The sequence below is a fragment of the Cyanobium gracile PCC 6307 genome (genome assembly GCF_000316515.1).
GTDB classification, from domain to species: domain Bacteria; phylum Cyanobacteriota; class Cyanobacteriia; order PCC-6307; family Cyanobiaceae; genus Cyanobium; species Cyanobium gracile.
This window is the reverse complement of record NC_019675.1, coordinates 3,290,063-3,342,364: the sequence shown is the minus strand read 5'-3', so window position 1 is coordinate 3,342,364 and position 52,302 is coordinate 3,290,063. Positions and strand designations below refer to the sequence as shown.

The 52,302-nt window shown below is 70.5% G+C and carries 52 protein-coding genes and 1 pseudogene (1 of these 53 running past the window's edge); 24 read left to right on the top strand and 29 right to left on the bottom strand.

Translation table 11 applies throughout. The features are described 5' to 3' along the window. Nucleotides 1-35: 35 nt before the first annotated feature. From CYAGR_RS16200 to CYAGR_RS16190, 3 genes are read left to right on the top strand one after another with little or no spacing between them, the layout of a single operon-like run. On the top strand, nt 36-1,163 hold the full coding sequence (locus CYAGR_RS16200) for a trypsin-like peptidase domain-containing protein (RefSeq protein ID WP_015110934.1): 1,128 nt from the start codon (nt 36-38) through the stop codon (nt 1,161-1,163). Continuing rightward, nucleotides 1,160-1,825, top strand: a complete 666-nt coding sequence (locus CYAGR_RS16195; protein ID WP_015110933.1) for a TIGR04282 family arsenosugar biosynthesis glycosyltransferase — start codon at nt 1,160-1,162, stop codon at nt 1,823-1,825. Before CYAGR_RS16200 ends, CYAGR_RS16195 begins: the two co-directional genes overlap by 4 nt. Continuing rightward, nucleotides 1,822-2,568 (top strand): TIGR04283 family arsenosugar biosynthesis glycosyltransferase, encoded by a 747-nt coding sequence (locus CYAGR_RS16190; RefSeq protein WP_015110932.1) that lies wholly within the window; start codon nt 1,822-1,824, stop codon nt 2,566-2,568. The genes CYAGR_RS16195 and CYAGR_RS16190 overlap by 4 nt, the downstream gene beginning before the upstream one ends. Here CYAGR_RS16190 and CYAGR_RS16185 read toward each other — a convergent pair. Continuing rightward, nucleotides 2,511-2,981, bottom strand: a complete 471-nt coding sequence (locus CYAGR_RS16185; protein WP_043326032.1) for a GNAT family N-acetyltransferase — start codon at nt 2,979-2,981, stop codon at nt 2,511-2,513. The two genes, CYAGR_RS16190 and CYAGR_RS16185, sit on opposite strands and share 58 nt — an antisense overlap. Nucleotides 2,982-3,135: 154 nt before the next feature. On the opposite strand from CYAGR_RS16185, the gene CYAGR_RS16180 reads away from it, so the two are divergent. Beyond that, entirely contained in the window at nt 3,136-3,927 is a 792-nt protein-coding gene (locus CYAGR_RS16180) for an alpha/beta fold hydrolase (protein WP_015110930.1), read from the top strand. Here CYAGR_RS16180 and CYAGR_RS16175 read toward each other — a convergent pair. Then, nucleotides 3,879-5,678 (bottom strand): ABC transporter ATP-binding protein, encoded by a 1,800-nt coding sequence (locus CYAGR_RS16175; protein WP_015110929.1) that lies wholly within the window; start codon nt 5,676-5,678, stop codon nt 3,879-3,881. The genes CYAGR_RS16180 and CYAGR_RS16175 overlap by 49 nt on opposite strands. Beyond that, nucleotides 5,675-6,355: an ATP phosphoribosyltransferase gene (gene hisG / locus CYAGR_RS16170; protein ID WP_043327500.1), complete on the bottom strand. Its 681-nt coding sequence runs from the start codon at nt 6,353-6,355 to the stop codon at nt 5,675-5,677. The genes CYAGR_RS16175 and hisG overlap by 4 nt, the downstream gene beginning before the upstream one ends. 29 nt (nt 6,356-6,384) lie before the next feature. On the opposite strand from hisG, the gene gloB reads away from it, so the two are divergent. From gloB to CYAGR_RS16150, 4 genes are all read left to right on the top strand, one after another. Continuing rightward, nucleotides 6,385-7,143, top strand: a complete 759-nt coding sequence (gene gloB / locus CYAGR_RS16165) for a hydroxyacylglutathione hydrolase (RefSeq protein WP_015110927.1) — start codon at nt 6,385-6,387, stop codon at nt 7,141-7,143. A gap of 133 nt (nt 7,144-7,276) precedes the next feature. Beyond that, nucleotides 7,277-7,678 carry an anti-sigma factor antagonist gene (locus CYAGR_RS16160; protein ID WP_015110926.1) on the top strand — a complete coding sequence of 134 codons (402 nt, stop codon included), beginning with the start codon at nt 7,277-7,279 and terminating at the stop codon, nt 7,676-7,678. Beyond that, nucleotides 7,659-8,108 carry an ATP-binding protein gene (locus CYAGR_RS16675; RefSeq protein WP_015110925.1) on the top strand — a complete coding sequence of 150 codons (450 nt, stop codon included), beginning with the start codon at nt 7,659-7,661 and terminating at the stop codon, nt 8,106-8,108. The genes CYAGR_RS16160 and CYAGR_RS16675 overlap by 20 nt, the downstream gene beginning before the upstream one ends. Before the next feature lie 6 nt (nt 8,109-8,114). After that, nucleotides 8,115-9,362, top strand: coding sequence for a SpoIIE family protein phosphatase (locus CYAGR_RS16150; protein WP_015110924.1), 1,248 nt, complete (start codon nt 8,115-8,117; stop codon nt 9,360-9,362). On the opposite strand, the gene CYAGR_RS16145 is transcribed toward CYAGR_RS16150, so the two are convergent. Then, nucleotides 9,346-10,536 (bottom strand): ABC transporter ATP-binding protein, encoded by a 1,191-nt coding sequence (locus CYAGR_RS16145; RefSeq protein WP_156818503.1) that lies wholly within the window; start codon nt 10,534-10,536, stop codon nt 9,346-9,348. The two genes, CYAGR_RS16150 and CYAGR_RS16145, sit on opposite strands and share 17 nt — an antisense overlap. A 29-nt stretch (nt 10,537-10,565) precedes the next feature. Between CYAGR_RS16145 and CYAGR_RS16140 the strand changes: the two genes are divergently transcribed. From CYAGR_RS16140 to CYAGR_RS16130, 3 genes are all read left to right on the top strand, one after another. Then, a complete protein-coding gene (locus tag CYAGR_RS16140; RefSeq protein ID WP_015110922.1) occupies nt 10,566-10,994 on the top strand; it encodes a RidA family protein in 429 nt (142 codons plus the stop codon). A 68-nt stretch (nt 10,995-11,062) separates the two neighbouring features. Further along, nucleotides 11,063-11,338: a cell division protein SepF gene (locus CYAGR_RS16135; RefSeq protein WP_015110921.1), complete on the top strand. Its 276-nt coding sequence runs from the start codon at nt 11,063-11,065 to the stop codon at nt 11,336-11,338. A gap of 77 nt (nt 11,339-11,415) precedes the next feature. Continuing rightward, nucleotides 11,416-11,946 (top strand): L,D-transpeptidase, encoded by a 531-nt coding sequence (locus CYAGR_RS16130; protein WP_015110920.1) that lies wholly within the window; start codon nt 11,416-11,418, stop codon nt 11,944-11,946. A 19-nt stretch (nt 11,947-11,965) separates the two neighbouring features. On the opposite strand, the gene CYAGR_RS16125 is transcribed toward CYAGR_RS16130, so the two are convergent. From CYAGR_RS16125 to CYAGR_RS16115, 3 genes are read right to left on the bottom strand one after another with little or no spacing between them, the layout of a single operon-like run. Continuing rightward, entirely contained in the window at nt 11,966-12,196 is a 231-nt protein-coding gene (locus CYAGR_RS16125; protein WP_015110919.1) for a hypothetical protein, read from the bottom strand. After that, a complete protein-coding gene (locus CYAGR_RS16120) occupies nt 12,193-12,453 on the bottom strand; it encodes a TIGR02450 family Trp-rich protein (RefSeq protein WP_043326030.1) in 261 nt (86 codons plus the stop codon). Before CYAGR_RS16120 ends, CYAGR_RS16125 begins: the two co-directional genes overlap by 4 nt. 22 nt (nt 12,454-12,475) lie before the next feature. Next, nucleotides 12,476-13,303 (bottom strand): fumarylacetoacetate hydrolase family protein, encoded by an 828-nt coding sequence (locus CYAGR_RS16115; RefSeq protein ID WP_015110918.1) that lies wholly within the window; start codon nt 13,301-13,303, stop codon nt 12,476-12,478. Between the two features lie 148 nt (nt 13,304-13,451). Between CYAGR_RS16115 and CYAGR_RS16110 the strand changes: the two genes are divergently transcribed. The 4 genes from CYAGR_RS16110 to CYAGR_RS16095 all read left to right on the top strand — a co-directional run bounded on the left by CYAGR_RS16110 (nt 13,452) and on the right by CYAGR_RS16095 (nt 20,318). Next, nucleotides 13,452-15,182 (top strand): NAD-dependent malic enzyme, encoded by a 1,731-nt coding sequence (locus CYAGR_RS16110; protein WP_015110917.1) that lies wholly within the window; start codon nt 13,452-13,454, stop codon nt 15,180-15,182. A 98-nt stretch (nt 15,183-15,280) separates the two neighbouring features. Next, on the top strand, nt 15,281-16,840 hold the full coding sequence (locus CYAGR_RS16105; protein ID WP_015110916.1) for a bifunctional orotidine-5'-phosphate decarboxylase/orotate phosphoribosyltransferase: 1,560 nt from the start codon (nt 15,281-15,283) through the stop codon (nt 16,838-16,840). 43 nt (nt 16,841-16,883) lie between these two features. After that, entirely contained in the window at nt 16,884-17,105 is a 222-nt protein-coding gene (locus tag CYAGR_RS16100) for a DUF3136 domain-containing protein (protein WP_015110915.1), read from the top strand. A 69-nt stretch (nt 17,106-17,174) separates the two neighbouring features. Further along, complete coding sequence (locus CYAGR_RS16095) at nt 17,175-20,318, top strand: efflux RND transporter permease subunit (RefSeq protein WP_015110914.1); 3,144 nt, start codon at nt 17,175-17,177, stop codon at nt 20,316-20,318. Here CYAGR_RS16095 and CYAGR_RS16090 read toward each other — a convergent pair. Beyond that, on the bottom strand, nt 20,315-21,262 hold the full coding sequence (locus CYAGR_RS16090; RefSeq protein ID WP_015110913.1) for a TraB/GumN family protein: 948 nt from the start codon (nt 21,260-21,262) through the stop codon (nt 20,315-20,317). The two genes, CYAGR_RS16095 and CYAGR_RS16090, sit on opposite strands and share 4 nt — an antisense overlap. A 117-nt stretch (nt 21,263-21,379) precedes the next feature. Here CYAGR_RS16090 and CYAGR_RS16085 point away from each other — a divergent pair, with 117 nt between their 5' ends. Both CYAGR_RS16085 and CYAGR_RS16080 read left to right on the top strand, forming a co-directional pair. Then, nucleotides 21,380-24,190: a cation-translocating P-type ATPase gene (locus CYAGR_RS16085; RefSeq protein ID WP_015110912.1), complete on the top strand. Its 2,811-nt coding sequence runs from the start codon at nt 21,380-21,382 to the stop codon at nt 24,188-24,190. 307 nt (nt 24,191-24,497) lie between these two features. Then, nucleotides 24,498-24,941, top strand: coding sequence for an Hsp20/alpha crystallin family protein (locus tag CYAGR_RS16080; protein WP_015110911.1), 444 nt, complete (start codon nt 24,498-24,500; stop codon nt 24,939-24,941). Between the two features lie 9 nt (nt 24,942-24,950). Here the strand turns inward: CYAGR_RS16080 and hypE are convergent, their stop codons facing one another. The 14 genes from hypE to CYAGR_RS16010 all read right to left on the bottom strand — a co-directional run bounded on the left by hypE (nt 24,951) and on the right by CYAGR_RS16010 (nt 42,002). Next, on the bottom strand, nt 24,951-25,982 hold the full coding sequence (gene hypE / locus CYAGR_RS16075) for a hydrogenase expression/formation protein HypE (RefSeq protein WP_015110910.1): 1,032 nt from the start codon (nt 25,980-25,982) through the stop codon (nt 24,951-24,953). Next, the gene (hypD, locus tag CYAGR_RS16070) at nt 25,975-27,111 is read right to left on the bottom strand and encodes a hydrogenase formation protein HypD (RefSeq protein WP_015110909.1); all 1,137 of its coding nucleotides are present in this window, start codon (nt 27,109-27,111) and stop codon (nt 25,975-25,977) included. Before hypD ends, hypE begins: the two co-directional genes overlap by 8 nt. Continuing rightward, the gene (locus tag CYAGR_RS16065) at nt 27,108-28,142 is read right to left on the bottom strand and encodes a dihydroorotate dehydrogenase-like protein (RefSeq protein ID WP_015110908.1); all 1,035 of its coding nucleotides are present in this window, start codon (nt 28,140-28,142) and stop codon (nt 27,108-27,110) included. Before CYAGR_RS16065 ends, hypD begins: the two co-directional genes overlap by 4 nt. Next, entirely contained in the window at nt 28,139-31,789 is a 3,651-nt protein-coding gene (nifJ, locus tag CYAGR_RS16060) for a pyruvate:ferredoxin (flavodoxin) oxidoreductase (RefSeq protein WP_015110907.1), read from the bottom strand. Before nifJ ends, CYAGR_RS16065 begins: the two co-directional genes overlap by 4 nt. Further along, on the bottom strand, nt 31,786-32,016 hold the full coding sequence (locus CYAGR_RS16055; protein WP_245552558.1) for a HypC/HybG/HupF family hydrogenase formation chaperone: 231 nt from the start codon (nt 32,014-32,016) through the stop codon (nt 31,786-31,788). Before CYAGR_RS16055 ends, nifJ begins: the two co-directional genes overlap by 4 nt. Before the next feature lie 19 nt (nt 32,017-32,035). After that, nucleotides 32,036-34,600 (bottom strand): carbamoyltransferase HypF, encoded by a 2,565-nt coding sequence (hypF, locus tag CYAGR_RS16050; protein WP_015110905.1) that lies wholly within the window; start codon nt 34,598-34,600, stop codon nt 32,036-32,038. 2 nt (nt 34,601-34,602) lie between these two features. Beyond that, nucleotides 34,603-35,343 (bottom strand): hydrogenase nickel incorporation protein HypB, encoded by a 741-nt coding sequence (hypB, locus tag CYAGR_RS16045; protein WP_015110904.1) that lies wholly within the window; start codon nt 35,341-35,343, stop codon nt 34,603-34,605. Between the two features lie 120 nt (nt 35,344-35,463). Next, nucleotides 35,464-36,321 carry an outer membrane protein gene (locus CYAGR_RS16040; protein ID WP_043326025.1) on the bottom strand — a complete coding sequence of 286 codons (858 nt, stop codon included), beginning with the start codon at nt 36,319-36,321 and terminating at the stop codon, nt 35,464-35,466. A 513-nt stretch (nt 36,322-36,834) separates the two neighbouring features. Continuing rightward, nucleotides 36,835-37,176, bottom strand: a complete 342-nt coding sequence (gene hypA, locus CYAGR_RS16035; RefSeq protein WP_015110902.1) for a hydrogenase maturation nickel metallochaperone HypA — start codon at nt 37,174-37,176, stop codon at nt 36,835-36,837. Continuing rightward, nucleotides 37,169-37,618, bottom strand: coding sequence for a hydrogenase maturation protease (locus CYAGR_RS16030; RefSeq protein ID WP_015110901.1), 450 nt, complete (start codon nt 37,616-37,618; stop codon nt 37,169-37,171). The genes hypA and CYAGR_RS16030 overlap by 8 nt, the downstream gene beginning before the upstream one ends. Continuing rightward, a complete protein-coding gene (locus tag CYAGR_RS16025) occupies nt 37,615-39,057 on the bottom strand; it encodes a Ni/Fe hydrogenase subunit alpha (RefSeq protein ID WP_015110900.1) in 1,443 nt (480 codons plus the stop codon). Before CYAGR_RS16025 ends, CYAGR_RS16030 begins: the two co-directional genes overlap by 4 nt. 10 nt (nt 39,058-39,067) lie before the next feature. Continuing rightward, nucleotides 39,068-39,646, bottom strand: coding sequence for an NADH-quinone oxidoreductase subunit B family protein (locus tag CYAGR_RS16020; RefSeq protein WP_015110899.1), 579 nt, complete (start codon nt 39,644-39,646; stop codon nt 39,068-39,070). A gap of 11 nt (nt 39,647-39,657) precedes the next feature. Continuing rightward, a complete protein-coding gene (gene hoxU, locus CYAGR_RS16015) occupies nt 39,658-40,377 on the bottom strand; it encodes a bidirectional hydrogenase complex protein HoxU (protein WP_015110898.1) in 720 nt (239 codons plus the stop codon). Continuing rightward, complete coding sequence (locus CYAGR_RS16010; protein WP_015110897.1) at nt 40,377-42,002, bottom strand: NuoF family protein; 1,626 nt, start codon at nt 42,000-42,002, stop codon at nt 40,377-40,379. The genes hoxU and CYAGR_RS16010 overlap by 1 nt, the downstream gene beginning before the upstream one ends. 225 nt (nt 42,003-42,227) lie before the next feature. Between CYAGR_RS16010 and CYAGR_RS16005 the strand changes: the two genes are divergently transcribed. Further along, complete coding sequence (locus CYAGR_RS16005; RefSeq protein WP_043326023.1) at nt 42,228-42,845, top strand: GGDEF domain-containing protein; 618 nt, start codon at nt 42,228-42,230, stop codon at nt 42,843-42,845. A 25-nt stretch (nt 42,846-42,870) separates the two neighbouring features. Here CYAGR_RS16005 and CYAGR_RS16000 read toward each other — a convergent pair whose 3' ends face one another. Beyond that, nucleotides 42,871-43,407 carry an NADH-quinone oxidoreductase subunit NuoE family protein gene (locus CYAGR_RS16000; protein ID WP_043326020.1) on the bottom strand — a complete coding sequence of 179 codons (537 nt, stop codon included), beginning with the start codon at nt 43,405-43,407 and terminating at the stop codon, nt 42,871-42,873. Nucleotides 43,408-43,549: 142 nt separating this feature from the next. On the opposite strand from CYAGR_RS16000, the gene CYAGR_RS18655 reads away from it, so the two are divergent. The 3 genes from CYAGR_RS18655 to CYAGR_RS15985 all read left to right on the top strand — a co-directional run bounded on the left by CYAGR_RS18655 (nt 43,550) and on the right by CYAGR_RS15985 (nt 46,326). Next, a complete protein-coding gene (locus CYAGR_RS18655) occupies nt 43,550-43,696 on the top strand; it encodes a hypothetical protein (protein WP_015110895.1) in 147 nt (48 codons plus the stop codon). 128 nt (nt 43,697-43,824) lie between these two features. Further along, nucleotides 43,825-45,801, top strand: coding sequence for a sensor domain-containing protein (locus CYAGR_RS16670; RefSeq protein ID WP_015110894.1), 1,977 nt, complete (start codon nt 43,825-43,827; stop codon nt 45,799-45,801). A gap of 111 nt (nt 45,802-45,912) precedes the next feature. Beyond that, nucleotides 45,913-46,326: a VOC family protein gene (locus CYAGR_RS15985; RefSeq protein ID WP_043327474.1), complete on the top strand. Its 414-nt coding sequence runs from the start codon at nt 45,913-45,915 to the stop codon at nt 46,324-46,326. Between the two features lie 30 nt (nt 46,327-46,356). Here CYAGR_RS15985 and CYAGR_RS15980 read toward each other — a convergent pair whose 3' ends face one another. The 3 genes from CYAGR_RS15980 to CYAGR_RS15970 all read right to left on the bottom strand — a co-directional run bounded on the left by CYAGR_RS15980 (nt 46,357) and on the right by CYAGR_RS15970 (nt 48,483). Continuing rightward, nucleotides 46,357-46,617 carry a hypothetical protein gene (locus CYAGR_RS15980; RefSeq protein WP_015110892.1) on the bottom strand — a complete coding sequence of 87 codons (261 nt, stop codon included), beginning with the start codon at nt 46,615-46,617 and terminating at the stop codon, nt 46,357-46,359. Nucleotides 46,618-46,717: 100 nt separating this feature from the next. After that, the gene (locus CYAGR_RS15975) at nt 46,718-47,401 is read right to left on the bottom strand and encodes a DJ-1/PfpI family protein (protein ID WP_015110891.1); all 684 of its coding nucleotides are present in this window, start codon (nt 47,399-47,401) and stop codon (nt 46,718-46,720) included. Nucleotides 47,402-47,748: 347 nt separating this feature from the next. After that, nucleotides 47,749-48,483, bottom strand: a complete 735-nt coding sequence (locus tag CYAGR_RS15970; RefSeq protein WP_015110890.1) for a DUF2459 domain-containing protein — start codon at nt 48,481-48,483, stop codon at nt 47,749-47,751. A 325-nt stretch (nt 48,484-48,808) separates the two neighbouring features. Between CYAGR_RS15970 and CYAGR_RS18650 the strand changes: the two genes are divergently transcribed. From CYAGR_RS18650 to CYAGR_RS18645, 3 genes are all read left to right on the top strand, one after another. Beyond that, nucleotides 48,809-50,002 carry a hypothetical protein gene (locus CYAGR_RS18650; RefSeq protein ID WP_156818500.1) on the top strand — a complete coding sequence of 398 codons (1,194 nt, stop codon included), beginning with the start codon at nt 48,809-48,811 and terminating at the stop codon, nt 50,000-50,002. Nucleotides 50,003-50,635: 633 nt separating this feature from the next. After that, on the top strand, nt 50,636-50,818 hold the full coding sequence (locus CYAGR_RS15965; protein WP_043326014.1) for a conjugal transfer protein TrbI: 183 nt from the start codon (nt 50,636-50,638) through the stop codon (nt 50,816-50,818). After that, on the top strand, nt 50,811-51,080 hold the full coding sequence (locus CYAGR_RS18645; protein WP_071881608.1) for a CDGSH iron-sulfur domain-containing protein: 270 nt from the start codon (nt 50,811-50,813) through the stop codon (nt 51,078-51,080). The genes CYAGR_RS15965 and CYAGR_RS18645 overlap by 8 nt, the downstream gene beginning before the upstream one ends. A gap of 152 nt (nt 51,081-51,232) precedes the next feature. Here the strand turns inward: CYAGR_RS18645 and CYAGR_RS19665 are convergent. The 3 genes and pseudogenes from CYAGR_RS19665 to CYAGR_RS15955 form a co-directional block, all read right to left on the bottom strand. After that, nucleotides 51,233-51,468 (bottom strand): annotated as a pseudogene (locus CYAGR_RS19665) (YrrC family ATP-dependent DNA helicase). A 152-nt stretch (nt 51,469-51,620) separates the two neighbouring features. After that, the gene (locus tag CYAGR_RS15960; RefSeq protein WP_015110888.1) at nt 51,621-52,013 is read right to left on the bottom strand and encodes a DUF302 domain-containing protein; all 393 of its coding nucleotides are present in this window, start codon (nt 52,011-52,013) and stop codon (nt 51,621-51,623) included. 8 nt (nt 52,014-52,021) lie between these two features. Next, a protein-coding gene (locus CYAGR_RS15955) for a DUF305 domain-containing protein (protein WP_245552557.1) crosses the window boundary here: on the bottom strand, nt 52,022-52,302 show its 3' portion. The gene runs 259 nt beyond the window's last position; 281 of the gene's 540 nt are visible here — the last part of the coding sequence; the start codon falls outside the window, past its right edge — the gene reads right to left on this strand; it ends in the stop codon at nt 52,022-52,024.

The following is a 52,302-nucleotide window of genomic DNA, read 5'->3' as shown; positions in this document are numbered from 1 at the left end:
TTAATGACTCCCTGAGCGCCGACCGCCCACCCCCGATGGTCCAGCCCCGTTTCCTGTCACGCCTCACCCTGCTGGCGGCCACGGCAGGTCTGCTGACCTCCTGCACCGGCACCCGTCTGGCCCTGCCGGGGATGCGCCAGCCCGAGCAGCCCCCCATCAGCGATGCGGCGCCCGGACCCTCCCTGCAACCGAGCAGCTCGGTGATCGTCGATGCCGTCGAGAAGGCCGGTCCTGCGGTCGTGCGCATCGATACGGTCAAGCGCACCGTGAACCCCCTGGGGGGCATCTTCGGCCGCGGTCCGGCCATCCAGCAGCAGCAGGGCCAGGGATCGGGCTTCATCACCCGCTCCGACGGCGTGCTGCTCACCAACGCCCACGTGGTTGAGGGGGCCAGCGAGGTGAGCGTCACCCTCCCCGACGGCCGCAGCTTCACCGGCAAGGTGCTCGGGGCCGACCCCCTCACCGACGTGGCGGTGGTGAAGGTGGTGGCCTCCAAGCTGCCGGTCGCCACCCTGGGCGACTCCAACAAGGTGCGGCCAGGCGAATGGGCGATCGCCATCGGCAATCCCCTGGGCCTCGACAACACGGTGACAGCCGGGATCATCAGCGCCATCCAGCGCACCAACGCCGTGGGTGAGGGTCAGCGCGTGCCCTACATCCAGACCGACGCAGCCGTGAACCCCGGCAACAGCGGCGGTCCCCTGATCAACGACCGGGGCCAGGTGATCGGCATCAACACCGCCATCCGCCAGGCGCCGGGGGCGGGCCTGAGCTTCGCGATCCCGATCAACACGGCCCGCCAGATCGCCGCCCAGATCCTGGAGCGCGGCTACGCCAGCCACCCCTACATCGGGGTGCGCCTGCAGGCCCTCACCCCCCAGCTGGCCAAGGAGATCAATGCCACCACCAACGAGTGCCGCCTGCCGGAGGTGAACGGCGTGGTGGTGGTCGAGGTGATGGCCAACAGCCCGGCGGCCCGGGGCGGCCTGAAGCCCTGCGACCTGATCGAGAAGGTGGGCGACAAGGCGGTGAAGAACGCCTCGGAGGTGCAGCTGGCCGTCGACCGGGGCAAGGTGGGCGAGCCGCTGACCATCACCGTGCAGCGCAACGGCTCCCGTCAGAACCTCACCGTGCGTCCCGCCGAACTGCCGCGCGAGGGTTGAGACCACCGCAGGGCCTGGGGACCGGCCCCCCCCAGCTGGTGATGCTGGCCCGCTGGCCGGCGCCGGGTCGCTGCAAGAGCCGCCTCGTCCCCGGCGTGGGGACCGGGCGGGCGGCCGCGATCCAGGCCCGCCTCACCCAGCACGGGCTGGCCGCCGCCGCCGAAGCCCGCCGCGCCATGGCCGCCTCCGGCGCCAGTGGTCGCCCCGGGGCTGGCCTGCGGCTGGTGCTGGCCACCAGCGGCCTGGCCCCCGGGGCGGCGGCCCGCTGGGGACACCGGCTCGGTGTCGACCGGGTGGTCGACCAGGGGCCGGGCAGCCTCGGCCTGCGGATGCAGCGCCAGATGCAGCGCGGCTGGCGGGAGGGGGCCGCGGCGGTGGTGCTGATCGGCAGCGACCTGCCGGAGCTGGCGGCCGACGACCTGCTGGCCGCGTTCCGGGCCCTTGAGCACAGCGCCCTGGTTCTGGGCCCCGCCGGCGACGGGGGCTACTGGCTGATCGGCCGGCGCCGGGCGACACCCCAGGTGTTCAGCGGCCTCGACTGGGGCAGCGACCGGGTGCTGGAGCAGACCCTGCAGCTGGCCCGGAAGGCGGGGCTGAGCACGGCGCTGCTGGCGGAACGCCACGATCTCGACCGCCCCGCCGACCTGGACCGCTGGCGATGAGTCCGCCCCTGAGCGTGGTGATCGCCGCCCTCAACGAGGCCCGGGGCCTGCCGATGCTGCTCGCCGATCTGGCCACGGCGCCGGCCCTGGTCCGGGAGGTGCTGGTGGTGGATGGGGGCAGCCGGGACGCCACCCCGCGGCTGGCCGCCCTGGCCGGCGCGCTGGTGCTGCGCGAGGGGGGCGGCCGCGGCGGGCAGATGGCCGCCGGAGTGGCCCGCAGCACGGCCCCGTGGCTGCTGCTGCTGCACGCGGACGTGCGCCTGCCGCCGGGATGGGCCGAGGCCCTGGCCGCCGCGATCGGCGACGGTGCCTCCACCGCCTGGGCCTTCCGGCTGCGCATCGCCGGCGACGATCCGGCCCTGCGGCTGGTGGAGCTGGCGGTGGAGCTGCGCAGCCGCTGGCGCCAGCTGCCCTACGGCGACCAGGGGCTGCTGCTGGCCCGGCACCTGCACGACGCCGCCGGTGGCATCGCTTCGCTGCCCCTGATGGAGGACCTGGAGTTCCTGCAGCGGCTGCGGCCCCTGGCCAGGATCGCCCTGATGGCACCGGCCCTGCGGGTCAGTGGCCGGCGCTGGCGCAGGCTGGGGGTGTGGCAGACGATGCTGGCCAATGCCCGCCTGCGGCGCGACTGGCGCCGCGGCATGCCGGTGGAGCAGCTGGCCGCCCGCTACTACGGCCCCGGGCCTCAGGGGGCATACCAGAAGGCGCAGCGGCGCTGCAGCGGCTCCAGCTCCCAGCCCTGAGCGGCGTAGAAGCCCACCACGTCGGGGTCGGCGAACAGGCTCACCCGGTCGATGCCCATGCCCCGAAGCTGCTCGAGCACGTAGTCCATCAGCTCCTTGCCCAGGCCGGCCCCCTGGTAGCGGGGATGGACCGCCACATCCCAGACGGTGGCCTCCACCACCCCGTCGCCGGTGCAGCGGGCGAAGCCCACCAGCCGCGGCAGGCGGGCGTCATGGCGCCAGAGCCCCACCTGGAGCAGGCTGTGCTGGAGGGCCTTGCGCACGCGCCGCAACGGGCGGCGGCTCCAGCCCACCGCGTCGCAGAGCGCCTCGAGCTCGATCAGATCGATCGGCCGCGCCTGGCTGAGCACCAGCTCCAGGCTGGGGTTGGGGCAGGCGCAGAGGCGGTGCCCCGGCCCGTAGAGGTCGGTCATCAGCGGAAGGGTCCCGGGCACGGCGAGAGGGCTACGCGTTCTGAAGATCCTGACGGATGCCGGCCGGACTGCGGCAGGGTGGGGGATTGACGCGGCAACCCTCCTGGGCGTCCCCTTCACCGGCTCCGATCGGACCCAGGCGGCGCCGGCATCGGTGACGCCCGTGTCCCCCCTGCTGGTGGGCGTGCACGGCTGGTTGCTGGCGGGGCGTCTGTGGCACCCGCTGCGGCAGGAACTGGCGCCCCGCTGGACGCTGTGGTGCCCCGACCTGCCCGGGTTCGGCGCCAGCGACCGGCCCAGGGGATTGCAGGCCAGCCTGGCCAGCTATGGGCGCTGGCTGGCGGAGGCCGTCCAGCGGGAGGCCGCCGGGCGACCGGTGGTGCTCCTGGGCCACTCCCTGGGGGGCAGCGTGGCGCTGCATGCGGCGCCCCTGCTGGGGGGGCAGCTGCGGGGCCTGGTGCAGATCGCGGCAGGGGGCGGTGTGTTCCAGCCCCGCCCCTTCGCCCGGGTGCGTCGGGGCGGGGCCGCCTTCGTCCGCTGGCGGCCGGCCTGGCTGGCCCGGCTGCCCGGCACGGGGGCGATCCGCAGCCCGCTGCTGGCCGACGACCGCGCCGCCCGGGGACTGCTGGCCTGCAGCACCAACCGGGGCGCCGTGCGGCAGCTGCCGAGGCTGGCCGCGGCGCTCACGGTGCCCAGCCTCTGGATCGCCGGCAGCCGCGACCAGGTGATGGAGCCCCGCTACGTGCGTCATCTGGCCGGCTACAGCCCCGACCACCAGCTGGCGATCCTCTCCGGGGTGGGCCACCTGCCGATGGTCGAGACCCCCCGCGAGCTGGCGGCCCTGATCGACGCCTGGCTGGAGGACGACCTGGCCCTGCCGGCCCAGCCGTCCGGGCCTCAGAGCGTGGCCAGTCCCTTCTCCTGCAGTTCCGCCAGCTGCGCGTAGAGCCCGCCGACGGCCCGGAGCTCCCGGTGGTTGCCCTGCTCGATCAGGCGGCCGCGGCGCAGCACCAGGATGCGGTCGGCCGCCTCGACGGTGGCCAGGCGGTGGGCGATGACGATGGCGGTGCGGCCGCTGAGCAGGGTGTCCAGGTCCCGCTGCAGGGTGGCCTCGGTGGAGGGATCCATGAAGGCCGTGGCCTCGTCCATCACCAGCACCGACGGGTCGCGGATCGCCACCCGCGCCACCGCCAGCAGCTGGCGTTCGCCGGAGGAAAGGTTGCCGCCCCGCTCGCGCAGCTCCGTGGCCAGCCCATCACCCAGCCGGCCCAGCAGGGGGCCGAGGCCGAGGTCGCCGCAGAGGCGCTCCAGATCGGCCTCACTGATGTCGGCATCGAGGCGCAGGTTGTCGGCCACGTTGCCGCTGAACAGGAACGTGTCCTGCAGCACCACCCCCAGGCGCCGGCGCAGGGTGGCGATCGGCAGTTCGCGGATGTCGACCCCATCGAGGCGGATGGTCCCCTGCTGGGGTTCGTAGAGCCGGCAGAGCAGCCGGATCACCGTGGTCTTGCCGGACCCGGTGGGGCCCACGATCGCCACGTGCTCGCCGGGGGCGATCCGGAAGGAGAGATCGGTGAGGATCGGGTCGTCGGGGCGGTAGGCGAAGGAGACGTTCTCGAACTCCACCTCGCCGGGGCTGAACCGTTCGGCGCCCGACACCATGGCGGCGGCGCTGCGCTGGCTGGTGGGCAGATCGGCGATCTCGATCGGCTGCTCGAGCAGCTCGCCGATGCGCTCCACCGCCGTGAGCCCCCCCTGGATCTGGGTGAAACGCTCCGCCAGCTGCCGCAGGGGGTCGAACACCCGCTGGGAGAACAGGATGAAGGTGGTGAGGGTGCCCAGACCCATGGCGCCGCCGGTGACCATGGCGCCACCGAGGGCCAGCACCAGCGCGACGGCCGCCAGGGCCACCCACTCGATGAAGGCGGAGATGGCGCTGTCGTAGAAGATCGTGCCGGTCACCGCCCGGCGGTAGGCGTCGGTGGTGTGGGAAAAGCGCGCGCCGTTGACGGCCTCGCGGCGGAACATCTGCACCACCTCCAGGCCCTGGAGGTTCTCCTGCAGGTCGGCGTTGAGCTGGCCCAGCTCCTCGCGCACCCGGTAGTTGGCCTTGCGGTAGCGGCCCTGCAGCCAGAGCACCCCGAGGGTGACGGGCACCTGGCTGACGAGCAGCAGCAGCCCCAGGCGCCACTCGATGGACAGCATGGTGAGGCCGATCACCAGCAGGGTGACCAGATCGGAGAGCACCCCCACCGCGCCGCTGCCGAAGACCTCGGCCAGGGCATCCACGTCGCTGGTGAGGCGGGTGAGCAGCTTGCCCACCGGCGTGCGGTCGTGGAAGCGCAGCGACAGGGCCATCGCATGGCGGAACAGGTCGTCGCGGATGCGCGCGGTGAGGCGCTGGCCCACCACCTGGACGTTGTACGTCTGGGTGCCCTGGAGGGAGAGGCGCAGCAGCACCGCCGCCAGCAGCATCACCACCAGCACCCGCAGGGCCGTGGGCACCGGCAGGGGGGCCAGCCAGGGCAGCACCGCCTCGCCCCGGAGCTTGGAGATCACCTGGCCCACCAGCAGCGGCTGCACCGAGGCCGCCAGGGCCAGGGGGATGAGCAGCAGCAGGGACAGCAGCAGCCGCTTGCGATCCCGGCCGAGATAGGGCAGCAGGCGCCGCAGGCGCTGGCGGTCGAGGCTGCTCATGGGGAGGGCACCGGAGCGGGCCTCCGGGCGGTGGCGATCCGCTCCACCAGACCCTGGAGAGCGCCGTCATCGAGGCGCAGGGCCAGGGGGTGGCCGATCAGGCGGGCGGTGCTGCTGAACAGATCCTCGATCGCCACCAGTCCGTTGTCCCGCAGGGTGCGGCCGGTGGCCACAAGATCGACGATCGCCTCGGACATGCCCGTGATCGGACCGAGCTCCACCGAGCCGGTGAGGTGGATCAGCTCCACCGGCAGGTCCAGCTGCTCGAAGAAGGCTTCGGCGCAGCGGGTGAACTTGCTCGCCACCCGGCAGTGGGCCGGCAGGTCCGCGGCCCGGCGGTAGCCGCTGCTCGCCTTCACCGCCACCGCCATGCGGCAGCCGCCGAAGCCCAGATCCACCAGCTGGGCCACGGGCAGCTGGTGCTCGCGCAGCACGTCGTACCCCACCACGCCGAGCTGGGCCTGGCCGTAGGCCACATAGACCGGCACATCGGCGTTGCGAACCAGCAGGGCCCTGGCCGTGCCGCAGCGGCTGGGCACCATCAGCAGGCGGTTGTCCTCCTCCAGCAGGGCGGAGAAATCCAGGCCGGCCGCCTGGAAGCGGCGCACCGAGTCCTTCAGCAGGGCGCCCTTGGCGAGGGCGACGGTGATCGGGGACCGCTGGTTGGCGGTGATCATGGAAGCCAGCAGCAACCTGGACTGTAACGATGCCGGATCACGCCGAAGCCACCGCCGAAGCCGCACTGCAGGTGGCGTTGCTGCCGGTGCTGCGGGACAACTACCTGTTCGTGCTCCACGACGGGCGGCGGGCCGTGCTGGTGGATCCGGCGGTGGCGGAGCCGGCGATCGCCTGGCTGAAGCAGCGGCAGCTTGAGCTGGTGGCCGTGCTGCACACCCACCACCACAGCGATCACATCGGCGGCACCCCCGCCCTGCTGCGGGAATGGCCCCGGGCCGAGGTGGTGGCGGCCCGCGATGACCGGGAGCGGATCCCCTTCCAGACCCATGGGGTGGCGGACGGCGATCGCTTCACCCTGCTGGGCCAGCCGGTGGAGGTGCTGGCGGTGCCGGGCCACACCCGCGCCCACATCGCCTTCCACCTGCCCCTGCAGGGGGAGCTGTTCTGCGGCGACACCCTCTTCGCCGCCGGCTGCGGCCGGCTGTTCGAAGGAACCCCTGAGCAGATGCATCGTTCCCTGCAGCGGCTGGCCGCCCTGCCGGAGTCCACGCGGGTGTGGTGCGCCCATGAGTACACCGAGGCCAACCTGCGCTGGGCGGCGGCGCAGCGGCCGGGGGACGGGGCCATCGCCGAACGGCTGGCCGCGGTGCGGCTCACCCGCTCCCGGGCCGGAGCCACGATCCCCAGCAGCATCGGCGAGGAGCGCCGCACCAACCTGTTCGTGCGGGCGGCGGATCCCCGGGAACTGGCCGAACTTCGCCGCAGCAAGAATGACTGGACGGACTGATGATCAAAGCCGGATTGGGGCGAGAAGGGTGACGCCTCAGTGCAGGAATGTGTTGCATATCACAAGTCAATGGCCGCCTTGCCAGACCATGGCACAACCCAGGTAAGGTCACCGAAGTCAAGTTCCAGCGGTCATGACGCAGACGGCTTCAATCCGATCGGACGATGTCCTGGAGTCCGATGGTGCCATCAAGCTGCGCAAAGTTATACTTTCCGGTCGTCTCGACATGCTGGGCATGGAAGAGATTGCCCTGAAGCTCACATCGCTGACGGCCATCAAACCATTGCCGGTCATTCTTGACCTTCGTGACGTCAGTTTTCTGGCCTCCATCGGCATTCGCAGCATCATCTCCAGTGCCCGTGCCCTGGATCAGAAAGGCGGCCGCATGGTGCTCCTGCTGGGCACCAACGAACTGGTGAAGGCCACGCTGGAGTCCACCGGGATCGACGACGTGATTCCGATGGTCTCCGATGAGGATCAGGCCGAACGGGACGCCCTGGCCAGAGGCTCGATCGATGGCGCCACCCCAGCCTGACGCCCCCACCCTCTCGGTGCAGCCCAGCCCCCAGGAGCTGCGGCGCTGCTCCGAGTGGCTCACGGAACACTGCCGGAACCAGGCTGTCCCACCCGGGCCCACCGGCAAGCTCGACCTCTGCCTCAACGAGGTCCTGGCCAACCTGATCGACCACGGCGGGGCGGCCCATTTCAGCTGCCCGGTGGATCTGACCCTGGAGTTGGCCGATTGCGGCGACCGGAGCCTGGCCACCCTCACCATCGTCGATGCCGGCCCGGCCTTCGATCCCCTCAGCGTCAGCCGCGGGCCCCTGCCCCGCACCCTTGCGGAAGCCGAACCCGGCGGACTCGGGCTGCTGCTGGTGAATCGTTTCATGGATGAACGCAGCTACCGCAGGGCCGGGGACAGGAACGTGCTTAAGCTCGGCATCTACTTTTCAAAAGACCCCTGATCGGGAATGTGTGTCGAGCCCCCACCCTCCCTGGACCCCTCGACCACCACTTCCCTCCCCTTCAAGGACATTCCCCTCTTCCGCGATCTGAAGGAGGACGTGTTGCTGGCGGCAGTTCACCGCTGCGAGCTTCTGCCGCTGCAACCGGGCCAGGTGCTGCTCACACCCGGGCAGACCAACGAGGACATCTTCATCATCCTGGCCGGAACGGTCACGGTCCACCTCGGCGCCGACGGCTACCGCAGCAAGGGGATGGCCATTCCCATCGGTCAATGCATCGGGGAGTTCTCCGCCATTGATGGCCGGCCGGCTTCGGCCCTGGTGAGGGCAGAGGATGACGCGACCGTGCTGCGGATTCCCCAGCAGGTGTTCTGGTCGCACATGGTGCTTCTGCCCGGAGTGGCCCGCAACATGATGATCTCCCTGGTGGAACGCACCCGGCTCACCAACCAGCTGACCCTGGAGGCCCAGCGGGAAGCCCTGGAGCTGTCCCACCTGCGCAAGGAACTGGACCTGGCCCGGGATTTGCAGCTGAACATGCTGCCGCCCCAGGGCGACCTGTTCTCCGGGCATCCGGACATCGAGATCGCCACCCTGATGGAACCGGCCACCACGGTGGCGGGGGATTTCTTCGATGCCTTCTTCGTCGACAGCCACCGGCTCTTCGTCTGCATCGGGGATGTGTCCGGCCATGGCCTCGGCGCGGCGCTGTTCATGGCGCGCTCAGTGGGGCTGCTCAGGATCCTGGCGAACACCGAAACATCTCCGGACGCCGTTCTTCGCCGCCTCAATGACAGCCTCGCCGAAGGCAACGAGGCCGCCCTGTTCGTCACCATGTTCTGTGGCTATCTGGATGTGAGCTCCGGCCTGTTCACCTATTCCAACGGCGGCCACTGCCCGCCGCTGCGGCTGCAGGACGGGGAGGTCCGTCCGATTGCCATGCCCAAGGGTGCGCTGCTGGGCATCTTCCCCGGCCGGACCTACCAGAGCCTGACCCTGCAGCTCGACCCCGGCGACCTGCTGATGGTCTACACCGACGGCGTCACCGAAGCCGAGAACATCGAAGGGGAACCATTCGGTGTCCAGGGGTGCCAGAGCCTCCTGGCCGAGGCGGGCCAGGCCCCCCTGGACTCCTTGATCCAGGGGCTGCGCCAGAGCCTGCGGGGCTTTACCAGCAGCCAGCACCTCGAGGACGACTGCACCCTGCTGCTGCTGCGGCGCCGGCCCGATTCCGTCGTCAGGGAAGGGAGCTGAGGCCCCCGGCGTTGCGACCCGGCGGCAGTGTCACCAGGGGCCGGCCCCCGGGAAACAGCAGCGCCGACTCGCCGGAGCGGAAGCGCAGCCGGCCCCGGCGGCCATGGGGGTGGTCGGCCTCCAGGGGGGCCCGCCAGCGCAGCCGCTGCTCCCCGAGCTGCACCTGGTAGAGCCATTCGCGGCCCAGGAACTCGCGGCCGGTGATCCAGGCGGATCCATCCTCATCAGGCAGGAATTCCAGGGCCTGGGGGCGGACCATCACCTCGATGGCCTCCGATGCCCCGGAGCCGTCGTCGCCGCCGGAGAGGGGCTCGAGCTCGCCGAGGGCGGTCTGCAGCCGCCGGCCCCGCCAGCGGGCCGGCAACAGGTTGGACTGGAGCACGAACTGGCCGACAAAGGCGGTGGCGGGCTGGTCGACCAGCTGCCGCGGCGGGGCGCACTGGTGCAGCACCCCGTCGCGGAGCACCCCCACCCGGTCGCAGATCGCCAGGGCCTCCTCCGGGTCGTGGGTCACCATCAGGCCACTGGCGCCGCAGCGGGCCAGCACGGCGGGCAGCTCGCTGCGCAGCCGTAGCCGCACCTCCACATCCAGATTGGAGAAGGGCTCATCGAGCAGCACCACCGAGGGCGACGGCGCCAGGGCACGGGCCATGGCCAGGCGCTGGCGCTGGCCGCCGGACAGCTCGTGGGGGTAGCGGCGCTCCAGCCCGCCCAGGCCCAGCAGATCGAGGAGCCAGGCCACCCGGGCGGTGTCCTGGCCGCGACGCAGGCCGAAACAGGCGTTGCGCCAGGCATCGAGATGGGGAAAGAGGGCATCGTCCTGGAAGACCATGCCGACGCCCCGCCGCTCGGGGGGCAACAGGCGATCCGGACCCGCCACCTGCTGGCCGCCGATGCTGATGCGGCCGCGGCCGGGACGCTCGAAGCCGGCGATCAGCCGCAGCAGGGTGGTCTTGCCGCAACCGGAGGGGCCCAGCAGACCCACCAGTTCCCCGGCCCCGAGGACGAGGTCGATGCCTTGGAGGGTCCAGGAGGCGACGTCCCGGCCCGGGTAGCGGTACCAGAGGTCCTCGATGCGCACATGGGCGCCGGGCCCGGCGACATCCCCGGGGGTGACGGCCGTGGCGGTGGCGGTGGCAGTGGACGGCGTGGTGATGGTGTTGGAGTAGGCCATAAGATCCCAGTCCCGCATTTTTACCCGTCATGAGTTCCAGCGCCGGCGGAGGTGACCAAAGGCACAGCCCCCTGTCTCATCCGGTCAACACCACGGCCGCCCCCGCCCCGGTCGGCCCCTACAACCAGGCCGTGCTCGCCGGCGGGGTCCTGTACTGCTCCGGCCAGATCGCCCTCGACCCGGTGAGCGGGGTGCTGGTGGGAGAGGGCGACGTGGAGGCCGAAACCCGCCAGGTGCTGAGCAATCTTCAGGCGGTGCTGGCGGCCGCCGGCTGCCGCCCTGACCATGTGGTGCGCACCACGGTGTATCTGGCCGACCTCGGCGATTTCGCCCGGGTGAACGCCCTCTACGCCGTTCTGTTCCGTGACGGCGTCGCTCCGGCCCGCGCCTGTGTGCAGGTGGCGGCCCTGCCCAGGGGCGCCCGGGTGGAGATCGACGCCATCGCCCTGGTCCCCTGAGCCGGTTCTCACCGGAGGCTCACGCCGTTCCGCTGGCTGGGGGGGACGGACTGCGGCAACCTGGACCGATGGAGACCCCCTTCGGCACCTGGTTTCACGAGGTGGTGGTGATGACACCAGGCCGCTTCGAGGAGGCCGTGGAGGCGGTGCTGGCGGTGCAGCAGTTCAAGACCGTGGTGCTCCACCTCAGTGCCATGGCCCCGGAGGAGGCCCAGCGCACGATCGATTTCGTCTCCGGCGGCGTCTTCGCCCTGGACGGTCAGTCGGAACGGCTGGGGGACACGGTGTTTCTGTTCGCCCCGGCGCTGGTGACGATCAGCCGGGACGGGGACGAACAAGGCTGATCCTTCGGGGACCGGCACCCCCGCCCTTGTGGCACCCGTGCCCGGGCAGTAACACGGGAGCTGGTCCCGTGCTGTCCATGAAGCGTTCCACCGGCCAGGTCTCGCTGGTTCTCGCCTGGGCCCTGTGCCTGGTCCTGGCTGCCCCCTCCGCCCATGCGGTGGTGGCCGCCGGCGGGCGGATGGTGCTGGTCCGCACCGACCGCCAGTTGCCCGTCACCGGCGATCCGATCTGGGAACTGCGGCTGCTGCTCCCGGGCCAGCCGCTGCGGGCCTACGAGGCGCTGGTGGGCCGGGTGCGCCGCCAGGAGGGCGACCGCCACCGGCTGGGCAGCAAGGCCCCGTTGCCGCGGGGCCGCTACGCCGTCACCGAGATCACCCCCGTCGCGCCGACCGATGACGTGGAGCTCGGCCGTTTCCTCTGGATCGGGCTGGAGCCCGATTTTCCCACCGCCCGCCGCGGCCTGGGGATCCACCACGACCCCAGCGCCGGCCGGGGGCGGAGCAGCGGCACCGATGGCTGCATCGGCCTGATCCATGGCAACGACCTGCTGGTGCTGGGCGATCTGCTGCGCCGCAGCGGCACCACGGAGCTGGTGGTCAAGGACTGAGCGCGGTAGGGGGCGGCGCTCAGGCGCGTCCGGCCAGGGCCTGCTTCAACCGCCCCTCCAGGTCGCCGCGCTGGGCCGGATCTCCCACCAGCATCAGGGTGCCGGTGCCGGGCCACCAGTTGAGGCGGAGGTTCGATTCGCCGTCCTCGATGACGAGCATCTCGAACGCCCCCTCGTGCACCCAGTGACCGAAACAGCCCAGGCCCTCGAGCAGCGACTGGAGTTCCTCCAGGGTTCCGTTGAAGGTCACAGGTCGACGGTGGAGATGCCGAAGTTTACAGACGGTTCCTCCTGGCGGGGCAGGCGCTGCCAGCCCGGCAGCCAGGCGTCGCGGTCGCGCAGCTCGCCGGTGGGTACCAGCAGCCGGAAACCGGGGTCCAGCACCGCCTGGAGCTCCACGGTGCGCTCCCGGCCCCGGCCCCGCTGGCCCAGCACGGCGAAGTGGCGATAGCCGCCGCAGCCGGCGGCCCTGGCGGGCTGGCAGGTCCAGGCGGCGGAAAGCTTCATCGGGCGAGGTGGGCAACGGCCCTCAGGGGGCCGGCTGTGGGGTGGACTCCTCCAGCACCGGGTTGCGCAGCACGCCGATGCCGTCGATCTCCACCTCGACCGTATCGCCGCGACGCAGCCAGCGGGGCGGATCGGCCGCCATGCCGACGCCGCTGGGGGTGCCGGTGAGGATCACGGTGCCGGCCGGCAGGGTGGTGCTGGCGCTCAGGAATTCGATGATCTCCGCCACGGTGAAGATCATGTCGGCGGTGCTGGCCGCCTGCACCGTCTGGCCGTTGAGGCGGGTCTGCAGCATGAGGGCCTGGGGATCGGGGATCGCCGCGGCGGTCACCAGGCAGGGGCCCAGGGGGGCGAAGGTGTCGAAGCTCTTGCCGCGGCACCACTGGCCGCCGCCGAGCTGGGGCTGCTTCTGCCAGTCGCGGGCGCTGACGTCATTGGCGCAGGTGTAGCCCAGCACCACCCCCAGGGCCTCGGAGCGGGGCACGTTGCGGCAGGTGCGGCCGATCACCACCGCCAGCTCCCCCTCGTAGTCCACCTGGTGGCTGGCCAAGGTGGTGGGCAGGGTGATCGGCGCCTCCGGATGCTGCACCGCCCCCGGCACCTTCATGAACAGCACCGGCCAGGTGGGGATCGCGACGCCGGTCTCGGCGGCATGGCGGCGGTAGTTGAGGCCGATGCAGAGGATGGCGCGCGGCTCCAGGGGGGCCAGGATCCGGTGCGCTGCGGCCGGCTCGCCCGTGGGCTCCAGCGCGCCGAACAGGTCGCCCGCCAGGCGCTCCAGGCTGCCGTCGGGATGGCGACAGGCGAGGTGGATGGCGCCGGCCGGATCCTCGTAGCGCACGATCTTCATAGGGACTTCATCGGGGCGTCACGGAGGCTGCAGGGGGGCTGCACGAAAGACCTGCCGGGGGTGCCTGAGGGCAGCGCGGCTCCCGCAGCGCCCACTCTGGCCCGCCAGCTGTGGATGATGGGGACACCAGCGGAACCAGGAGCACGCCGTGGTCGCCGAACCCCGTCGCCAGCGGAGCACCACCCTCCGGGGCGCCGAGCTGCTCAATGATCCGCTGCTCAACAAGGGCACCGCCTTCAGCCGGGAGGAGCGGCGGGACCTGGGGCTGGAGGCCCTGCTGCCCTGGCAGGTGGAGACCATCGAGGCCCAGGTGGAGCGCTGCCGCCTGGCCTTCCACGCCATGGGCAGCGACCTGGAGCGCTACGCCTATCTCCAGACCCTGAGGGAGCGGAACGTCACCCTCTTCCACCGCTTCCTCGCCGACCACATCGAGCTGGCGATGCCGATCGTCTACACCCCCACGGTGGGGCAGGCGATCCAGCACTTCAGCCACACCTACCGCAGCCCCAGCCAGGGGATCTACCTGGCTGCACCGCAGCAGGAGCGGCTCGAGGAGCTGCTGGCCCAGGCCTGCGGCGGCACCGGCGGCCAGGCTCCGGACCTGCTCCTGGTCACCGATGCCCAGGGAATCCTCGGCATCGGCGACCAGGGGGTGGGGGGCATCCAGATCTGCCAGGGGAAGCTGGCGGTGTACACCCTCTGCGCCGGGCTCGATCCGGCCCGGGGCCTGCCGGTGATGCTGGACGTGGGCACCGACCGGCCGGAACTGCTGGCCGACCCCTGCTACCCCGGCCTGCGCCGGCCCCGCCTGCAGGGGGAGGCCTACACCGCCTTCCTGGACCGCTTCATCGCCGCCGTGCAGACGGTCTGCCCCGGCGCCCTGGTGCACTGGGAAGACTTCGGGGCCGCCCACGCCCGCCCCGTGCTGGAGGCCTACCGGCACCGGGTGCCGAGCTTCAACGACGACATCCAGGGCACCAGCAGCGTGGCGGCGGCAGCGATCCTGGCCGGCCTGCGGGGCCTCGGGCAGCGCCTGGCCGACCAGCGGATCGTCATCTTCGGGGCGGGCAGCGCCGGCTGCGGCATCGCCGAACGGCTCCATCGCCTGCTGCAGCGCCAGGGGCTCCCGGCCGCCGAGGCCGCCGATCGTCTCTGGCTGATCGACCGTGACGGACTGGTCCACACCGGCACCCCGGGCCTCAGCGGCGGCACCCGCCCGTTCGCCAAGGGGCCGGAGCTGCTGGCGGCACGGTTCGGAACGGCGGCCCCGGCCGATGGCCCGGGCCCGGGTCTGCTGGCGGTGATCGAGGCGGTGCGGCCGGGGGTGCTGATCGGCACCTCCACCGCCGCCGGCGCCTTCGACCAGGCGGTGGTGGAGGCCCTCTGCGCCGACGGCGGGCGGCCGATCGTCCTGCCCCTCTCCAATCCCACCCCCCTGGCGGAGATCACCCCGGAGAACCTGCTGCGCTGGAGCCGGGGCCGGGCCCTGGTGGCCACCGGCAGCCCCTTCCCGCCGGTGGTCGGTACCGGCTACGCGGCCCAGCCGATGGAACGGGTGATCGGCCAGTGCAACAACTGCTTCGTGTTCCCGGGCCTGGGCTACGGCGCCGTGGCGGTGGGCGCCACCGAGGTGAGCGACGCCATGATCGATGCCAGCATCGAGGCCCTGGCCGGGGTGATTCCGGCCGCGACCGATCCCGACGCCCCGCTGATGCCGCCCCTGGCGGCCGTTCAGGCGGTGTCGCGGGCCGTGGCCGAAGCGGTGGCGATCCAGGCCGTGCGGGAGGGGCTGGCCCGCCGGGCCGCCACCCCCGAGGCCGCTCTCGCGCGCCTGGACGCCTGCCGCTGGAGCCCCGCGTACGCCGAACTGCAGGGCTGAGACAGCCGCTGGGGCTCAGGGATCAATAAGTCCTGTGTCACGCCCTCGCGCTGGCGCCGGCCCTCGCCTTAGCACCTTGGGCACCAACCCCCTGCGCGATGGGCTTCTTCGTCCAGCTCACCGACGCCATCGCCGCCCGTCAGTCGCTGCTGGTCACCGGCCTCGATCCCAATCCGGAGATGTTGCAGGCCTGGGCCCATCGCCGCGGCATGGGCGGTCGCTCGTTTCTCTCCCAGGCGCGCCACTGGATCAAGGCGGTGGTGGAGGCCACCGCCGACCACGTCTGCGCCTACAAGCCCAGCCTCGGCTTCTACCAGGCCCTCGGCCCGGTGGGGCTGGAACTGCTGCGGGAGGTGCGGGAACTGGTGCCGCTCGACATTCCCCTGATCATCGACACCAAGCATGGGGACCTGAACAGCTCCTCGGCGCTGGCCCATTACCTGTTCCGCGAACTCGGCGCCGACGGCGTCACCCTCTCCCCCCTGGCCGGCCAGGACATCGCCGCCCCGTTCCTGCTGTACCCCGACAAGGCGGTGGTGATCACCTGCCACAGCTCCAACGCGGCCGCCAGGGTGCTGCAGCACCACCCCGACGAGAGCGATCCCCTCTACCTGCGCATCGTGCGGGAATGCCAGCTCTGGGCCACCCCCGACCAGCTGCTGCTGGAGGTGGGCACCAGTGACCCGGCGATCCTGGCCCGGGTGCGCCAGGAGGCGCCGGAGCGCTTCCTGATCCTGCGCAGCCTCTGGGGAGAGGAGGATCGCCTCGACGCCCTGCTGGAGGCCGGGCTGAGTCCGGCCGCCGACGGCCTGCTGATGCCCCTGCCCCAGAACCTCCTGGTGGAGGACGACATCGCCGTCCGCGCCGCTGCCCTCAAGCAGCGGATCAGCGAGCGCCGGGACCGCTGGCTGGAGCGGCGGGCGCCGGACCAGGGTGAGGCCTGCAGCCTGTGGCTGCCGGAGCGTCGCCCGGAGGGCAGCGCCGAGGCCGGGGCCGGCACGGACGCCGATGGCTCCGGCGACCCGCTGGCCAGCCTGATTGTCGATCTGTTCGACATCGGCTGCCTGCTGTTCGGCGACTACGTGCAGGCCTCGGGAGCCGTCTTCAACTACTACGTGGATCTGCGCCAGATCATCTCCGATCCCAACCTGTTCCACCGGGTGCTGCATGCCTATGCCGGCCAGCTCGGCGAGCTGGTCTTCGACCGCATCGCCGGCATTCCCTACGGCTCCCTGCCCACCGCCACCGGGCTGTCGCTGCAGCTGCACAAACCCCTCCTCTACCCGCGCAAGGAGGTAAAGGCCCACGGGGCCCGTCGCCTGATCGAAGGGGATTTCGAGGAGGGCGACCGGGTGGTGGTGGTGGACGACATCCTGATCACCGGCACCAGTGTGCTCGAGGGCATCGCCAAGCTGGAAAGCTCCGGCCTGGAGGTGGAGGACGTGGTGGTGTTCATCGACCACGGCGGCCAGGCGGACACCAGCGCCCGCCAGCGGCTCGCCAAGGGGGGCTATCGCTGCCACGCCGTGCTCGACATCGCCCGGATCACCGCCGTGCTGCATGCGGCCGGACGGCTCAGCGACGACCAGGCCGCCACCCTCGGCCATGCCCCTCCAGCGAGGGCCCTGGGCGTCGAGGGGCTACTGGCCAGCTCGTAGAGTGGCTGGGCACCCCTGCAAAACCCGGGTGCCCCCTTCCGCCATGCCCCAGGTCCAGGGTCAGCCCCCAACGATCGGCGAGCTTGAGGCGAAATACTCCCTGTACTGCAAGGCGATGCGGTTGCTGCTCAAGGAGGGCCGCACGATGGAGGCGATCCAGCGCACGGTCTGCTGGAGCCGGCTGGAGCAGCTCCACATCTGCCTGCCGAGCCGCTACAAGTCCCCGGACTACCTCTATGCCGTTCTGAAGCGCGACCTGCGCTGATCGCGGGGCGCCCCCCGCCCCTGCCAGGATCGGTCGGCGATCAGGGTCGGTGCCCACCCAGGCGTTTCCGTGAAGTCGATCTCCGACCCCTTCCTGCGCCGGCCGGTGCTGACGCTGGTGCTGAGCCTGCTGGTTATTCTTGGCGGCCTGATCAGCCTGCCCGGCCTCAAGGTCGAGAACCTGCCGCCGATCGCCCCGGGCCGGGTGTCGGTGAGCGCCAGCTACCCGGGCGCCAGTCCGGAGGTGGTGGAGCAGGGGGTGACCACCCTGCTGGAGAAACAGTTCAACGGCCTGGAGCGGCTGGATTCGATCCGATCCACCAGCTCGGCCAACGGCAGCAGCATTTCCCTCGGCTTCGAGGGCGGCAACCCCGAGATCAACCAGATCAACACCCAGAACGAGGCGGCGGTGGTCAGCCGCCAGCTGCCCGCCCAGGTGGCGCGCTTCGGGGTGCAGGTGCGACGCACCTCCGATGACCTGCTGATGGTGCTGAGCTTCAGTGCCAGCCGCGACCGTTACGACGACACCTTCCTGAGCGGCTGGGTGGACCAGGTGATCCGCGACCGGCTGCAACGGGTGCCCGGCGTCGGCGAGGTGCGGCTGTTCGGGGGAAGTTCGCTCGCCTTCCGGCTGTGGCTGGATCCGCTGCGCCTGGAGGAACGCAATCTGACCATCAGCGAGGTGCGCGATGCCCTCGAGGAGCAGAACGTGCTGGCCGCCCTCGGCCAGGCCGGGGTGGCCCCCTCCCCCGACGACCAGCTCGTCACCCTGCCGCTGCGCATGGAGGGACGGCTGCGCACCGCCCAGGAGTTCGAGTCCCTGGTGGTCGACCGCAGCGCCAACGGGGGGGTCACCCTGCTGAAGGATGTGGGCCGGGTCAGCCTGGGCAGCGAGAACTACGAAGCGATCGCCACCGACCTGAGCGGCAAGACGGCGGTGGCCGTGGGGATCTTCCAGCGGGACGGCAGCAATGCCCTGGAAGTGAGCCAGGGCATTGAAGGGGCCCTCAAGGAGCTGGGGCCCCGCTTTCCGCCGGGGGTGGATCTCCAGGTGATCGTCGACGAGGCGGCCTCGATCCGCACCAGCATCGACCGGACCACGGCGAGCCTGCGGGAGGCGGTGCTGCTGGTGTTCCTGGTGCTGCTGCTGGGGCTGGGGAACAGCCGTCTGGCCCTGATCAGCGCCTCGGCGGTGCCGGTGGCCCTGATCGGTTCGCTGGCCGTGCTCCGGCTCAGCGGCGATTCGATCAACACCCTCACCCTGTTCGGCATGGTGCTGGCCAGCGGGCTGGTGGTGGACGACGCCATCGTGGTCAGCGAGGACATCGGCCGCCGTCTGGAGAACGGCCGCCCACCCCTGGAGGCCGCCCGCGAAGCCATGGCGGAACTGGGGGGCGCCGTGATCGCCACCTCCCTGGTGCTGATCGTGGTGTTCCTGCCGGTGCTCACCCTGCAGGGCAGCCTGGGCCGTCTCTACGCCCCCATCGCCCTGACGATCGGCGGCACGATCGTGTTCTCCACCTTCAACGCCCTCACCTTCACCCCGGTGGCCGCCAGCCGGCTGCTCCATGCCGATCGCCGGGAGCCGGCCTGGCTGCTGCGCTGGATCGATCCGCCCCGGCGGGCCCTGGAGCGTCTGGAGCGCCCCTACGACCGGCTGCTCAGCCGCGTGCTGCACTGGCGGCGTCGCGTGGTGGCCGGCCTGCTGGTCGGTCTGCTGCTGACGGGCCTGGCGTTCGAGCAGCGGCCCAAGGCCTTCATCCCCCAGGAGGACAGCGGCCAGCTGCGGGGCGTGGTGCTGCTCCAGGACGGCATCGCCCTGCCCCGCACCCAGCAGGTGATGGAGCAGGTCCGGGAGGTGATGGACCAGGAGCCCCTGATCCGCTTCGCCAACTTCTATGCCGGCCGCTCCTTCGGCGACAGCTCCCCCAACAAGGGGATCTTCTTTCTGCGGCTCAAGCCGATCGAGGAGCGCCCCGGGGCCGACCAGAGCGCCGCCGCAGTGGCCGAACGGCTGAACCGGCGCCTGCGCCAGAGAATCAGCGATGCCTCGGTGATCGTCAGCGAATCCCCCACCGTGCGGGGCTTCAGCAGTGAGAGCGGCCTGGAGTTCGACCTGCTCGACACCAGCGGCGGCCGCCTCAGCCTCGGCGAGTTCCAGCAGGAGGCGGAGGCCTTCATCGCCGCGGCCCGGCAGACGGGCGCCTTCGAGCAGGTGGGCACCCGCTTCAGTGCCGACGCCCCCCTGCTGAGGCTCATCCCCGACCGGCTGCGCATGGCCTCGCTCCAGGTGGATCTCGATGAACTGGTCAGCGTGCTCGGGGCCAGCTTCGGCAGCGACTACGTCAACGACAGCTTCGAAGGCGACCAGGTGCGCAGGGTTATCCTCCAGCTCGAGGGCGAGGCCCGGCGGGATGCCGATGACGTGCTGGCCCTGCAGGTGCGCAACCGCAGTGGCCAGCTGATCCCCCTGGCCCAGATCGTGCAGGTGGAAGCCGGCACCGGCCCCACGACGATCAACCACACCCGCCTGGTGCGCTCGATCAGCATCCGGGCCCAGCCGGGCCCGGGGGTGAGCAGCGGCCAGGCCATCGCCCTGCTGGAGCAGCTGCAGCAGGACCGCGGCAGCACGGCCACCGACCTGGAATGGGCGGGTCTGGCCCGGGAGGAGGCCAGGGCCGGCGGCGGCAATCTGCAGGTGTTCGCCCTGGCGGTGCTGGTGATGCTGCTGGTGCTGGCCGGCCTCTACGAGAACTTCGCCGATCCCTTCATCATCCTGGCGACCGTGCCCATGGGGGTGCTCGGCGGGGTGCTGGGTCTGGCTCTGCGGGGCCTCCCCCTGGACGTCTACGGCCAGATGGGCCTGCTGGTGCTGGTGGCCCTGGCGGCGAAGAACGCCATCCTGATCGTCGAATTCGCCAACCAGCGGCTGGCGGAGGGGATGCCCCTCGATGAAGCCGTCCACGGCGCCGCCGTCGCCCGTCTGCGGCCGATCCTGCTCACCGCCTTCTCCTCCCTGGCGGGCTTCCTGCCCCTGCTGTTCGCCACCGGCGCCGGGTCGGCCAGCCGCATCAGCATCGGCACGGTGGTGTTCTTCGGGCTGCTGGTGGCCACGGGTCTCACCCTGTTCCTGGTGCCCACCCTTTACCGGATCGTCAAGGGATGGGAGCTCAGCCTGGGCGGCGGCCATGGCCGCCGGGCCGAACAGGCCTAGGGCTCCGGTCGCCACCCCCCAGCCACGAACCGCTCCGGCTTCAGCCCCTGCTGCCGCAGCAGGGCGATCAGCCCCCGGTCCCCCAGCAGGTGCATCAGCCCCACCACCACCAGGGTGTCGTCGGGGCGCCGCAGGAACCCCCGCACCGGAGCCACCCAGGCCGTATTACGCCGGACCACCAGACGCTCAAGGAGATCCGGCCGCTGGCGGTAGTCGGCGAGCAGCAGGGCCTCGAGACGGGGCAGGTCGCCGGCCCGCCAGGCGTCCTCAAGGGCGTCAAGCCGGGGCCCGACCCCATCCAGTTCCTTCAGGGTGACCTCCAGCAGCTGCACCTGGTCGGCTTGGGGCAGCCCGTCGAACAGCTCGAACTGCTCGGCCGGTGTCTCCAGTCCGTCGATGGGCTTGCGGTCGGCGGCGGCCCTGGCCTGGAGCTGGCCCTCCACCCCGCTGTCGGGGGAGTAGCCCCGCTGCAGGAACTCGGCGGAGGCGAGCAGCAGGGCCACGGCCCAGGGCTCGAACCGATCGATCGCCCCCTCCGGCAGCCCCAGGCCCGCCAGGCGCGGCTGGAGGGTCCGCCAGGTCGCCGCCGGCAGGACCTCGCGCAGGGAGCGGCCGTCGGGGTCGAGGGCCCGCGCCACCAGCTCACCCGCCAGGGCCGCCGGGCTGATGGCGTCCATGTCGAGCTCCATCGCCAGCCGCTCCGCGTCCCCGTAGGCCCGGCCATAGGACGGGGGGAGCCCGGCCCGGTCGCGGCGCAGCTGGTGCAGGGAGCCGGCGATGAACACCGTGCCGGCGCCGTCCCGCACCCTCCAGAGGGTGCCGAGCTCAGCCGCCGCTACCGGAACGGCCGCCAGCCCCGGAACGGCGGCCAGGGCCAGGGCCGCCAGGGCCAGGGTGCGGCGCCACACCGACCGGAGCGTCGCGTGCGGCGTCGACGACGGCATCGACAGGGGCATCTGCGGCGGCATGGGCAGCGGCCTCCACCGGCCAATGGACGCTAGCCACGTCACTTCGCCCGACCCCGGGCGGGCCATGCTGATCGTGGCTTCCGCTGCCGGTCCGTGCTGCTCGCCGCCTCCCAGCCGATCTGGTCGCTGCCGCTGGAGGGCGTCCACCAGGCCCTGCAGACCACACCGGAGGGCCTCAGCAGCGGGGAGGCGGAGCGGCGGCTGGAGCGCTTCGGCGCCAACCGTCTGCCGCCCCTGAGGCGCCGACCCCTGGCCCTGCGCTTCCTGGACCAGATGGTCCACTTCATGGCCCTGCTGCTGTGGGTCGCCGGGGGTCTGGCCTTCGCCGCCGGGACCCCCCAGCTGGGCTGGGCCATCTGGGGGGTGGTCCTGATCAACGGCGTCTTCTCCTTCTGGCAGGAGTTCCAGGCCGAGCGCACCCTGGCCGCCCTCACCCGTGCCCTGCCCAGCCAGGTGCAGGTGTGGCGTGATGGCCAGCTGGTGTTTCTGCCGGCGGAGCAGCTGGTGGCCGGCGACCGGCTTCGGCTCGAGGAGGGGGACAGGGTTCCGGCCGACTGCCGGCTGAGCGAGGCCCATGGGCTCTATCTGGACCTGTCGGTGCTCACCGGCGAATCGCTGCCGGTGGCCCGCCGCAGTGAGGCCCTCGAGGGCAGCCAGCTGCAGGTGAAGGTGACCACCGGTGAGCGTATCAACCTGGTGATGGCCGGCAGCACGGTGGCTTCCGGACGGGGGGAGGCCTTCGTCTATGCCACGGGCCCCGAGACCGAATTCGGGCAGGTGGCCCGGCTGGCGGCCGGCACCGTCCGCGCCGCCAGCACCCTGGAGGTGCAGGTGAGCCGGATCGTGCACACCATCTGCACCATCGCCGTCACCATGGGGCTGGTGGCGTTCGGCCTCAGTGTCCTGCTGGTGGGGATGAACCCCCTGGAGAGCCTGGTGTTCGCCACCGGGATCATCGTCGCCAATGTGCCCGAGGGGCTCCTGCCCACCGTGACCCTGGCCCTGGCTATGGCGGTGCAGCGCATGGCCCGGCGCAAGGCGCTGGTGCGCCGCCTGTCGGCGGTGGAAGCCCTGGGATCGGTGAGCGTGATCTGCTGCGACAAGACCGGAACGCTCACCGGCAACCGCATGGCGGTGGAGAGCACCTGGCTGCCGGAGGCCGGCGAAGGCCTGGAGCGGCTGCTGCTGCGTTGTGCCGCCCTCTGCTCCAACGCCCGCCTGGAGCCGGCCACGGCCGGGGGCGGCCATGCCGCCGAACCCTGGCGAGGGGTGGGGGATCCCACCGAAACGGCGATGCTGCTGGCCGCCGCCGCCGCCGGCCTGGCACCGGGAGAGCAGTCAGGCCGGCATCCGCGACGCCGGGAGATCCCCTTCGACTCCCATCGCCGCCGAATGACCGTGCTGGTGGACTGGAGCGACCGGGCCGATGACCTGCCCATCGCCAGCGGGGGCTCCCTGCTGATCACCAAGGGGGCGCCGCTGGATGTCCTCGACCAGTGCACCACCTGGCTGTCGCCCGGGGCTGACCAGCCCCTGGACGCCGCCCTGCGCCAGCGGGTGGTGGAGGCCAACGACGGTCTGGCCGCCCGGGGCTACCGGGTCATCGCCGTAGCGCTCCGGCGGGGCGATGGCGGGTGCTCCACGGCTCCGAGCGAAGAGCTGGAGAGGGAGCAGACCTTCCTCGGCCTGCTGGGTCTCTACGACCCTCCCCGCCCGGAGGTGCCGGACGCCATCCGCCAGAGCCGGGACGCCGGCATCAAGGTGACCATGGTCACCGGCGACTACGGCCTCACCGCCCAGGCGATCGCCCAGCAGATCGGGCTGCTGGATCCCCCGGAGCCCGGGGCGGGATCCACGGCGCGCCAGCGGGCCAGTGCCGATCCGGTCCGGGTGATCGAGGGGCCCACCCTGGCCCAGATCAGCGACGTTCACCTGCGCCAGCTGCTCAAGTTCCGCCGCCGGCTGGTGTTCGCCCGCATGGCGCCGGAGCAGAAGCTGCGTCTGGTGCAGGCCTACCGGGCCCTCGGCGAGGTGGTGGCCGTCACCGGTGACGGCGTCAACGATGCACCGGCCCTGCGCGCCGCCGATGTCGGCCTGGCGATGGGGATCAGCGGCACCGATGTGGCCCGCGAGGCCGCCGACATCGTGCTGCTCGACGACAACTTCGCCACGATCGTGCAGGCCGTCCGCTATGGCCGCTCGGTGGTGACCAACATCGGACGTTTCATCACCTACGTGCTGGCCTCGAACGTGCCGGAGGTGGTGCCCTTCCTGGCGATGGTGATCGCCGGAATTCCCGCCGCCCTCACAGTGCTGCAGATCCTGGCCGTCGACCTGGGAACGGACCTGCTGCCGGCCCTGGGTCTGGGGGCCGATCCGCCCGAGCCGGGGGTGATGCGCCTGCCACCGCGCCCCAAGGGCCTGCCGCTGCTCAACCGGGCCGTGATGGTGCGGGCCTATCTGGTGCTGGGGGTGGTGGAGGGCCTGGTGGCCATGGCGGGCTATCTGCTGACCTGGCGGGCCAACGGCGTGGGCTGGAGCCAGCTGCGTGCCCTGGCCCCCCAGCTGCTGCACCACACGGCTGACGCCGGCGTGGTGGCGATCCAGCAACAGGCCACCACCGTCACCTTCTGCCTGATCGTGGCTGGCCAGATGGGCACCCTGCTGGCCTGCCGCAGTGAACGCCGTCCGGCCTGGGACATGCTGAGGCTTCCCAACCAGTTGCTGTGGCTGGGACTGATCAGCGAACCGCTGCTGGCCAGTGCCCTGGTGCTGCTGGCTCCCCTGGCGGCCGTCTTCGGCATGGCCCCCTTTCCCCTGGCCTGGCTGGGTCCGATGGTCCTGGCTCCGGTGCTGGTGATCCTCGCCGACGCCCTTGACAAGCGCTGGCGAACGGCCCGCTGAGGATGGTGAAGATTTCCCAATGACAGCCAACCGGTCACAAGTCGACTGGAGGGCTCCAATACAATTGAATTGCCGGAAGAAGACCAGAACTGCCTATCGCTTCACCTCTCTCATTCATTGAGCACATCAGTTCATTCCAACAATGAAATGCTGCACATTTTGAGCATTGTGCAGCAACGCCTTCCCATCCCCGCAAGGGGCGAGGAAATCCCGCCAAGGAATCCCCAGCGGCAATCCCTCAGGGGCTGTCAAGATCGAAGCCAATGCCTGTCAACCCTGCTTCTTTCTCCATTCAGGAGGCACCACCATGGCCATCATTCCTTCGGAAACTCTCAAGGACGTCGAAGAACTCTTCGACCGCTACACCCGTACCCTGCCCTGGCCATTGGGTCGCAGCAGCACCGCTGTCACGATGGCCGACTGGAATCCCCGGGTCGACATCGTTGAAACTGACGGTGCCTACGAGATCCAGGCGGACATTCCCGGGGTCCGCAAGGAGGACCTCAAGGTGACCATCGACCACGGGGTGCTCACCGTGCAGGGGGAGCGGCAGCAGGAGAAGAAGGAGGACAGCTCGCGTATGCACCGCGTGGAGCGCTTCTACGGCCAGTTCTCCCGCAGTTTCACCCTGCCGGAGGACGCCGACACCGCCGGCCTCAAGGCCACCGCCAAGGAGGGGCAGCTGACGGTGACGGTGCCCCGCAAGGGGCCCGCCCCCAGCGCCGAGCCGACCCAGGTGCCGATCCAGTGACGGCGACGCTCAGCAGATCCGCGGCAGCAGTTCCCCGCTGAGGGGCACCAGCACCCGCTCGCTGCCGTAGGGGGTGCGCAGCAACACCCGGCCCCGGGGGCGGCCGGCTCCTGGTCCTGCCGCCGCCACCCGGCCGATCCAGGCCCCGCCGGCCGGAGCCAGCACCGCCAGGGCCCGCTGCCGATCGGCCTCGGGCACCACCGCCAGGAAGCGGCCCTCGTTGGCCAGGTGCAGCGGATCGAAGCCCAGCAGGTCGCAGGTGCGCCGCACCGGCTCGGCCACCGGGATGCGCTCCTCCTCGATCAGCAGCTCAAGGCCGTTGGGGGCCGCCAGTTCCTGCAGGGCGCTGGCCAGCCCGCCCCGGGTGAGGTCCCTCAGGCAGTGGAGCCGCACCCCCGCGGCCAGCAGCGCCTCCACCGCGGGCCACAGGGGCAGGCAGTCCGTGGCCAGGGGGGGCTGCAGATCCAGGCCATGGCGGGCGGCCAGGATCGCCACCCCGTGGCGGCCCAGGTCCCCGCTCACTAGCAGCTGGTCGCCGGGGGCGATCGCCAGCGGATCGATCGGCTCGTCCACCTCCAGCAGGCCGATGCCGCTGGTGTTGAGGAACGCCCCGTCCCCCTTGCCCCGCTCCACCACCTTGGTGTCGCCGGTGACGATGGTCACCCCGCAGCGCCGGGCGGCCGCCCCCAGCGACGCCACGATGCGGCGCAGCACGGCCAGCTCCAGCCCCTCCTCCAGGATCAGGCCCAGGCTGAGCACCAGGGGCCTGGCGCCGGCCATCGCCAGGTCGTTGGCGGTGCCCGTCACCGCCAGGATGCCGATGTCGCCCCCCTCGAACTCCAGGGGCTGCACCACGTAGCTGTCGGTGGTGAAGGCCAGGCGCCCGTGGGGCAGGGACAGGCGGGCAGCATCGTGCAGCACCTGGTCGGGGTCGGCGTAGAGGCGGCGCAGTTCGGCGTCGATCAACTGCTGCATCAGGGTGCCGCCGCCGCCGTGGGCCAGCTGGATGCGGGGGGTGGCGGGCGGGACCAGCTCAGCCACGGCGGCCGTAACGGTGATAGGCCGCGCAGGCCCCCTCCGAGGACACCATCGGCGCCCCCAGCGGATGCTCCGGTGTGCAGGTGGTCCCGAAGGCCGGGCAGTCCATGGGCCGGGCGCGCCCCTGCAGGATGCGGCCGCTGATGCAGACCCCATCCTCCCTATCCCCGGCCCCGGGATCCGCCCCCTCCTCGGGCCCAGCGGGCAGGTCGCTGAAGCGGGCCCCGGCCTCCAGGCTGCGGAACGGCGCCCTCAGCCCGAGGCCGCCCCCCGGGATCAAGCCGAAGCCCCGCCAGGGCCGGTCCACCGGCTCGAACACCGACTCCAGCAGGGCCCGGGCCTCCGGATTGCCCTGCTGGCGCACCACCCGGCCGTAGGCATTGGCCACCCGGGCCTCACCCCGCTCCAGCTGGCGCACGCAGGCCACCAGGCCCTGCATCAGATCCAGGGGCTCGAAGCCGCTCACCACCACCGGCACCCGGTGCCGATCCGCGAGCTGCTCCAGTTCCCCGGTGCCCATCACGGCGCACACGTGCCCCGCCGCCAGGAACCCCTGCACCTGGTTGCCCTCGGCCGTGAGGATCGCCGCCATGGCGGGGGGCACCCGCACATGGGCCGCCAGCAGGGAGAGGTTGGCCGCCCCGGCGGCGCTCGCCTGGCGTACCAGCAGGGCCGTGGCCGGCGCGGTGGTCTCGAAGCCCGCCGCCAGGAACACCACCTGCCGGTCCGGGTGGCGCCGGGCCAAGGCCAGGGCCTCGAGGGGGGAGGTGAGCAGGCGCACGTCGCCCCCCTCGGCCCGCACCCCCAGCAGATCCCCCGGCCCCCCGTCAGCGGCGGCGCCCGGCACCCGCAGCATGTCGCCGTAGGAGCAGAGGATCACCTCGGGCCGGCGGGCCAGGGCCCTGGCCGCATCGATCGTGGCGGCGGGGGTGACGCAGACCGGGCAACCGGGCCCGTGGATCAGCCGCAGCCCGGGGGGGAGCAGCTGGTCGAGCCCCCAGCGCACGATGGCGTGGGTCTGGCCGCCGCACACCTCCATCAGGGTCCAGGGGCGGGTGGTGATGGCGGCCAGCTCAAGGGCCAGCTCCCGCACGGCGGCCACCTCCGCCGTCGCCGCCAGCGGAGCACTCACCAGGGACCGGGCGCCGCCGCGGCCTCGGCGGGCAGGAAGGTCTGGACGGCGCGCATGTACTGGGAGCGCTCATACTCGCTCGGATCGGGGCAGCGCTGCTGGCTCATGCAGCCGATCAGCTCCCGGGCCGAGGCGTGCTCGTGCTCCAGCAGCCACTGGCCCAGCTCCTCCTCCAGGCCCGTGAGCCGGCCGGGGCCGTGGCGCAGCAGGGCGGCCACCACCTGGGTGATGGCGGCGCCGGCCATCAGCAGCCGCACCACGTCGGTGCCGCGGTGCACGCCACCGGTGGCCGCTAGATCCACCGGGTGGCGGCCGTGCAGCAGGGCGATCCAGCGCAGGGGCAGCCGCAGGTCGTGGGGGGTGGACAGCAGCAGGTTGGGCCGCACCTCCAGTTCCTCAATGTCGATGTCGGGCTGGTAGAAGCGGTTGAACAGCACCAGGCCATCGGCACCGACGGCGGCCAGCCGCTTGGCCATGGCGCCGAAGTTGGTGAAGAAGGGGCTGAGCTTCACCGCCAGGGGCAGCGTCACCTCGGCGCGCACCTCGGCGACGATCTCCAGCACCTGGTTCTCGATCGCCGCGCTGGAGAGATCCGGATCGGTGGGGACGGAATAGATGTTCAGCTCCAGGGCGCTGGCACCGGCGTCCTCCATCCGCCGCGCCACCTGCACCCACTGGCCGGGGTGGGCGCCGTTGAGGCTGGCGATCACCGGCACCGACAGGCGGGAGCGGGCCTGCTCGAGGTGGCGCAGGTAGAGGTCGTGGCCCACATGGAAGATCGAGGGCTCGGGGAAGTAGCTGAGCGCCTCGCCGTAACTGTCGGCCCCCTGGATGCTCACCCGGTGCAGCTCCAGCTGGTCGCGCTCGATCTGCTCCTCGAACAGCGAATGCAACACCACAGCGGCGGCGCCGGCCTCCTCCAGCCGCAGCAACTGGTCGATGTCCTCGCTCAGGGGCGCCGCGGCCCCCACCACCAGGGGGCTGCGCAGCTCCAGGCCCAGGTAGGTGACGGACAGATCGGGACGGGTCATGCCGGTGCCTCCATCGGGGAATGGGCCTGGGGGCTCGCCTCGGGGCCCGTCGGAGTGCCGGCGAGGGCCCGGTAGATGGCCCAGCGCCGGGCCACCTCCAGCTCGGCCTGGCGGGCCAGGGCCCGGGCCCGCTCCGGCTGGCTGAAGGAGAGCATGCGGAACCGGTTCTCCGTGGCCATCGCTTCGGCCAGGGGTCGCTTCTGACCCCGGCTGTCGATCTGCAGCGGGTGCTCGCCCCGGTCGGTGCGGCGCGGGTCGTAGCGGTAGAGCAACCAGCGGCCGGAGTCCACCGCCACCTTCTGCTGCTCCATGCCCCGGGCCATGTCGATGCCGTGGGCGATGCAGTGGGAGTAGGCCAGGATCAGCGACGGCCCCGGGTAGCTCTCCGCCTCCAGGAACGCCCGCACCGTGTGCTCATCGCGGGCCCCCATGGCCACGCTGGCCACGTAGACCGTGCCGTAGCTCATCATCATCAGCCCAAGATCCTTCTTGGGGGCGGCCTTGCCGCCGGCGGCGTACTTGGCCACCGCCGCCCGGGGGGTGGCCTTCGACATCTGGCCGCCGGTGTTGGAGTACACCTCGGTGTCGAGCACCAGGGCGTTGACATCCCGGCCGCTGGCCAGCACGTGGTCGAGGCCGCCGAAGCCGATGTCGTAGGCCCAGCCGTCGCCCCCCACCAGCCAGACGCTCTTCTTGACCAGGGCATCGGCCAGATCCAGCAGACGGGCGGCCTGGCCGTCCCGGGGAGTGGCGGCCCAGGGGCCCTGGGGTGCCACAGCGTGCAGCAGCCGCTTGAGCTCCTCCACCCGCTGGCGCTGGGCGACGATGCCGGCCTCGTCGTGCTGGTCGCCGTCGCGGATCGCCGCCACCAGGGCCCCGGGGAGCAGGGAGTCGCCCCGCTCCGGCGCCGGCCCCAGCCGCTCCAGCAGCTCGAGGGCCATCTGGCGCTGTTGGTCGATCGCCACGCGCATGCCAAGGCCGAACTCGGCGTTGTCCTCGAAGAGAGAATTGCTCCAGGCCGGACCACGCCCCTCGGCATTCATGCTCCAGGGGGTGGTGGGCAGGTTGCCGCCGTAGATGGAGGAGCAGCCCGTGGCGTTGGCCACCAGCATGCGGTCGCCGAACAGCTGACTGGCCAGCTTGAGATAGGGCGTTTCGCCGCAGCCGCCGCAGGCGCCGGAGAACTCGAACAGGGGCTGCTGCAGCTGCTGCTGGCCGATCCTGTGCAGGTTGAGGTCGGCGCGGGCCATCTCGGGCAGCCCCAGGAAATAGTCCCAGTGGCCCCGGCCCGCCTCCCGCAGGGGGCGCTGGGGCGCCATGTTGATCGCCTTGCGCTTCGGCTCGGTGCGGTCGCGGGCCGGGCAGACCTCCACGCACAGCGCGCAGCCGGTGCAGTCCTCCACGGCCACCTGGATCGTGAAGCTGCGGCCCGCCAGGTCCGGGTCGCGGGCCGGGGCCTGGCGGAAGCCCTGCGGTGCGCCCACCAGCGCCTCCGGCGCCACCGCCTTGGCTCGGATCACCGCATGGGGGCAGACCATGACGCACTTGCCGCACTGCACGCAGAGGTCGCTCTCCCACACCGGCACGGTCTCGGCGATGTTGCGCTTCTCCCACTGGGCCGTGCCCGTGGGCCAGGTGCCGTCGCAGGGCAGGGCGCTGACGGGCAGGGCATCGCCGCGCCGCTCCAGCAGGGGGGCGATCACCTCCCGCACGAACAACGGAGCGTCGGCGAGACGGTCGGCCACAGGGGCCGGTGGCGGGAGGTCGTCTTCCGCCGGCAGCTGGCGCCAGTCGAGGGGCTGGAGGTGCTCGAGGCTGGCGTCGAGGGCGCGCAGGTTCATGGCCACCACCGCCTCCCCCTTGCGGCCGTAGGTCTTGCGCAGCGAGGCACGGATCTGCTCGATCGCCTCCTCCCGCGGCAGCACGCCGCTGACGGCGAAGAAGCAGGCCTGCATCACCGTGTTGATGTGGTTCCCCATCCCGGCCTCCCGGGCCACCCGGTAGGCGTTGATCAGCCACACCGCCAGCCCCCGCTCGCGGATGCCGCAGCGCAGCGCCGCCGGCATCCGCCGCCAGCTCTCCTCGATCGGGAAGGGGCTGTTGAGCAGCAGCACCCCACCGGCGTCCAGGCCGGCCAGCAGGTCGAAGCGGTCGACGAAATCCCACTGGTGGCAGGCCACCAGGGTGGGCCGCTCGATCAGGTACGGGGCGCGGATCGGCCGGGGGCCGAAGCGCAGGTGCGACACCGTGACCGACCCCGACTTCTTGGAGTCGTAGACGAAGTAGGCCTGGGCGAACAGGTCGGTCTGCTCCCCGATGATCTTGATCGTGGCCTTGTTGCCCCCCACGGTGCCGTCCGAGCCCAGGCCGTAGAACACGGCCCGCACCTGGTCGGGCCCATCCACGTGGAAGTCCGCCGCGACGGGCAGCGATCGGTGGGTGACGTCGTCGTCGATGCCGACCGTGAAGTGGTTGCGGGGCCGCTCGGCGCGGAGGTTGTCGAACACCGCCTTCACCATGGCCGGGGTGAACTCCTTGGAGGAGAGGCCGTAGCGGCCGCCCACCACCCGCGGCAGGGGGCGATCGCCGTGGCAGGACTGCCACTCCTCACTGAGGGCGGCCACCGCATCGAGGTAGAGGGGTTCACCGCCGGCCCCCGGCTCCTTGCAGCGGTCGAGCACCGCCAGGGATTGCACCGTCGGCGGCAGGGCGGCGGCGAACAGAGCCGCCACGAAGGGGCGGAATAGGCGCACCTTGAGCACCCCCAGCCGTTCGCCGGCGGCGTTCAGGGCCAGGGCGGTCTCCGCGGCGGTCTCGCAGCCGGAGCCCATCAGCACCACCACCCGCTCAGCGTCGGCGGCCCCCACGTACTCGTAGAGCCCGTAATGGCGGCCGGTGAGGCCGGCGAAGCGCTCCATCGCCTCCAACAGGTGGCCGGGGAGGGCGTCGTAGAAGCGGTTCACCGACTCGCGCGCCTGGAAGTAGACGTCCGGGTTCTGGGCCGTGCCGCGCAGCACCGGATGGTCGGGGGAGAGGGCCCTGTGGCGGTGGGCCGCCACCGCCTCCATCGGCATCAGGGCGTGGAGCATCTCATCGGCGATGGGCTCGATCTTCTGGATCTCGTGGGAGGTGCGGAAGCCGTCGAACATGTGCAGGAACGGCAGCCGCCCCTTCAGGCTCGCCCGGGTGGCGATGGCGGCGAAGTCGCCGGCCTCCTGCACCGAGGCGGAACAGAGGATGACGCAGCCCGTGCCGCGGCAGGCCATCACGTCGCTGTGGTCGCCGAAGATCGAGAGCCCCTGGGCCGCCAGGGAGCGGGCCGCCACGTGCAGCACGGCGGGGGTGAGCTCGCCGGCCAGCTTGTAGAGGTTGGGCACCATCAGCAGCAGCCCCTGGGAGGCCGTGAAGGTGGTGGTCAGTACCCCCGCCTGCAGGGCCCCGTGGACGGTGCCGGCGGCGCCGGCCTCGCTCTGCAGCTCCACCACCGCCGGCACCGTGCCCCAGAGGTTGGGGCGGCCTTCGGTGTTCCAGGCGTCGGCCCACTCCCCCATCGGCGAGGCGGGGGTGATCGGATAGATGGCGATGGCCTCGTTGAGGCGGTAGGCCACGAGCGCCACGGCCTCGTTGCCATCGACGGTGATGGTCATGCGGGGTCGTCCTCGACGAGGCTGAGGGCCAGGCCCACGTGCACCAGCACCCGATCGCCGACGGCCGCCTCGGGCAGACAGGCCAGGCTCACCTGCTGGCGCACCCCGCCGAAATCCACCTCGGCCATGCGCCAGAGGCCGTCATCGTCTGCGGCGGCTTCGGCCCCCGCCGGTCCGGGATCGCCCGCCGGCGGCTGGATCCGGATCGAGAGGATGCGAGCAGGCACGGCCAGGCACATGGGCGGATCACGGCGCGTGGTCTCTCCCCATGGTTGTAGGCCCGCCGGCCGGATCTGCCCACGGCCCCGCCGCCGCCCAGAGCTGGCCGAGGGCCAGCCCACCGTCATTGCATGGCACGAGCTCTGGCCAGAACGGTCGCAACCCCCGGGCCCGCAGGGCGCCGATCGCCCCCTCCAGCAGCAGCCGGTTCTGGAAGCATCCCCCGGCCAGGGCCACGGGCACGCCCTCGGCGGGGGTCGGTGCGGTGGCCGCCAGGTCCGCCGCGGCGATGGCGGCCGTCCCGGCCAGGGCCGCCACCAGGGCGTGGTGGAAGCGGGCGGCACAGACGCTCGCCGACGTGCCGGCCGCGATCGCCGCCAGCAGCGCCAGCAGCAGCGGTTCCCAGTCGAGCCAGCCCAGGGTCGGCCCATCGGCGCCGGCAGCCGCGACGGCCCCGGGTGGCACCAGGGGGAGGGACCAGTCCCCGGGGACGCCAGGGGCGAGGACTTCCGCAGCGGCAGCGGCGGAGGCCGCCCCCTGCAGCCGCAGGCCCCCCTCACCCTCGTGGCTCTGCACCTGCACCAGGTTCAGCAGGGAGGCGACCCCATCAAACAGCCGGCCCATGCTGGTGGTCAGGGGACTGTTGCAGCCACCGGCAATGGCCTGCAGCAGCAGGCGGCGTTCGTCGGCCGCGAAGGCGGCCAGGGTATGGCGGGCCCCGGGATGCCCCATGGCCCCGGCCCCGGCGGCAGCCAGGAGCCCCAGGGCCGCCCGACGGGGTTCCTCCATCGCCCGCTCACCCCCAGGCAGGGGGAAGGGCCGCAGGGCCACCCGCCGCTCGCAGGGGAAGCCCCCGGATCCACCCAGCAACAGCAGCTCCCCGCCCCAGAGCCGGGCACCGCCGCCAGCAGCCGACTCCCCAGCCACCGATTCGGGCGCCGGGGCGTACCCCAGACCATCCCAGGTGAAGGCCAGCAGCGGCGGTGCCAGCCCGTGCTCCGCCAGCACCGCCAGGCCATGGGCCCGGTGGTGCTGCACAGGATGCCGCGGCCACCGCTGGGCGGCGGCGAGCTGGTGGCTGAGATAGCCGGGATGGGCATCGCAGGCGATCGCCCCCACCCCATCGCCCCAGCGCCGATCAATCGCCTCCAGTCCGGCGACCAGGCGGGAGAGCAGGCGCCCCTCGGCCAGGTCCCCCAGGTGGGGGGCGAGCCACACCCGTCCCCCCAGAGCCAGGGCGGGCGCGCTTTTGAGATCACCGCCCAAGGCCACCAGGCCGCCGGGCACCCCTGCAGCCGCCGCGTCGGCCGTCGGCCCGAGGGCCAGGGGCTCGGGGGCGTAGCCGCGGGCCCGGCGCAGCAGGGCGGGGCGGCCGTCGATCACCTGCAGCACCGAATCGTCCAGCGGCCGGGCGATGGCACGGTCGTGCACAAGGAAGGCATCGGCGATCGGCTCGCCGGCTCCAGCACCGGCCCCCAGCCGCCGCACCGCTTCGGCGGGATCGATGCAGAGCGGTTCCCCGCTGGGGTTGCCGCTGGTGGCCACCAGGGGCCGGCCGAACTCACGCGCCAGCAGGTGGTGCAGCGGCGACGCCGGCAGCATCGCCCCCAGGCACGGGCTACCCGGGGCCACGCCCGGCAGGGCGGTGGCCGCCCCAGGGCGGCGCCGCAGCAGCACGATCGGGGCAGCCGGATCCGCCAGGGCCCGCCGCTCGGCGGCGTCGATGGCGCAGAAGGGAGCAAGGGCCCCGGCCTCGGCCACCAGCAGGGCGAAAGGCTTGGCGGGCCGTCGCTTGCGCCGTCGCAGCAGGGCCACCGCCGTGGGATTGGCGGCATCCACCAGCAGCTGGAACCCGCCCACCCCCTGCAGGGCCAGCACCTTCCCGGCCGCCAGGAGATCGCAGCAGACCCGGATCAGGGCCCGGGGACTGGCGCCGTCGCCGGTTGTGTAGCCGGCCAGCGGCACCCCGGAGGCATCCAGGAACGCCAGCCGCGGCCCGCACGCCGGGCAGGCGATGGTCTCGGCGTGGAAGCGGCGGTCGGTCGGTTCCTCGAACTCCCGGTGGCAGGCCGGGCACAGGGCGAACGGCGCCAGGGTCGTCTGGGCCCGGGCCCAGGGCTCGGCCGTGGCGATGCTGAAGCGGGGACCGCAGTCGCAGCAGCTGATGAAGGGGTAGCCGAAGCGGCGATCGGCGGGATCGGCCAGTTCCGCCAGGCAGGCGCGGCAGGGGGCCCGGTCGGCCACCAGCGACGACGCGATCAGATCGATGCTGAGCGGCCTGGCCTGGCCAGCCAGGATCCGCACCCCCGCCCTGAGCGGGCCCGCCGCCGGGCCGGCGGCCGCCGACCAGACGGGAGCGAGGGGCTCAAGGCGGGCCCCGGGGGGCAGCTGCTGCGGCAAGCGCCTCAGGAACATCTCCAGGGAGCGGCGGTCCCCCTCCAGCCGCAGGCAAACCGCCCCCGGGCCGTTTTCCACCTCGCCCCGCAGATCAAGATCGCTGGCGAGGTGGTGCACCAGGGGCCGGAAGCCCACACCCTGCACCACGCCACGGCACTCCAGGTGCAGCTGGGCCCGCCCCGCCAGCGGTGGCATGGTCAGCCGGCCACGGCCACCCGCTCCAGGCCCAGGGCCGCCAGCAGCTCGGCGATGCCCTCCCCAGTGCGGGCGGAGACCTCCACGATGCGGGCCCGGGGGGCCACCCGGGCGATGTGGCGGCGGGCCTGGGGCCCATCGAAGCCACAGGCCCCGGCCAGGTCGCCCTTGCTGATCACCACCACGTCGGACGAATGGAAGATCGCCGGGTACTTCAGGGGCTTGTCCTCCCCTTCGGTGACCGAGAGCAGGACGACCCGCTGACTCTCACCAAGATCGAAGGCGGCCGGGCAGACCAGGTTGCCGACGTTCTCGATCACCAGCAGCTCCAGGCCATCGAGGGGCTGGCCGAGGTGGTCCAGTTCATGGAGGGCCCGGTGCACCATCGCCGCCTCCAGATGGCAGGCCTGGCCCGTGGTGATCTGCAGGGCGGGCACCCCGACGGCCCGCAGCCGGCGGGCGTCGTTGTCGGTGGCCAGATCGCCCACGATCACCGCCATCGGATGGCGCTGCGATGGGGAGGCGGGAGCCAGGTGCCGAGCCAGGCGCTCCAGCAGGGAGGTCTTGCCGGAACCCGGCGAGGAGAGCAGGTTGATCACCCGGACACCGGCGGCGGCGAAGTGCTCCCGGTTGGCCGCCGCCTGGGCGTCGTTGTGGACCAGCAGACGCTGGCCCAGCTCCAGGTGCCGGGGGGCCTCGATGGCGGGGGCGACCGGTTGGCCGCAATTGCAGTCGACACACATTGCAGGTTCGACCCCAGACAGGAGAGCGGCACGGAAAAGCCCCGCCGGGGCCCGGCCTCGCCCGAAGGCTAGGCACGGAGCTCGGACGGGACCCTGATGGCCACCGGGGCCATCAGGTGTTCACCAGAGGCCGCGGATCGGCGCGGGGGCCGGTTCGGGCTGGTAGATCGGGGCAGGGGCCGGTGCGGGCTGCATGACGGGTTCCGGCTCCGGGGTAGGAGCGGGCGCGGCCGCCACCGGGCGGGCGCCGAAGCGGTAGCGGAAGCCGATCTTGCCGCCGAAGCTGTTGAAGGCGTCGAAGGTCAGGTTCTCGGAGGAATACCCGCCAGCGCCTTGGTAGACACCTTCAAGGTAGACATCGGAGTTGTAGCTCATGGCATAGCTGACACCCACCTTGGCCTGCCAGCCGAACAGCCCCTTGTTGACGCTGTTGGTGGGGAAGCCGTTGAGGCTGAAGCTCGGGGTGCTCAGGTTGGTGTACCCGATGCCACCGCCGATGTAGGGCGTCCAGCGGCTGTTGGTCTCGATGTCGTAGTAGAGGCTGGCCAGCACATCATTCTTGTTGATGATGCCGGAGACGTTGTTGGTGAAGGGCACGATGCCGAAGGCACCGAAGCCGATCGGATTGGCGGCACCAACGGCGTTGAGGCTGGCCCGGCTGTAGCCGTAGGTGAGCTCGGCGCGCAGGGCGCCGAAGTCGTAACCGACGCCCACATCACCGGAGAAGCCTCCGCCCAGATCGAGCTTCGTGGAGTTGTTGTTTCCGAAGTTGAACAGCAGCGGCGTGAAGAACGGGGAAACGAGCGTGCCGTTGCTGTTGACCGTCTGGTCGCTTGGGGTCTGGGCGCCGGCACCGATGGTGAGGTACCAGCCCTTGGCGGAATAGACCTCCTTCACCACCGGCTGGGGATAGGTCTGGGCGATGAGGATGGCGTCCGGAGCAACCTGGGAATCCAGGCTTGCGCTGGGGGCTGCCACCGAAGGAGCGGATTCCAGGGCCGGAACCGCCGTGGCGGGACGATCACTGGGGCCGGCTTCAGCAAGCCCGGGAAGACCTGCGGACGATTCCGAAGTCACGGGATTCGTCACGGGCTCGGTGCGTTCGCCAACAGGCCTGACTTCCGCCATCGCGGGACCGCCAAGCAGGAGACCACCTGTTGCGGCGATTCCCATCCCGCGGAGAAATGACCGACGGAATGTCCTGGTGGAATTCTTCGAGAAATAAGTCATGGGGGTTGCGCTCCTCTCACTCATTTACAAATAAACCCACGCCATGGACGAATTTGCGGGCCATGGACAGCATCAGTCCTGGCACAGAGTGGCGATAAAAAGAAAACTTGCACAAGTTTACGTTTCGCACCTGAATCCAGCGCCGATCGGCCTTCTAGATAAAAAATTGACAGAATTTTTTCCGGCCCTGATAGGGATCACCGCCAGCCTCGGGACGTTCGGCCCCAGCGACGGCCCCAGCTCCCTGTCAAGCCTGGCGGATCAGTCGAGGTCCAGGGAGGTCAGCTGCAGTTCCCGCCCCCGCAGCAGCTCCCGGCTGATGCGGCCGCAGCGGGGGCACTCGCAGCAGCCATCGCGCGCCGCGAAGGGCTGCTCGCAGGCGGCACAGAGGCATTCGGAGCTCACCGCCTCGATCTCCAGCCGGGAGCCGGCGGCGATGGTGCCCGCCATCACCACCGTGTGGGCCAGCCGCAGGGCCTCGATCTCCACCCCCGCCAGGCTGCCCACCCGCAGGGTGATGGCGGTGATGCGGCCGGCCCCGTGCAGGGCAGCCTGCTCCAGGGCCTGCTCCCTCACGGCATCCATGAGGCTCAGCTCATGCATGGGGCGCCACCGCCTCCCGCAACCAGCCCCGTAGCAGCCGGCGCGCCTCGGGCAGCTGGCGCCGCAGCTGCGGCGAGAAGCGATCGCCCCAGGAGAAGTCGAAGGCCGGCACCAGCAGCTCGTGGGCCGGCACGCAGCGGTCGAACAGCTGCTCGGCCAGGGCCAGCAGCCGGGCTGGCTCCACGCGGTGCGTGTCCCGCTCCCAGCCGCCTGAGGCCACCAGGGGCCGCAGCAGGCAGCGGCTGCGGGGCGTTGCCAGCCAGGCGTCGACGATCAGCAGCCGGTCGGCGGCCGCCACCGCCTCGGCCAGTTCGGGGGTGAGCTGGTGGCGCTGCAGGCCCAGGCCCTCCACCAGGTGCCAGCCCACCCCGTCATCGCCCCGCAGGGGATTGCCGATGCCGATCAGCAACGCTCCCCCGGTGCTGATGTCGGCGCCGGTCATCCCCGCAGGCGCTCGGCCAGCACCGTGCCGTCGGCGGCCAGCAGCTGCAGGCGCAGGGGCATCTGGCCGGCGGCGTGGGTGGAGCAGGAGAGGCAGGGATCGAAGCAGCGGATGCCGGCCTCCACCCGGTTGAGCATCGCCTCGGGGATCTCGGTGCCGGCGGGCACCGGATCGGGGATGTATTCCCGGGCGATCTGGTGCACGGTGCGGTTCATCGCCAGGTTGTTCTGGCCGGTGGCGATGATCAGGTTGACGCTGGTGAGCAGGCCGTCGTCATTCACCTTGTAATGGTGGAAAAGGGTGCCCCGGGGCGCTTCGCTCACCCCCACCGCCTCGTTGCGGTTCAGGGAAGCCCGCAGACGGATGCGGCCGTGCATCAGCTCGGGATCCTGCACCAGGGCCTCGATCGCCTCCAGGCAGGCCACGATCTCCACCAGCCGCGCGTGGTGATAAGCGAAGCTCGAGGTGGCGGGCTGGCCGCTGCGCTGGCGCAGCTCCGCCAGCTCCCGGTCGGCCCAGGGGGTGCCGATGCTGTCGCAGACGTTGAGCCGGGCCAGGGGGCCCACCCGGTAGATCCCCTCCGGGTAGCCCAGGGGTTTGTAATAGGGGAACTTGAGGTAGCTCCAGGGTTCCACCGCCTCGCCGAGGAACTCGGCGTAGTCGTCCTCGCTGAGCTGGTCGGCGACGATCGCGCCGGTGGCGTCCCGGAAGCGGATGCGCCCCTCGATGTGCTCCCAGAGCCCGTTGGGGGTCACCAGGCCCATGAACAGGCTGGGGAAGTCGCCGAAGACGCGCTGCTCCTTCTGCAGCGGACCATCGAGCAGCGTCTTGTAGAGCTCCAGCGCCAGCGTCACGGTGGCGCGGGCCTCCGGCAGGCGCCCCAGGATCCAGTCCTTGGCCTCCTGGCTCAGGGGGGTGCGCACCCCCCCGGGCACCGCCCAGGCGGAGTGGATCTTGCGCCCGCCCAGCAGCTCCAGGATCTGCTGGCCGAACTGGCGCAGGCGGATGCCGGCCCGGGCCAGGTCGGGGTCGGCGGCCATCAGGCCGAAGACGTTGCGTTTGGCCGGATCGCTCTCCCAGCCCAGCAGGAAATCAGGACTGCTGAGGTGAAAAAACGAGAGCGCGTGGGACTGGGTGAGCTGGGCCAGGTTGAGCAGCCGCCGCAGTTTGTCGGCTGCCGGGGGGATCGAAAGGGCCAGCAGCTTGTCGCCGGTCTTGGCGGCCGCCAGCAGGTGGCTCACCGGGCAGATGCCGCAGATGCGGGCCGTGATGCCGGCCATCTCGGTGAAGGGCCGGCCCTCGCAGAATTTTTCGAAGCCCCGGTACTCCACCACGTGGAAGCGGGTGTCGGTGAGGTGGCCGGCCTCATCGAGGTGCAGGGTGATCTTGGCGTGGCCCTCGATGCGGGTGACCGGGTCGATGAGAACGGTGCGGGTCATGGGGAGGTCCTCATCCGAAGCGAAGCATGGCCGTGCCTTCCATCGCGGGCCGCTCGCCGGCCAGCAAGGGGGTGATCGCCTCACGGATGCGCTCGGCGGAGGGGGGGCAGCCCGGCAGGTAGAGATCCACCGGAATAACCTCATGCAGGGGCAGCACCCGGGGCAGCAGTTCGGGGACGATGCCGGGGGCGAAGGGCAGCTGGCCCGTGGCGTCGGCCAGCTCCAGGTAGCCGCGCTCCAGCACCGCTTTGGCGCTGTCGTGACCGGCATCGAGGAGGTTGCGCAGGCCGGGCACGTTGGCCGTCACGGCGCAGTCGCCGAAGGAGATCACCAGGGCCGTGCGCTCGCGCACCTGCAGGGCCAGCTCCAGGTTGTCGACGTTCGCCACCGCCCCCTCCACCAGGGCGATGTCGACGTTCTCGGGGTAGATCTTGACGTCGGTGCCGACCGGGGAAAACACCACATCCACCTTCTCGGCCAGGTCGAAGAGGAACTCGTCAAGGTCGAGGAACGACATGTGGCAGCCGGAGCAGCCCGCCAGCCAGACGGTGGCGAGGCGGAGCTTGGCGGCGGGCTGGAAGGGGGTCATGGGGTGGGGGGTCACTGGTTGTGCCAGCGGTGCTGGTCTCGGGCGGTGCGCAACAGGGCGGGCAGGGTGGTGTTGGGCTCCTTCTCGGCGGTGGTGTCGCTGTTGCGGAACAGGGCACCGGTGGGGCACACATCGACGCACTTGCCGCAGGAGGTGCAGGCCTGCACCTGGCCCCAGGGCTCATCCAGGCCGGCGACGATGTGGCACTGGCCGCCGCGGCTGCCGATGTCCCACACATGGGCCCCCTCGATTTCGTCGCACACCCGCACGCAGCGGGTGCAGAGGATGCAGCGGTTGTGGTCGAGGGTGAACTGGGGGTGGGAGGCATCCACCGACCGCTGGGGGTACTGGTAGGGGAAGCGGGAATGGTCCATGCCCACGGTCACGGCCATGTCCTGCAGCTCGCAGTGGGTGTTGGCCACGCAGACGGCGCAGACGTGGTTGCCCTCGGCGAAGAACAACTCCACCGCCATGCGCCGGTACTCCCTGAGCCGGGGCGTGTGGGTGTGCACCACCATGCCCTCGGCGGCGGCGGTGCTGCAGGCGGGCAGCAGCTTGCTAACCCCCTCCACCTCCACCAGGCAGAGACGGCAGGCGGAGACCGGGCTGAGGCCGTCGAGGTGGCAGAGGGTGGGGACGTCGGCCGCCGCGGCCCGGGTGGCCTCCAGCAGGCTGGCCCCCGCCGGCACCGCCACGTCCTGGCCGTTGACGATCAGGGTGACGACGGCCATCAGCGCACGCTCCCCGTGCCGACGCAGTCCACGGGCTCCCGGCAGGCGGCCTCGTATTCGTGCCGGAACCAGCGCAGGGTGCTGAGCACCGGATTGGGGGCCGACTGGCCCAGGCCGCAGAGGCTGGTGACCTTCACCATCTGGCAGAGGGCATCGAGGCGCTCCAGGTCGGCGGGGGTGGCCCGGCGTTCCACGAAGCGGTCGAGCAGCTGGGCCAGCTGCACGGTGCCGGCGCGGCAGGGCACGCACTTGCCGCAGCTCTCGTTGACGCTGAAGCCCATGAAATGGCGCGCCACCTCGGGCATGGAGGTGCTCTCCCCCATCACCACCATGCCGCCGGAGCCCATCATCGAACCCAGCTCCAGCAGGCTCTCGTAGTCGACGGGGGTGTCGAGCCGCTCCGCCGGGATGCAGCCGCCCGAGGGCCCCCCCGTCTGCACCGCCTTGATCGGCGAACCGTCGGGCACACCGCCGCCGATCACCTCCACCACGGTGCGCAGGGGGGTACCCATCGGCACCTCCACCAGGCCGGTGTTGACCACCGCCCCGGAGAGGGCGAACACCTTGGTGCCCTTGCTGTGCTCGGTGCCCATCGCCGCATACCAGTCGCCCCCCTGCCGCAGGATCGCCGGCACGGCGGTGAAGGTCTCGACGTTGTTGATCAGGGTGGGCGCCCCCCAGAGTCCCGACTGGGCCGGGAAGGGGGGCCGGGGCTGGGGCATGCCCCGCTGGCCCTGGATGGAGAGCAAAAGGGCCGTCTCTTCACCGCAGACGTAGGCGCCGGCCCCCACCCGCACCTCCAGGCGCAGGTTGAAGGGGGTGCCGTGAATGTGGTTGCCCAGCAGGTGGCGGATGCGGGCCTGCTGGAGGGCCAGCCGCAGGCGCTCAATCGCCAGGGGATACTCCGCCCGCACGTAGACGAAGCCCCGCTCGGCACCGACCGCGTAGGCGGCAATCGCCATCCCCTCGATCAGCCGGTGGGGATCGCTCTCCAGCACGCTGCGGTCCATGAAGGCGCCGGGGTCCCCCTCGTCGGCGTTGCAGACCACGTAGCGGGGGCCGGGGGGCTGGAGGGCCACCGTGTCCCATTTCAGGCCGGTCGGATAGCCGGCGCCGCCGCGACCGCGCAGGCCGCTTCGGCGCACCTCGTCCCGGACCTGCTCCGGGGTGAGCTCCTGCAGCACACGCTGCAGCTGGGCGTAGGTACCGAACGCCAGGGCGTCGTCGATGGATTCGGGATTCACCTGCCCGCAGCCCTCGAGCACCACGGGCCGCTGCAGGGCGAAAAAGGGACCGTCCAGATCGATCCGATGGGGCGCCAGGGGGTCCGACGCGGACGCGGGAGCGGTGTCCCCCTCACCATCGGCGGCGAGGGCGTCGGTGATGAGGGCCCCGGCCAGCTCGGGCGACAGCCCGCCGAACAGCCGGGTGCGGCCAGGCCGGTCGCAGGCCACCAGGGGACCGCTGCCGCACTGGCGCAGGCATCCCACCGGCTTGATCGTCAGCGCGGAGGCATCCAGACCGGCCGCCTCACGGGCACCCTCCAGGGCGGCGCGCAGGCCCTGGCTGCCGGCGGAGCGGCAGCCGCTGGCATCGCAGCAGCGCACCTGCACAGGGGAGGGCATGGGGTACCGGAAGCGCCTGTGCTTGTGTTAGCCAGGAAATGGCCGGGGCGCCGCTCACCGGCCCCTGGCGAGGCTCCGGACGAGGATGTCCACCGTGGCCGGCAGGGGGTGCTGGTCGGGATGACGCCATTGGCGTCGAGCAGCTGGCGGATCTGCTCCAGCAGCGGGGGCGGGTTGTTCTGTTGCGGGTCGAGCAGCCCTTACTGCTCCTGCGGATCGGGCCGCTTGCCAGCCCTTGACCTGGGCCAGAACGGCATCAGGGTGCAGGCGCAGGTGCTCCGGTTCGACCACGAGCACATCCAGGACCACGTTGGGAAGCTGCCGGCTGGTGACCAGCGAGTGCAGGGGCGGGTAGCTCACCACGGCCACCACCGTCCCTTGCCGCCGGACCATCTCCACGAGCACCTGCTCAGGGAAGCACGGCTGAGCGAGGATCTATCCGCCATGGGCGAGCGATTCAGGCAGAGCAACGAGCAACTGCGGCGGCTCTCGAGCACCGATCTCCTCACCGGGGCCAGAAACCGCTCCGAGCCGGAACGCGGCCTGAAGCTGACTAGCCAACGGGCCTCCGACTGCGCCGTGCCCCTCTCCTGCCTGGCGTTCGCGGTGCAGGGCCTGCGGCCGATCAACACTGTGCTCGGCCGACAGACGGGTGATGAGGTCCTGCATCGGCTGAATGCCAGCGTCAGGCCGCTGCTGCACGCCAACGACGAACTGTTCCGCATCGGAGGCAGTGAAGTCCTGGCGCTGCTCTGGGATCAGCCGCTCGAAGGTGGGGCAGCCTGCTGGCGGCCACCGACGCCCGTGGTCAAGCCATGCTGTCGCGGGTGGAGCTGGCCCTGAACCACTCCAGGGATCCGGGGGCCAATCAGGTGGTGATGCGCTGAGGCAGGCCGGCGGCATCCAGCCGGGCCTCCAGCTGCTCGGGCTCATCCACCGGCAGCCGGGTCACCAGCTCCCCGTCCACCACCAGCACCGGCGCCTGGCCGCAGGCCCCCAGGCAGCTGACGTGCTGCAGGGCCCAGACGCCGTCCCCCACCGGGTCATCGAGGCGCACCCCGAGCCGCTGCTCGATGCGGGCCGCCACCTGTCCCCCTCCTTTGACGTAGCAGGCGGTGCCCAGGCAGATGGCGCACCGGTGGGCCGTGGGGGGCTCCAGCCGGAAGAGGTGGTAGAAGCTCGCCACGCCATGGACGCGGCTCAGGGGCAGCCGCATGGCGACGGCCACCTCCCGCAGGGACTCCGGCGAGAGGTAGCCGTGGATCTCCTGCACCTGGTGCAGCACCTCGATCAGGGCATCGGCACGGGCCCCGTGGCGACGGACCGCCTGGGCGATGCGCGCATCGCCAGTTTCGACGGCGGTGGGCGAGGTGTCTGCGGTGGCGTTGGCGGCGGAGCGGGTCATGCCTTGGGTCTCCCACGGCTTCTTGCTAGCCACCGCTTCAGCGATGGTCAGCTCCGCGGTCGCAGCCCGGCCGCGGCCGGGCGTCCGGCGGGCGGACACGGAAGGCATACCTATAATCATTCTTGATGTGGACCCCCGGGCCATGACACCCCTCCTGCGACAGGTCCAGCTTCAGGCGGTGATGTTGAGCATGGCGCTGCTGTTCGCATCGGCGACGCTGGCCTGTGAGAAGCACCTCAAGGGGCACCAGAACAGCGCCGAGACCCAAGCGGAAGGCCTCAGCCGCTGAGACCTGCAACCACCGACAGACCGGTGGGATTGGCGGCTCCTTGATTGTCAGGTTCATTCGTCAGTCAGCACAATTTGGTTTCTCTCCAACGTCGCTATCGATCACGGTTGGTCGTCCTGGCTGCTGCCTTGATCGGCCTCTTTGTAGTGGATCTGCTCCTGTCGAGACGCCTGGGAATCTCGCTGTATCCGTACTACTGGATCCCCGTCGTTCTCGCGGCCCTGTTCGCCACACCCCGCCAGGTGGGCTGGTTCACGAGCCTGGCGATCATCCTGACCATCGTCTGGTCCCTCCTCTCTCCCCAGGCCTCCACCATGAAGCTGCTGCTGCAGCTCGCCGGCCTGATCGGGATGGCCTGGGTGTCGATGCACCTGGCCCGGGAACTGCAGGCGAAGGAACGCAGCAACCGGGAGCTGAAGGATCACTACCAACTGCTGGCCGAGAACGCCCCCGACGTGGTTCTCAGCAGTGATCGGCAGGGACGGATCTCCTGGGTGTCCCCCTCCGTGCTGCAGCTGCTGGGCCACGACGCCCGCGACCTCAGGGAGCGGAGCATCGCCGAGCTGGTGCTGGAGCCGGACCACGCCCGCCTGGATCGGGCCATCGGCCAGGTTCTCCAGGGGCAGAACAGCGGCTGCGATCTGCGCTTCCGTGCCGCCGACGGCGACGGCCGCTGGATCTCCATGGCCCTGCGGCCGGTGCATGGGCCCGATGGCGAGGTGACCGGCATGGTGGGCAGCTGGCGTGACATCCAGGGCGAAGTGGACGCCCGTCTGGCTGAGGAGCGCATCAAGACGGCCCTGGCTGCCTCGGAGGAACGGCTGCGGCTCACGATGGAGAACACCTCCACCGGCATCGCCCTGCTCGACGCCGAGGGCCATGTGCTTTCCATCAACCCCGCCGGCGGGGGGCTGCTCGATCGCAACCCGACCGACCTGGAGGGACTCACCTGGCCGTCATTGTCACCGCCGCAGGACCGGGACAGTGAAGCCCCGCTGATGGCGGAACTGCTGGAGGGCCGGCGCCGCTGCTACCGGCTGCGCAAGCGCATCCTTCAGGGAGAGCGCCCCGCCCTGTGGGTGGACTGCAGCGTGTCCTGCTGCCGCCGACCCGACAGCAGCCTGGCCTTCGTGATCGCCCAGTTCAACGACGTGACCGAAATGGTTCAGGCGGAAGCCGCCCTGGCCACCTCGGAGAAGCGCTACCGACTGCTGGCGGAGAACTCCAGCGACGTGGTGCTGCTGATCAAGGAGGGGCAGGTCAGCTGGATCTCCCCTTCGCTCACCTCCATGCTGGGCTGGCTGCCGGAGGACTGGATCGGCCATCCGCTCAGCCGCTTCATCCCCGCCGACGAGCATCCGTTGCTGGAGCGGGACCTCAGGACCCTGGCCGCCGGCAGCACGGTGGTGCGCCGGCTGCAGGCCCTGTCCCAGGACCGCAGCCATCACTGGGTGGAGCTGCATGCCAGTCCCCATCGGGATTCCCAGGGCCAGCTTGACGGCATCGTCGGCTCCTTCCGCACGGTGGACCAGGAGGTGGCTGCCGAGCGGGAACTGGCCCGCCGGGCCTCCACCGATGAACTGACCGGCCTGGTGAACCGCCATGAGGCCCTGGAGCGCATCACCACCATCGCCAGCCGGGTGCTGCGCAAAGGGGACGCCACCGCCGTGCTGTTCTGCGATCTCGACAACTTCAAGGAAATCAACGACACCTTCGGCCATGGGCCCGGCGACGAACTGCTCCGGACGGTGGCCTCCCGGATCCGCACAGGCCTGCGCAGCGGCGACATGGCCGCCCGCATCGGCGGGGACGAGATGGTGGTGGTGCTGCAGGGGGTGCGGGGGCTGAGCGATGCGGTGACCATCGCCGAAAAGCTCCGCCGGGCCGTGGCCGAGCCGATCGTCACCAGTGCCGGCAGCCTCTCGATCACCCTCAGCATCGGGGTGACCATGGTGCGGCCCGGCGAAAACCCCGACGCGATCATCTCCAGGGCCGACCACGCCATGTACAGGGCCAAGCAGACCGGCCGCAACCAGGTGCTGCCCTTCAGCGAGCACACGGACAGCGTCGAAGGCCGTAACGTCACCTGGCAGCCCGCCCTCTGAGCGTTGTCCCCCTGGCCCGGCCAGCGACGACCCAGCGCCACCCCCGATCGGGTTGCTCCTCCTGCAGGCATGACGTAGACCGATTTCTGCGCGGAGAGGACCATGAACACCATGGGCAGCATCAAGATCGCCGGCATCGACCATGTGGTGCTGCGCTGCAGGGATCTGGAGCGGATGGAGCGCTTCTACACCGATGTGCTGGGCTGCACCGTGGTCCGACGCAATGAACCACTCGGCCTGATCCACCTGAGGGCCGGCAGCGGCCTGATCGATCTGGCGGCGGTCCATGGGGAACTGGGTCGCCGGGGAGGGGCGGCGCCGGGAAAGGAGGGGCACAACCTCGACCACATCTGTCTGAGGGTCGAACCCTTTGACGAAGTCCCCCTGCGGGCCCATCTGCGCCGTCAGGGCATCGAGGCCGGCCCACTGCATCACACTTTCGGGGCCGAAGGTGTCGGGCCGGCCCTCTACCTGCAGGATCCGGAGGGGAACAGCATCGAGATCAAAGGTCCGGCGGAACACTGATCCCGGAGCCCTGCCGGGCTCCGGTTGGATTCAACCGCGCCAGGTGGGCAGCCCGCCGTGGGCCAGGGTGCCGCGGTGGCGCCAGAGGGCCGCCGCACTCACCTCGATGCCGTGCCGATGCGCCAGATCGGCCGCCGTCTGAGGCGAATCGGATGTTCTGAAGGCGGCGGCGAAGTCCGGATCGCGAAGGGCCAGCTCCTTCACCCGGTGGAGGGCTTCGGTGGCGTTGGGATGGGCACCCGATGGAGCCTCAGGGGAAGCTTCGGTACGGGGCATTTGACAGGTGGCCATGGGATCTCCTCCTCGTTTTCCTTAAGCTTAATCCGTCACAATCGCCAGCAGGATGAGTGCAAGCACCCATCCCATCGGCATCAAACCCATCCCAACGGCATCAAGATGTCCTGAAGTAGGCCGATCCGTTGCCGCTGCTGGCTGCCGTCCCGTAAACCTTCAGAGCCGGGAAGTATTCCGATTCCAGCTGTACTTGGGCGGCCGCATCTTCCCCACCGGTTTCAGCAATGAACGACAGCATCAGATCGATGCCCGAGGAGATGCCGGCCGCGCTCCAGATGGCCCCGTCTCGGGGGAAGCGCTCCTCCACCACATCCACGTCGCCGAGGGCCCGCAGGCGCTCGAGGGAAGCCCAATGGGTGGTGGCCCTCCGGCCACCGAGCAGGCCGGCGGCGTGCAGCAGGAAAGCGCCGGTGCAGTCCGAGAGCACGGCCCGGCAGCTGGCCGACTGGCGCCGGATGAAGGCGATCAGCTCGGGATTGGACACCTCGGTGCGGGTCCCCTGGCCGCCCGGCACCAGCAGCACATCCAGCGGCGGAGCGGTGGCGAAGCTGGCGTGGGGCAGCAGCACCATCCCCTTGGCACAGGTGATCGGGACCTCCCCCTGGCCGATCATCAGACACTGTTCAGGGCCGCTCGGCTGGCGCGCCCACAGGGCGGCCATCTCCCAGGGTCCGATGGCGTCGAGCTCCTCGACCCCAGGGAACAGCAGAATCCCGAAGGTCCCAATTCCGGTGGCGGCCAGGGTGCCGGCGGAGGTGCCGGTGGACGGGTCTGGCGACATCAGCGACGCGCCCCCAGGCTCTCGAACCAGACCCATTGTCCCACCACCAGCCCATCAACAGCGCATCAACAGCCGTGCGGGGCTTACCCCTTCAATGCCTGCACGCTGACCAGCTTGTCGTCGAGGCTCTGGACGCGGTCGGTACGGGTGTTGGTCGGTCACGGTGGTCAAGATGAGCGGACAGCCCATGGCATGGATGGCGGCATGGCCGGCCTGGATAGGTGGCCCAGGGGATCACCAGGTGCCGATGCTGAACAGCAACTGCAACAGGGCAAAACCCGCCAGACAGGTGGCGGCCAGCAGGGGAGCGACATGAATCAACTTCGGGATCCCACGATGCCTTCGGTCTAGGCCGGGCTGTGCGGCAGAGAAAGACCGTGGGACCGCCGCGTGTGGAGAGCCACAGACACAGTTGGAGATGAACTTTTGTCCTGGTCGGCCACGGGCCGAAAGCCGACTAGACGCCCTGGCACCTGGGCGGCGACCACCACCCCAGTCGCTCCGGTGGCGAGCCCGGCCTCCTGGAGGCGCCCCACGGTCCACCCGTTGCAGTTGCGGGTCCAGAGATAGGCGCCATGGGCCGGGACAAAACGGCCCCCCTGGCCGGGCCGCCGAGGCAGGGCGGGGAGGCGCGCGCCGTCGCGGTCGCGCCGGGCGCTGCGCTCCAGGGTGTTGAGCAGGGCCTGCAGGGTGGGGGACTCCACCTGTCGCTCCCACACGGCGACCGTACCCGCCAGCCGCGGCGGATCGGGATGGCCGGCGAGGAAGAGCACCGAGTCGGTGGGCAGGAACAGGGCGGCCACCAGGTCCTGGGGACCGCGCTCTCCCCCGTGGAAGTAGCGCCGGTCACCCCAGGCGAACTCCAGGAACGGCGCCGCTTCGGCCCCCGGAGGACCGAGCCTCCAGCCAGGTGGTTGCTGCACCACGATCGAGGTGTGGTGGCCCCAGTCCGCCACCAGCACCGTGTAGCGCCCCACCGGTGGCTGGGGCAGCCGCACCAGGGGAGCACGGGGCTCGTGGACCACAACGACGTGCAGCAGGTGCCGTCCCACCAGCTCCAGCAGGACCGAAAGCAACAGCATGGGGGCAGGGGGACTTGAACCCCCACAGCCTTGCGGCCTGCGGATTTTAAGTCCGCAGGAAAACATTGCTGGGCAATGGGTCTCGGAGGAATCATGCCTACGAAATGCCTACTGGCCGTGGCTTGCGGGGCCAACTGTGCACTTCCATCCGGTGAGCAAGCCTCGGTCTCACCGCCTCGTACCCCCACTGGCAGGGGGTGTGGATCCATTTTTTGGCTGCAGGCACCGTGGCTGGTGGCAACACCAGGGACCAGATCGGAAAAACTCTGTATCATTCGTCTCAAATGAGCCCCGCCGCAGCCAGTCTCAACTGGCCATGAATCAAATGACCACCGGACTGCCAGCAAAGCCCGCCAACCCCAGAGCCGCCGGCCTTTCTCCAAGCCAGCCTGGGAAAGCCAGGAGGTCCGCCCAACCCAGCCGGCAGACGAAAGACATGAATTCCCAGACGGATGGTGGCAGCTGCGGTCCGACTAAGCGCCACTGTGAGGCCACCCCAGTTTCGAAGGGCAACCCAGGGATCATCAAGCCGATCGCAACTAAAGCCGCGACCGGAGGGCATATCGCGGCTGAGGATGAGCAGTGCAAAGAGAGAGTTATACAGGTCAATATATCGGCGGCACTGCAATCCATTAATGAAGCAAAGAATGAGACATTGGCACATTTGGCTGGGGTCGTCCAGTCCCCCCGATGGGTATCCGAGTTCAAACGGTCACATGCAAGGGCACTGCGACATTCAGCAGAAGTACAACAGGAGATCTTCAAGCGAGTCGCTCAAATCAATACTCCTAGTTCCTCACCGCTGGTGGGGCTGAGACTGGGCGATTTCGATGCCCTTGAGGCGTTCAGTGGAATCAAGACCATCAGCGAGCTGAACATTCCGCTGCGGATCCATGCGCTTCCCCGCCTGCAGTCTCCACAGGTCGCTGGCCCCCAGGGATGCCGGGACCACTTCTCGGAATGGGCACCGCAGTCGCCCCCGGAAGCGCCGGAGCAGGCCGATGGCTGGCTAGTCGACAACCTCAATGACGAAAGCAGGAGCAAGCTTTTGGAGCAGCTGAGCTGGTTCCTGCGTTCAGAAGAGATCTCCAGCGATGCACGTGAGGGGATAAGAATGATCCTCGCTTGGTGGAACAGGATCCATCCTCAGATCACCTCAGATCAGAGCCTTGAGTTCAACCTGAATCTGAAAGTGTTCCTGCGGGCTCTGCTCTCTCTATCGGCAGCACCGGATGGCCACCAGAAGCTCAGCAGCGGATTGCTGGTTCCCCGATCGCACGTCCCGGTGCCGACACCCGATCTCGCCCCTGATGTGTACACAACGAAGCAGCTGGCCAAGAAGTTGCACTCAACAACGGACACCCTCAAACGGCATGCGCGTAAAGCCTCGGCAAACGGCCCCCTGCCTCAGCCGCTTCCGAGTTTCCCTGGCTGCTTCGTCGTTGACATGAGTGATCCCAAGGGAGGGAGGGGTTGCGGCTGGCAGTTCCAAGAAGAACGCAAGCCTGAAGACACCTGAAACACCCGCCCGCGCGGACAAAGGGAAGGCTCCCGAGTTGCGGCCCGGGCGCACATGCGGCTCAAGCACCGAAACCTTGGCCAGGCCGCACCCCGCCCAGCCATTGGCAACCTTGCCGCGCTCCCGAGCCACCATCAGCCACAGCTGGCGCAGGACGTCGAAGCGGTGCCGGCCAAACCAGGACACCCTTTCTAGTACGGGCGTTCTTCACGCCTTGCGGCTTAGTGCCTGCTTTCCCTTCTCGTTCTCATAGTTCCAGGCGCGGAACGAAACCCGAGAGGGATCAACCATGGCTGACCGTGATGCTCAGACTCTGAGCTGAGTAAAGTCTGAGATAGCCAGGCGACTGCATGAAGGGGGCGCCCGGAACTGACGCCTATAGGCGCCGTGGTGGGGAGCCCTGCTCTGCCTGTCTTCTCAGAAGATGATCACCGCCGAACTCTTCCCCAATAAGAAGGGCGCCCCATGTCGGACGCCCTTGGGACGGTTGCAGGGTCTGGGCTCGCGCTGCCCTGGTCGTGGCCTCTCCCTTATGAATAGTTCCGCCAGCCAGGCTTGTCAGTACGGCAAGCCGTTCCTCCCCGGCTCCGGCGGCACCTGACTGGGCCCATCGGCGCAGGGCAAGGAGAGGCCATGAACGCGACCCAGGAGAAACCCGCCACGCTGCAGTGCGCCTGCCCGGCCTGCCACTGCACGGTGCAAGCGGACAGCCCGTTCCGCAACGGCGCCCTGCTTTTTTGCAGCGAGGTCTGCGCCAAGGGGCACCCCAACGGTGAGTCCTGTCATGCCGCCTGTGGCTGTGAATGCTATGGCTGAATCGGCTCCACCCTCTTCGGGTCCGATTCCCCTGGAGCTGCCAGCCGGCGTGCACCAGCTCTGCCGCTGCGGCCGCAGCCGCCATGGCTGGATCTGTGATGGCGCCCACCTCGGCACCGGCTGGGTGTCACGCGAGCTACGGCTTGATCAGGCCAGCACGGTGATGGTCTGCGGCTGCGGCCACTCCCACCGCTACCCGCTGTGCGATGGCCGCCACGCCAGGCCAGCGGGCCGCAGACATTGGTGGACGTGGTGGGCCTGAGTGTCTCGATCGTCCGGACGGCTGCCTTCTATCTGGGTGTGAGCTCAAGGCCCAGGCTTTGCTCCGTCCAGGGGATGGTTCTGGCTACATCCCTGCGGCGCTCCTCTCAGAGCAGAGCGAGTAGCAAGATCGAGAGCTCAGCCGCCAGGCCGTCACCGTCGTAGGTCGGGCCGATGCCGCGGATCACTCCCGAGCCCTGGTACTTTTCGATCCCTTCGGCGGTGGTGGGGGGCTAATGCCCTGAAGAAGGAGGCCTTGGACTGCTGGCCGTGCTCGCGTTCATACACCCAGGTGCCGCTCACGGTCAACCATTCACCGGCAATGATTTCGGCGGCAGGGCCCACAACCGTCACCATGTCGTGGTGCCGCGGGCCTTGATGCGCAGCACGCAGAAGCCATTCTCAGCGTTGTGGAAGGTGACGCGCTCGATCGATCCCGCCAGCACCTCGGTGGGCTGCGGCGATGCCTGAGCAGGATCAGTGGAGGAAAGGGGGCCAGGGTGGACGTGTCCTGTGGGCTCACCTTTGCAGAGCTTCCCGGCTAAGCCGCAGCGGCCTCGATGATCGCCGTGGTGGAGGACTCCACCGCGCGGGCCACTTCCTTCAGGGCGGGATCGGCCGAGCGGCCCGCAAGCATCGCCTCGGGGCGGATCATGCCAAGGCGGGTCTGGCCGGCTTCTGTGTAGACGGAGATCCGGCAGGGCAGTGCCAGGCTGAGCGCCATCGTGGTGCTGAGCACCGCGGCGGCCTGCTGGGGGTTGCACACCTCGAAGATGCGGCACTGCTCCGGGAACGGCAGGCCCTTGCTGCGCAGAGTGTTGCCCAGATCATGGACGGCCAGCACGCCGAAGTCCTGGTCCACCACCGCCTCCTGGAGGGCGCTACTGGTCTCCTCGAAGGATTTCGGCGTGTCGCGAATGAAGAACGGATCCATGGCTGACATCAGGACGTTCCGTACCAGCTGCGATACCACTGCGTCATCTGCTCGATCTCCTGGCTCTGGGCCTTGACCATGGCCTGCTGCATCACCTTGAGCTGCGGATGCTGGCTGCTGGTCTGGGCCATCGAGGCCATCATCACGCCCATGCGGTGGTGGGGAATCATCTGCTCGATGAAGGCCCGATCGAAGTCGGCGGAGTTCTTCAGGGCGGCCAGGCTGGTGCCCATCATTCCCATTCCGCTGCAGCAGCCCATGCCCATGCCAGGACCCATGCCACCACTCA

What these genes read in the sequence shown, in the direction of transcription:
- CYAGR_RS16140 (WP_015110922.1), top strand. Translation starts at nt 10,566, where the DNA reads ATGAGTTCCAGCGCCGGCGGAGGTGACCAAAGGCACAGCCCCCTGTCT.
- CYAGR_RS16105 (WP_015110916.1), top strand. Translation starts at nt 15,281, where the DNA reads ATGGGCTTCTTCGTCCAGCTCACCGACGCCATCGCCGCCCGTCAGTCG.
- hypB (WP_015110904.1), bottom strand. Translation starts at nt 35,343, where the DNA reads ATGTGTGTCGACTGCAATTGCGGCCAACCGGTCGCCCCCGCCATCGAG.
- hypF (WP_015110905.1), bottom strand. Translation starts at nt 34,600, where the DNA reads ATGCCACCGCTGGCGGGGCGGGCCCAGCTGCACCTGGAGTGCCGTGGC.
- CYAGR_RS18655 (WP_015110895.1), top strand. Translation starts at nt 43,550, where the DNA reads ATGACACCCCTCCTGCGACAGGTCCAGCTTCAGGCGGTGATGTTGAGC.
- CYAGR_RS18645 (WP_071881608.1), top strand. Translation starts at nt 50,811, where the DNA reads ATGGCTGAATCGGCTCCACCCTCTTCGGGTCCGATTCCCCTGGAGCTG.
- CYAGR_RS16200 (WP_015110934.1), top strand. Translation starts at nt 36, where the DNA reads ATGGTCCAGCCCCGTTTCCTGTCACGCCTCACCCTGCTGGCGGCCACG.
- CYAGR_RS16145 (WP_156818503.1), bottom strand. Translation starts at nt 10,536, where the DNA reads ATGGCCTACTCCAACACCATCACCACGCCGTCCACTGCCACCGCCACC.
- CYAGR_RS16010 (WP_015110897.1), bottom strand. Translation starts at nt 42,002, where the DNA reads ATGCCCTCCCCTGTGCAGGTGCGCTGCTGCGATGCCAGCGGCTGCCGC.
- CYAGR_RS16030 (WP_015110901.1), bottom strand. Translation starts at nt 37,618, where the DNA reads ATGACCGGCGCCGACATCAGCACCGGGGGAGCGTTGCTGATCGGCATC.
- CYAGR_RS18650 (WP_156818500.1), top strand. Translation starts at nt 48,809, where the DNA reads ATGACCACCGGACTGCCAGCAAAGCCCGCCAACCCCAGAGCCGCCGGC.
- CYAGR_RS15975 (WP_015110891.1), bottom strand. Translation starts at nt 47,401, where the DNA reads ATGTCGCCAGACCCGTCCACCGGCACCTCCGCCGGCACCCTGGCCGCC.
- CYAGR_RS15980 (WP_015110892.1), bottom strand. Translation starts at nt 46,617, where the DNA reads ATGGCCACCTGTCAAATGCCCCGTACCGAAGCTTCCCCTGAGGCTCCA.
- hoxU (WP_015110898.1), bottom strand. Translation starts at nt 40,377, where the DNA reads ATGGCCGTCGTCACCCTGATCGTCAACGGCCAGGACGTGGCGGTGCCG.
- CYAGR_RS16130 (WP_015110920.1), top strand. Translation starts at nt 11,416, where the DNA reads ATGAAGCGTTCCACCGGCCAGGTCTCGCTGGTTCTCGCCTGGGCCCTG.
- CYAGR_RS15960 (WP_015110888.1), bottom strand. Translation starts at nt 52,013, where the DNA reads ATGGATCCGTTCTTCATTCGCGACACGCCGAAATCCTTCGAGGAGACC.
- CYAGR_RS16120 (WP_043326030.1), bottom strand. Translation starts at nt 12,453, where the DNA reads ATGAAGCTTTCCGCCGCCTGGACCTGCCAGCCCGCCAGGGCCGCCGGC.
- hisG (WP_043327500.1), bottom strand. Translation starts at nt 6,355, where the DNA reads ATGATCACCGCCAACCAGCGGTCCCCGATCACCGTCGCCCTCGCCAAG.
- CYAGR_RS15970 (WP_015110890.1), bottom strand. Translation starts at nt 48,483, where the DNA reads ATGCTGTTGCTTTCGGTCCTGCTGGAGCTGGTGGGACGGCACCTGCTG.
- CYAGR_RS16090 (WP_015110913.1), bottom strand. Translation starts at nt 21,262, where the DNA reads ATGCCGTCGTCGACGCCGCACGCGACGCTCCGGTCGGTGTGGCGCCGC.
- CYAGR_RS16020 (WP_015110899.1), bottom strand. Translation starts at nt 39,646, where the DNA reads ATGACCCCCTTCCAGCCCGCCGCCAAGCTCCGCCTCGCCACCGTCTGG.
- CYAGR_RS16675 (WP_015110925.1), top strand. Translation starts at nt 7,659, where the DNA reads ATGGCGCCACCCCAGCCTGACGCCCCCACCCTCTCGGTGCAGCCCAGC.
- hypA (WP_015110902.1), bottom strand. Translation starts at nt 37,176, where the DNA reads ATGCATGAGCTGAGCCTCATGGATGCCGTGAGGGAGCAGGCCCTGGAG.
- CYAGR_RS16150 (WP_015110924.1), top strand. Translation starts at nt 8,115, where the DNA reads ATGTGTGTCGAGCCCCCACCCTCCCTGGACCCCTCGACCACCACTTCC.
- CYAGR_RS16135 (WP_015110921.1), top strand. Translation starts at nt 11,063, where the DNA reads ATGGAGACCCCCTTCGGCACCTGGTTTCACGAGGTGGTGGTGATGACA.
- CYAGR_RS15985 (WP_043327474.1), top strand. Translation starts at nt 45,913, where the DNA reads ATGGGCAGCATCAAGATCGCCGGCATCGACCATGTGGTGCTGCGCTGC.
- CYAGR_RS16065 (WP_015110908.1), bottom strand. Translation starts at nt 28,142, where the DNA reads ATGACCCGTCCCGATCTGTCCGTCACCTACCTGGGCCTGGAGCTGCGC.
- gloB (WP_015110927.1), top strand. Translation starts at nt 6,385, where the DNA reads ATGCCGGATCACGCCGAAGCCACCGCCGAAGCCGCACTGCAGGTGGCG.
- CYAGR_RS16000 (WP_043326020.1), bottom strand. Translation starts at nt 43,407, where the DNA reads ATGACCCGCTCCGCCGCCAACGCCACCGCAGACACCTCGCCCACCGCC.
- CYAGR_RS16185 (WP_043326032.1), bottom strand. Translation starts at nt 2,981, where the DNA reads ATGACCGACCTCTACGGGCCGGGGCACCGCCTCTGCGCCTGCCCCAAC.
- CYAGR_RS16160 (WP_015110926.1), top strand. Translation starts at nt 7,277, where the DNA reads ATGACGCAGACGGCTTCAATCCGATCGGACGATGTCCTGGAGTCCGAT.
- CYAGR_RS16100 (WP_015110915.1), top strand. Translation starts at nt 16,884, where the DNA reads ATGCCCCAGGTCCAGGGTCAGCCCCCAACGATCGGCGAGCTTGAGGCG.
- CYAGR_RS16175 (WP_015110929.1), bottom strand. Translation starts at nt 5,678, where the DNA reads ATGAGCAGCCTCGACCGCCAGCGCCTGCGGCGCCTGCTGCCCTATCTC.
- CYAGR_RS16025 (WP_015110900.1), bottom strand. Translation starts at nt 39,057, where the DNA reads ATGACCCGCACCGTTCTCATCGACCCGGTCACCCGCATCGAGGGCCAC.
- CYAGR_RS16080 (WP_015110911.1), top strand. Translation starts at nt 24,498, where the DNA reads ATGGCCATCATTCCTTCGGAAACTCTCAAGGACGTCGAAGAACTCTTC.
- CYAGR_RS15965 (WP_043326014.1), top strand. Translation starts at nt 50,636, where the DNA reads ATGAACGCGACCCAGGAGAAACCCGCCACGCTGCAGTGCGCCTGCCCG.
- CYAGR_RS16115 (WP_015110918.1), bottom strand. Translation starts at nt 13,303, where the DNA reads ATGAAGATCGTGCGCTACGAGGATCCGGCCGGCGCCATCCACCTCGCC.
- CYAGR_RS16190 (WP_015110932.1), top strand. Translation starts at nt 1,822, where the DNA reads ATGAGTCCGCCCCTGAGCGTGGTGATCGCCGCCCTCAACGAGGCCCGG.
- nifJ (WP_015110907.1), bottom strand. Translation starts at nt 31,789, where the DNA reads ATGACCATCACCGTCGATGGCAACGAGGCCGTGGCGCTCGTGGCCTAC.